The sequence below is a fragment of the Sphingobium sp. WCS2017Hpa-17 genome (genome assembly GCF_031843765.1).
Taxonomy (GTDB): domain Bacteria; phylum Pseudomonadota; class Alphaproteobacteria; order Sphingomonadales; family Sphingomonadaceae; genus Sphingobium.
In genome coordinates, this window is the sequence record NZ_JAVTIV010000005.1 from 1 (window position 1) to 56,278 (window position 56,278).

Annotated in this window: 56 protein-coding genes and 1 tRNA gene (1 of these 57 cut by a window edge); 31 read left to right on the forward strand and 26 right to left on the reverse strand. The window is 64.5% G+C overall.

Translation table 11 applies throughout. The features are described from left to right. Positions 1–291 precede the first annotated feature (291 nt). Genes RQH62_RS09895 through RQH62_RS09910 form a run of 4 tightly spaced genes read right to left on the reverse strand, consistent with a single transcriptional unit; the run spans position 292 to position 4,214 of the window. The gene (locus tag RQH62_RS09895) at positions 292–843 is read right to left on the reverse strand and encodes a demethoxyubiquinone hydroxylase family protein (RefSeq protein ID WP_311268600.1); all 552 of its coding nucleotides are present in this window, start codon (positions 841–843) and stop codon (positions 292–294) included. A gap of 39 nt (positions 844–882) precedes the next feature. Continuing rightward, a complete protein-coding gene (locus RQH62_RS09900; protein ID WP_311268601.1) occupies positions 883–2,391 on the reverse strand; it encodes a YifB family Mg chelatase-like AAA ATPase in 1,509 nt (502 codons plus the stop codon). A gap of 21 nt (positions 2,392–2,412) precedes the next feature. Beyond that, positions 2,413–3,096, reverse strand: coding sequence for an RlmE family RNA methyltransferase (locus RQH62_RS09905; protein ID WP_311268602.1), 684 nt, complete (start codon positions 3,094–3,096; stop codon positions 2,413–2,415). Beyond that, positions 3,093–4,214, reverse strand: coding sequence for a Ppx/GppA phosphatase family protein (locus tag RQH62_RS09910; RefSeq protein WP_311268603.1), 1,122 nt, complete (start codon positions 4,212–4,214; stop codon positions 3,093–3,095). The genes RQH62_RS09905 and RQH62_RS09910 overlap by 4 nt, the downstream gene beginning before the upstream one ends. Positions 4,215–4,544: 330 nt before the next feature. Here RQH62_RS09910 and RQH62_RS09915 point away from each other — a divergent pair, with 330 nt between their 5' ends. Next, entirely contained in the window at positions 4,545–8,060 is a 3,516-nt protein-coding gene (locus tag RQH62_RS09915; protein WP_311268604.1) for an autotransporter domain-containing protein, read from the forward strand. 275 nt (positions 8,061–8,335) lie between these two features. On the opposite strand, the gene RQH62_RS09920 is transcribed toward RQH62_RS09915, so the two are convergent. From RQH62_RS09920 to yajC, 5 genes are all read right to left on the reverse strand, one after another. After that, entirely contained in the window at positions 8,336–9,760 is a 1,425-nt protein-coding gene (locus RQH62_RS09920; RefSeq protein WP_311268605.1) for a M20/M25/M40 family metallo-hydrolase, read from the reverse strand. A gap of 80 nt (positions 9,761–9,840) precedes the next feature. Further along, entirely contained in the window at positions 9,841–10,185 is a 345-nt protein-coding gene (locus RQH62_RS09925) for an Mth938-like domain-containing protein (protein WP_311268796.1), read from the reverse strand. Between the two features lie 47 nt (positions 10,186–10,232). Next, positions 10,233–11,222, reverse strand: coding sequence for a protein translocase subunit SecF (secF, locus tag RQH62_RS09930; RefSeq protein WP_311268606.1), 990 nt, complete (start codon positions 11,220–11,222; stop codon positions 10,233–10,235). 21 nt (positions 11,223–11,243) lie between these two features. Then, positions 11,244–12,842 carry a protein translocase subunit SecD gene (gene secD / locus RQH62_RS09935; RefSeq protein ID WP_311268607.1) on the reverse strand — a complete coding sequence of 533 codons (1,599 nt, stop codon included), beginning with the start codon at positions 12,840–12,842 and terminating at the stop codon, positions 11,244–11,246. 8 nt (positions 12,843–12,850) lie between these two features. Then, positions 12,851–13,186 (reverse strand): preprotein translocase subunit YajC, encoded by a 336-nt coding sequence (gene yajC / locus RQH62_RS09940; protein ID WP_184269376.1) that lies wholly within the window; start codon positions 13,184–13,186, stop codon positions 12,851–12,853. A gap of 185 nt (positions 13,187–13,371) precedes the next feature. On the opposite strand from yajC, the gene RQH62_RS09945 reads away from it, so the two are divergent. The 4 genes from RQH62_RS09945 to RQH62_RS09960 all read left to right on the forward strand — a co-directional run bounded on the left by RQH62_RS09945 (position 13,372) and on the right by RQH62_RS09960 (position 14,717). After that, positions 13,372–13,448, forward strand: a tRNA-Pro gene (locus RQH62_RS09945). Between the two features lie 216 nt (positions 13,449–13,664). Beyond that, entirely contained in the window at positions 13,665–13,802 is a 138-nt protein-coding gene (locus tag RQH62_RS09950) for a hypothetical protein (RefSeq protein ID WP_311268608.1), read from the forward strand. A gap of 89 nt (positions 13,803–13,891) precedes the next feature. After that, the gene (locus tag RQH62_RS09955; protein ID WP_311268609.1) at positions 13,892–14,431 is read left to right on the forward strand and encodes a glycosyl hydrolase 108 family protein; all 540 of its coding nucleotides are present in this window, start codon (positions 13,892–13,894) and stop codon (positions 14,429–14,431) included. Positions 14,432–14,438: 7 nt separating this feature from the next. Continuing rightward, complete coding sequence (locus RQH62_RS09960) at positions 14,439–14,717, forward strand: 3TM-type holin (RefSeq protein WP_311268610.1); 279 nt, start codon at positions 14,439–14,441, stop codon at positions 14,715–14,717. A gap of 42 nt (positions 14,718–14,759) precedes the next feature. On the opposite strand, the gene RQH62_RS09965 is transcribed toward RQH62_RS09960, so the two are convergent. Both RQH62_RS09965 and RQH62_RS09970 read right to left on the reverse strand, forming a co-directional pair. Next, complete coding sequence (locus RQH62_RS09965; protein WP_311268611.1) at positions 14,760–15,545, reverse strand: hypothetical protein; 786 nt, start codon at positions 15,543–15,545, stop codon at positions 14,760–14,762. Between the two features lie 118 nt (positions 15,546–15,663). Beyond that, the gene (locus RQH62_RS09970) at positions 15,664–16,536 is read right to left on the reverse strand and encodes a LysR family transcriptional regulator (protein ID WP_311268612.1); all 873 of its coding nucleotides are present in this window, start codon (positions 16,534–16,536) and stop codon (positions 15,664–15,666) included. A gap of 109 nt (positions 16,537–16,645) precedes the next feature. On the opposite strand from RQH62_RS09970, the gene RQH62_RS09975 reads away from it, so the two are divergent. Together RQH62_RS09975 and RQH62_RS09980 are read left to right on the forward strand one after the other, a co-directional pair. After that, positions 16,646–18,160 (forward strand): acetyl-CoA hydrolase/transferase family protein, encoded by a 1,515-nt coding sequence (locus RQH62_RS09975; RefSeq protein ID WP_311268613.1) that lies wholly within the window; start codon positions 16,646–16,648, stop codon positions 18,158–18,160. A 448-nt stretch (positions 18,161–18,608) separates the two neighbouring features. Next, the gene (locus RQH62_RS09980) at positions 18,609–19,034 is read left to right on the forward strand and encodes a hypothetical protein (protein WP_311268614.1); all 426 of its coding nucleotides are present in this window, start codon (positions 18,609–18,611) and stop codon (positions 19,032–19,034) included. Positions 19,035–19,641: 607 nt separating this feature from the next. On the opposite strand, the gene RQH62_RS09985 is transcribed toward RQH62_RS09980, so the two are convergent. Beyond that, a complete protein-coding gene (locus tag RQH62_RS09985) occupies positions 19,642–20,211 on the reverse strand; it encodes a hypothetical protein (RefSeq protein ID WP_311268615.1) in 570 nt (189 codons plus the stop codon). Between the two features lie 278 nt (positions 20,212–20,489). On the opposite strand from RQH62_RS09985, the gene rpsM reads away from it, so the two are divergent. The 5 genes from rpsM (at position 20,490) to RQH62_RS10010 (ending at position 25,391) form a co-directional block, all read left to right on the forward strand. Further along, on the forward strand, positions 20,490–20,858 hold the full coding sequence (gene rpsM / locus RQH62_RS09990; protein WP_120251014.1) for a 30S ribosomal protein S13: 369 nt from the start codon (positions 20,490–20,492) through the stop codon (positions 20,856–20,858). 75 nt (positions 20,859–20,933) lie between these two features. Beyond that, positions 20,934–21,323 (forward strand): 30S ribosomal protein S11, encoded by a 390-nt coding sequence (gene rpsK / locus RQH62_RS09995; protein WP_004208752.1) that lies wholly within the window; start codon positions 20,934–20,936, stop codon positions 21,321–21,323. Between the two features lie 120 nt (positions 21,324–21,443). After that, positions 21,444–22,505, forward strand: a complete 1,062-nt coding sequence (locus RQH62_RS10000) for a DNA-directed RNA polymerase subunit alpha (protein WP_311268616.1) — start codon at positions 21,444–21,446, stop codon at positions 22,503–22,505. Positions 22,506–22,629: 124 nt separating this feature from the next. Beyond that, on the forward strand, positions 22,630–23,049 hold the full coding sequence (gene rplQ, locus RQH62_RS10005) for a 50S ribosomal protein L17 (RefSeq protein ID WP_184269355.1): 420 nt from the start codon (positions 22,630–22,632) through the stop codon (positions 23,047–23,049). 176 nt (positions 23,050–23,225) lie between these two features. Then, on the forward strand, positions 23,226–25,391 hold the full coding sequence (locus tag RQH62_RS10010; protein ID WP_311268617.1) for a prolyl oligopeptidase family serine peptidase: 2,166 nt from the start codon (positions 23,226–23,228) through the stop codon (positions 25,389–25,391). 6 nt (positions 25,392–25,397) lie between these two features. On the opposite strand, the gene RQH62_RS10015 is transcribed toward RQH62_RS10010, so the two are convergent. Then, positions 25,398–25,724 (reverse strand): hypothetical protein, encoded by a 327-nt coding sequence (locus tag RQH62_RS10015; RefSeq protein WP_311268618.1) that lies wholly within the window; start codon positions 25,722–25,724, stop codon positions 25,398–25,400. A 104-nt stretch (positions 25,725–25,828) separates the two neighbouring features. Between RQH62_RS10015 and RQH62_RS10020 the strand changes: the two genes are divergently transcribed. The 4 genes from RQH62_RS10020 to RQH62_RS10035 all read left to right on the forward strand — a co-directional run bounded on the left by RQH62_RS10020 (position 25,829) and on the right by RQH62_RS10035 (position 30,279). Next, positions 25,829–26,494 carry a hypothetical protein gene (locus RQH62_RS10020; protein WP_311268619.1) on the forward strand — a complete coding sequence of 222 codons (666 nt, stop codon included), beginning with the start codon at positions 25,829–25,831 and terminating at the stop codon, positions 26,492–26,494. Between the two features lie 80 nt (positions 26,495–26,574). Continuing rightward, positions 26,575–27,174: an OB-fold-containig protein gene (locus RQH62_RS10025; protein WP_311268620.1), complete on the forward strand. Its 600-nt coding sequence runs from the start codon at positions 26,575–26,577 to the stop codon at positions 27,172–27,174. 15 nt (positions 27,175–27,189) lie between these two features. Further along, the gene (locus RQH62_RS10030; protein WP_311268621.1) at positions 27,190–28,905 is read left to right on the forward strand and encodes a flotillin domain-containing protein; all 1,716 of its coding nucleotides are present in this window, start codon (positions 27,190–27,192) and stop codon (positions 28,903–28,905) included. A gap of 198 nt (positions 28,906–29,103) precedes the next feature. Further along, complete coding sequence (locus RQH62_RS10035; RefSeq protein ID WP_311268622.1) at positions 29,104–30,279, forward strand: aminotransferase; 1,176 nt, start codon at positions 29,104–29,106, stop codon at positions 30,277–30,279. Here the strand turns inward: RQH62_RS10035 and RQH62_RS10040 are convergent. From RQH62_RS10040 to RQH62_RS10050, 3 genes are all read right to left on the reverse strand, one after another. Beyond that, positions 30,234–30,746: a hypothetical protein gene (locus tag RQH62_RS10040; RefSeq protein ID WP_311268623.1), complete on the reverse strand. Its 513-nt coding sequence runs from the start codon at positions 30,744–30,746 to the stop codon at positions 30,234–30,236. The two genes, RQH62_RS10035 and RQH62_RS10040, sit on opposite strands and share 46 nt — an antisense overlap. Before the next feature lie 70 nt (positions 30,747–30,816). Next, complete coding sequence (locus RQH62_RS10045; RefSeq protein ID WP_311268624.1) at positions 30,817–31,593, reverse strand: SDR family oxidoreductase; 777 nt, start codon at positions 31,591–31,593, stop codon at positions 30,817–30,819. A 108-nt stretch (positions 31,594–31,701) separates the two neighbouring features. Beyond that, positions 31,702–32,532, reverse strand: a complete 831-nt coding sequence (locus RQH62_RS10050) for an alpha/beta hydrolase (RefSeq protein ID WP_311268625.1) — start codon at positions 32,530–32,532, stop codon at positions 31,702–31,704. Between the two features lie 128 nt (positions 32,533–32,660). On the opposite strand from RQH62_RS10050, the gene RQH62_RS10055 reads away from it, so the two are divergent. The 10 genes from RQH62_RS10055 (at position 32,661) to RQH62_RS10100 (ending at position 42,216) form a co-directional block, all read left to right on the forward strand. After that, entirely contained in the window at positions 32,661–33,644 is a 984-nt protein-coding gene (locus RQH62_RS10055) for a GlxA family transcriptional regulator (protein WP_311268626.1), read from the forward strand. A gap of 125 nt (positions 33,645–33,769) precedes the next feature. Further along, a complete protein-coding gene (gene rmuC, locus RQH62_RS10060) occupies positions 33,770–35,284 on the forward strand; it encodes a DNA recombination protein RmuC (protein ID WP_311268627.1) in 1,515 nt (504 codons plus the stop codon). A gap of 83 nt (positions 35,285–35,367) precedes the next feature. After that, a complete protein-coding gene (locus tag RQH62_RS10065) occupies positions 35,368–35,541 on the forward strand; it encodes a hypothetical protein (protein WP_311268628.1) in 174 nt (57 codons plus the stop codon). 60 nt (positions 35,542–35,601) lie between these two features. After that, positions 35,602–36,231 (forward strand): nicotinate-nucleotide adenylyltransferase, encoded by a 630-nt coding sequence (locus RQH62_RS10070; RefSeq protein WP_311268629.1) that lies wholly within the window; start codon positions 35,602–35,604, stop codon positions 36,229–36,231. A gap of 12 nt (positions 36,232–36,243) precedes the next feature. Continuing rightward, a complete protein-coding gene (gene rsfS / locus RQH62_RS10075; RefSeq protein ID WP_120251026.1) occupies positions 36,244–36,633 on the forward strand; it encodes a ribosome silencing factor in 390 nt (129 codons plus the stop codon). A gap of 169 nt (positions 36,634–36,802) precedes the next feature. Next, on the forward strand, positions 36,803–37,225 hold the full coding sequence (locus RQH62_RS10080) for a 23S rRNA (pseudouridine(1915)-N(3))-methyltransferase RlmH (RefSeq protein WP_311268630.1): 423 nt from the start codon (positions 36,803–36,805) through the stop codon (positions 37,223–37,225). Positions 37,226–37,361: 136 nt separating this feature from the next. After that, positions 37,362–38,597: a peptidoglycan DD-metalloendopeptidase family protein gene (locus tag RQH62_RS10085; protein ID WP_311268631.1), complete on the forward strand. Its 1,236-nt coding sequence runs from the start codon at positions 37,362–37,364 to the stop codon at positions 38,595–38,597. A 93-nt stretch (positions 38,598–38,690) separates the two neighbouring features. Beyond that, a complete protein-coding gene (locus RQH62_RS10090; RefSeq protein ID WP_311268632.1) occupies positions 38,691–40,019 on the forward strand; it encodes a hypothetical protein in 1,329 nt (442 codons plus the stop codon). A 104-nt stretch (positions 40,020–40,123) separates the two neighbouring features. Next, positions 40,124–41,473, forward strand: coding sequence for a S41 family peptidase (locus tag RQH62_RS10095; RefSeq protein WP_311268633.1), 1,350 nt, complete (start codon positions 40,124–40,126; stop codon positions 41,471–41,473). Positions 41,474–41,817: 344 nt separating this feature from the next. Continuing rightward, complete coding sequence (locus RQH62_RS10100; RefSeq protein ID WP_311268634.1) at positions 41,818–42,216, forward strand: hypothetical protein; 399 nt, start codon at positions 41,818–41,820, stop codon at positions 42,214–42,216. Here the strand turns inward: RQH62_RS10100 and dgcA are convergent. Continuing rightward, complete coding sequence (gene dgcA, locus RQH62_RS10105) at positions 42,210–43,187, reverse strand: N-acetyl-D-Glu racemase DgcA (RefSeq protein WP_311268635.1); 978 nt, start codon at positions 43,185–43,187, stop codon at positions 42,210–42,212. The two genes, RQH62_RS10100 and dgcA, sit on opposite strands and share 7 nt — an antisense overlap. Positions 43,188–43,289: 102 nt before the next feature. On the opposite strand from dgcA, the gene RQH62_RS10110 reads away from it, so the two are divergent. After that, a complete protein-coding gene (locus tag RQH62_RS10110) occupies positions 43,290–44,582 on the forward strand; it encodes a class I SAM-dependent methyltransferase (protein WP_311268636.1) in 1,293 nt (430 codons plus the stop codon). A gap of 45 nt (positions 44,583–44,627) precedes the next feature. Beyond that, positions 44,628–46,415, forward strand: a complete 1,788-nt coding sequence (locus RQH62_RS10115) for an ABC transporter transmembrane domain-containing protein (RefSeq protein ID WP_311268637.1) — start codon at positions 44,628–44,630, stop codon at positions 46,413–46,415. 18 nt (positions 46,416–46,433) lie between these two features. Here RQH62_RS10115 and RQH62_RS10120 read toward each other — a convergent pair whose 3' ends face one another. The 5 genes from RQH62_RS10120 to RQH62_RS10140 all read right to left on the reverse strand — a co-directional run bounded on the left by RQH62_RS10120 (position 46,434) and on the right by RQH62_RS10140 (position 49,530). Continuing rightward, positions 46,434–46,763: a PilZ domain-containing protein gene (locus RQH62_RS10120; protein ID WP_311268797.1), complete on the reverse strand. Its 330-nt coding sequence runs from the start codon at positions 46,761–46,763 to the stop codon at positions 46,434–46,436. Between the two features lie 228 nt (positions 46,764–46,991). Continuing rightward, positions 46,992–47,414 carry a biopolymer transporter ExbD gene (locus RQH62_RS10125; protein WP_184267686.1) on the reverse strand — a complete coding sequence of 141 codons (423 nt, stop codon included), beginning with the start codon at positions 47,412–47,414 and terminating at the stop codon, positions 46,992–46,994. A gap of 24 nt (positions 47,415–47,438) precedes the next feature. Next, positions 47,439–47,927, reverse strand: a complete 489-nt coding sequence (locus tag RQH62_RS10130) for a biopolymer transporter ExbD (protein WP_184267688.1) — start codon at positions 47,925–47,927, stop codon at positions 47,439–47,441. Positions 47,928–48,042: 115 nt separating this feature from the next. Continuing rightward, complete coding sequence (locus RQH62_RS10135) at positions 48,043–48,795, reverse strand: MotA/TolQ/ExbB proton channel family protein (protein WP_311268638.1); 753 nt, start codon at positions 48,793–48,795, stop codon at positions 48,043–48,045. A gap of 72 nt (positions 48,796–48,867) precedes the next feature. Then, positions 48,868–49,530, reverse strand: a complete 663-nt coding sequence (locus RQH62_RS10140) for an energy transducer TonB (RefSeq protein ID WP_311268639.1) — start codon at positions 49,528–49,530, stop codon at positions 48,868–48,870. Positions 49,531–49,778: 248 nt separating this feature from the next. On the opposite strand from RQH62_RS10140, the gene RQH62_RS10145 reads away from it, so the two are divergent. Continuing rightward, positions 49,779–50,657, forward strand: a complete 879-nt coding sequence (locus RQH62_RS10145; protein WP_311268640.1) for a hypothetical protein — start codon at positions 49,779–49,781, stop codon at positions 50,655–50,657. Positions 50,658–50,755: 98 nt separating this feature from the next. Next, positions 50,756–52,060, forward strand: coding sequence for a homoserine dehydrogenase (locus RQH62_RS10150; protein WP_311268641.1), 1,305 nt, complete (start codon positions 50,756–50,758; stop codon positions 52,058–52,060). Positions 52,061–52,168: 108 nt separating this feature from the next. Here the strand turns inward: RQH62_RS10150 and RQH62_RS10155 are convergent, their stop codons facing one another. Further along, the gene (locus tag RQH62_RS10155; protein ID WP_311268642.1) at positions 52,169–52,600 is read right to left on the reverse strand and encodes a hypothetical protein; all 432 of its coding nucleotides are present in this window, start codon (positions 52,598–52,600) and stop codon (positions 52,169–52,171) included. A gap of 143 nt (positions 52,601–52,743) precedes the next feature. Here RQH62_RS10155 and glpX point away from each other — a divergent pair, with 143 nt between their 5' ends. After that, positions 52,744–53,730, forward strand: coding sequence for a class II fructose-bisphosphatase (gene glpX / locus RQH62_RS10160; RefSeq protein ID WP_311268643.1), 987 nt, complete (start codon positions 52,744–52,746; stop codon positions 53,728–53,730). Positions 53,731–53,770: 40 nt separating this feature from the next. Here the strand turns inward: glpX and RQH62_RS10165 are convergent, their stop codons facing one another. From RQH62_RS10165 to RQH62_RS10175, 3 genes are all read right to left on the reverse strand, one after another. Further along, positions 53,771–54,148 (reverse strand): MerC domain-containing protein, encoded by a 378-nt coding sequence (locus tag RQH62_RS10165; RefSeq protein WP_311268644.1) that lies wholly within the window; start codon positions 54,146–54,148, stop codon positions 53,771–53,773. An 88-nt stretch (positions 54,149–54,236) separates the two neighbouring features. Beyond that, on the reverse strand, positions 54,237–56,018 hold the full coding sequence (locus RQH62_RS10170) for a diguanylate cyclase (RefSeq protein WP_311268645.1): 1,782 nt from the start codon (positions 56,016–56,018) through the stop codon (positions 54,237–54,239). Between the two features lie 69 nt (positions 56,019–56,087). Further along, a protein-coding gene (locus tag RQH62_RS10175) for a glycerol kinase (RefSeq protein WP_311268646.1) crosses the window boundary here: on the reverse strand, positions 56,088–56,278 show its end. 1,273 nt of this gene lie beyond the right edge of the window; the window shows 191 of its 1,464 coding nt (coding positions 1,274–1,464); its start codon lies off the right edge, out of view; the stop codon is at positions 56,088–56,090.

A 56,278-nucleotide genomic window follows, 5' to 3' on the forward strand; every position in this document is an offset into this window, starting at 1 on the left:
CCCCCCCCCCCCCCCCCCCCCCCCGCCTCTAACCATATTTGTCACTGGCAACCTGTCTGCCGCGTTCCTATCCCCGCGCCATCATCCCAAGGGGAAGAGGTGCGCTATGGAACGTCCCGACTTCTGGCCCGACATCCGCCGTTTCCTGCTCGGCTTCGCGATCAGCGGCCTCCTGATCGGCATCTGCACGCTACTCAGCGTCAAACCGGCACCCTGAAGGCGTCCAGCCACCACATCCGTTCGTGCTGAGCCTGTCGAAGCACGCGCACCGAGCCTTCGCCGGAATTGCCATCAGCGATTTCGCAAATTCATCCCTAGCCAGATCACCGCATGCGTGGATAATCCGACAACTGGCTCCAGCAGTCTTCGCCAGAAGCCATGCGGATTCATACTGGCAAGCGAAACATCATGATGCTCCTGCTCTTCAAGTATGATGTGCCGCAAAATGGCGACTGCTTCCTGATCGATTCCCGCCAGCGCCTCAATCTGTTCATACATGTGCGTCAGAACGACCCTTTCGATCGCTACCGTCGTCGCGGCAATCGCATGACGTCCTGCCAATCCGGTAATGGCGCCAAGAACGAAGCCACCCAGGCCACACCATAGGTAGCTGCGGCATCGGCGCTGCCCACGACGTAACAATTCCTGGCCGAATAACGCGCGATGCCCGCGCTCATGCGCGATAAAATGATCGAGGTCGCCGACCATGTCCGGCGCTCGCCATCGCGCGAACCATTTTTGAACACGATAGATGCAGACGGCGCCATGCTCACCAGCATGATCGACTTTCATCACGCGATCGCCGAGGCTCTCGCCGATATTCAGGCGCGCCGTAATCGTCATTCTACCTCGATGCCGCAACGCGATTTTGGAAATGCATTTTCAATTCACCGGCGCCCGGCGCCGATAACTCAGCGCCTCCGCCACATGCACGCGCCCGACCTGCTCGACGCCGGCCAGATCGGCGATCGTGCGGGCCACGCGCAGCACCCGCGTATAACCCCGCGCCGACAGTTTCATCGCGGCGGCGGCCTGCGCCAGCAAGTGCCGCCCCGCCTCGTCCGGCCCGGCCACTTCCTCCAGCCGTTCGCCATCCACCTCGGCGTTGGTGCGTGTCCTGCTCCCGGCATAGCGCGCCGTCTGCACGCTGCGTGCCGCCGCGACGCGCGCCGCCACCTCGGCCGATCCTTCGGCGGGCGGCGGCAGCACCAGATCGGCGGCCGTCACCGCCTGCACCTCGACATGCAGGTCGATGCGATCGAGCAGCGGCCCCGACACCTTGGCCTGATAATCCGCCGCGCAGCGCGGCGCGCGCGAACAGGCCAGCGCCGGATCACCCAGATGCCCGCAACGGCAGGGGTTCATCGCCGCGATCAGCTGCACCCGCGCGGGAAAGGTCACATGCGCATTGGCCCGCGCCACCGTCACTTCGCCCGTTTCCAGCGGCTGGCGCAGCGAATCCAGCACCGTGCGCTGAAATTCCGGCAGTTCGTCCAGGAACAGCACGCCCAGATGCGCCATCGACACCTCGCCCGGCCGCGCCTTCAGGCCTCCGCCGACCAGCGCCGCCATCGACGCACTATGATGCGGATTGCGAAACGGGCGCGCCCGGCTGATCCGTCCGCCCTCCAGTGTCCCGGCGACGCTCGCCACCATCGAGCTTTCCAGCGCCTCGGACGGCGTCATGTCGGGAAGGATGCCCGGCAGGCAACTCGCCATCAGCGACTTGCCCGCGCCCGGCGGTCCGACCATCAGCAGATTATGACCACCCGCCGCCGCAATCTCCAGCGCACGCTTGGCGACTTCCTGCCCCTTCACTTGCTTGAGATCCGCCGTGCGCACCGGCGCATCGACCGTACCGGGCTGCGGCGGCGACAGCGCGGATGTGCCCTTGAAATGGTTGAGCAGGCTGAGCAGGTCCGGCGCGGCGACCACTTCCACCTCGCCCGCCCAGGCCGCTTCTGCCCCCTGCGCCACCGGGCAGACCAGCCCCTTTTCCTGTTCGCCGGCATGGAGCGCGGCCAGCAGCACGCCGGGCGATGGCGCAGTCCGCCCGTCCAGCCCCAGTTCGCCGACCACCACATAGCCTGACAGCATTTCTGCATCGATCACGCCCATCGCCCCCAGCAGGGCCAGCGCAATGGGAAGGTCGAAATGCGATCCTTCCTTGGGCAGGTCGGCCGGGGACAGGTTCACCGTAATGCGCTTGGGCGGCAGCGACAGGCCGATAGCGGCGATGGCGTTGCGCACCCGCTCGCGGCTTTCGGCCACCGCCTTGTCGGGCAGGCCGACCAGAATGAAGTTGGGGAGGCCGGGGACCAGCTGACACTGCACCTCCACGGCGCGCGCCTCCAGCCCCAGATAGGCGACCGTCGAAACCGTTGCGACCAAATGCCCCCCGCTATGCTCTTATCAGGTCGGATCGACCCCTTCGTCCGGCCGTCCCTTGAACCCCTGTGCCACGACATACCATTCGACGCTGCCCTTGCGGCTGGCCGGCGGCTTTGCGTGCTTGATCGTCGTGAAATTCTTCTTGAGCAGGACCAGCAGTTCGCCGTCCGTGCCCCCCGCGAACACCTTGGCGACGAAGGTGCCGCCCTTGCGCAGATTTTCCACCGCGAACCAGGCTGCCGCCTCGACCAGCCCCATGGTGCGCAGATGGTCGGTCGCGGCATGGCCGACCGTATTGGCCGCCATGTCGGAAATGATGAGGTCCGGCTCCTGCCCCAGCGCATCGCGCAGCAGGCCCGGCGCCTTGTCGTCCATGAAGTCCATTTCGAACAGGGTGACGCCCGGCAGCGGATCGACCGGCAGCAGGTCGATGCCTACCACGGCGGCCTTCGGCGCCATTTTCCGAACGACCTGCGCCCAGCCGCCCGGCGCGACGCCCAGGTCCACGACCGCCTTCGATCCCTTCACGAAATGGAATTTCTCGTCCAGTTCGATCAGCTTGAACGCGGCGCGGCTGCGCCAGCCTTCCGCCTTCGCCTTGCGGACATAGGGATCGTTCAGATGCCGCTCCAGCCAGCGCACCGATTGCGCCGTACGGCCCTTGGCGGTCTTGACCCGCACCTTGCCGACACCAGACCCTCTCACATCACTCTCCCGTCGCGGTCCATCAGCCCGCGTAAAATGCCTTCACGAATACCCCGGTCGGCGACGCCCAGGCGCTCGGCCGGCCAGATATCGAGGATCGATTCCAAAATGGCGCAGCCCGCCACCACCAGATCGGCGCGCTCGGTGCCGATGCAGGGCAGCTTCTGCCGTTCCGCCAGACCCATGCCGGACAGCCGATCGGAAATCGCGCGCATCGATTCGCATGGCACGATCAGCCCGTCGATCGCCTGCCGGTCATAACGGGGCAGCCCCAGATGCAGGCTCGCCAGCGTCGTCACCGTGCCCGAGGTGCCGAGCAGGCGGATGCCTTCCGCTTGCTTAGGCAGGCGCCGGGCCAGCGGCGAAAAAGCTTCAGCCACGCGCGCGCGCATCCGTTCATAAGCCGCCAGCCGATCAGCAGCATTGCCGTGGTCGAACGCCTCGCTCTCCGTCAGCGACACGACGCCCCAGGGCGCGCTGACCCAATCGACAATGCGCGGCGCACCGGTCGTGCCGTGCGAATCGACCAATACCAGTTCGGTCGAACCACCACCAATGTCGAAGATCAACGCCGGCCCGTCGCCCGGCTCCAGCAGCGCATGGCAGCCCAGCACCGCCAGCCGCGCCTCTTCCTGCGCGCTGATGATGTCGAGCGCGATGCCGGTTTCCCTGTAGACGCGCTGGATGAACTCCGCGCCGTTGGATGCACGACGGCAGGCCTCGGTCGCGACCGACCGCGCCAGCGTGACATGGCGACGGCGCAGCTTGTCGGCACAGACGGACAGCGCGGCGATGGCCCTGTCGATCGCCGCGTCGCTGATCCGGCCAGTGGCGGCCAGCCCTTCGCCCAACCGGACGATCCGCGAAAAGGCGTCCACCACGATAAAGCCATCGGCGGACGGCTTGGCGATCAGCAACCGGCAATTATTGGTCCCCAGGTCGATCGCGGCATAGGATTTGCGATCACGCGCGCCATGGGGCGAAAAGCCCCGCTGCATCGGCGGGGGCGGAATGGCCGCAGCCTTGCTCCCATCGCCCGGACCGGAACGGGCGCGCTTGCCCGCATAACGGCCGGTCGGGCCGGAACTCTGCGGCGATGGGCGGCTCTGCTGCACCATGCCGTAACTCACTTCTGCACTCGCCAGCCCCCAAAACGGAGCCGGAACTTGATTCCATGCTTAGGGAGATATGCCGCAATGCGCAAGCGACCCGCCGATCAGCAGACGGATCGACGCGACAGCCGCCGCGGTGACGCACTCAGAAGCGGACGGTCAATTTCATTACGATTGGATAATGAATGACAATCATCGTTAGTAACGGTTTAATATGGGATAAATCAGTCATCATTGTGACCTTTTTGAAACAAGTGCCGACTTTCTTCCTGCGACTGATTGTCTTGCACAATACAGTTGGTTAGCCTCCCCCTCGGTCTTTGGGGAGTTTTTAACATGCACATTCGCAAGAATGGCGTGCGCCTGTTGGCGCGTGCCGGACGTACCGCCCTTCTCGCTTCCGCCGCCGTCGCCGCTCTCAGCATCGCACCTGCTGCACAGGCCGTCGTGCCGGCCGACGACAAGACTCCCCAGGATATTCTCGACAGCGGCGTCAACGGCGTCGGCATCATGTATCGGGACGATGGGTTCGTCTGCACTGGCACGCTGATCAATCCGCGTACCGTCATCTTCGCGGCGCACTGCGTCAACGACCGCGCCACGACTGACTACAGCACCGTCAATGGCGGCGTGCCCGTGGCCTTCGCGTTCGAGGCGGATGCGCGGCCCGGCCTGATTGACTGGCTGTCGAACAATTATACGACCAACACGGCGCTCAGCGTCTACAATGTCAACAACATCGCCTATCATCCGGACTCGCTCGATCCGCCGGCACTCAGCTTCCTGTATGGCGACGTCGCCATGGCCACGCTGGACACGCCGGCCGCCGATGTGCCGACCTGGACCGTCCTTTTCTCCGCCTTGCCCGCCCCCTCCTCGATCAGCGAGACGACCGGCACCGGCTATCATGTGACGCTCACCGGCTATGGCCGCAGCGGCAGCGGCTCGACCGGCAACAGCTATGGCATCGACTTCCGCCGCAAGACGGCCGAAAATTTCCTTGGCCTGCTGGGCTCGCTGGATGACGTCGACACTTTCCTGTTCGGCGGTGGGGGCGGTTACACGCAGAATCTCTATCATACCGATTTCGACGATCCGACGCGCGAAAACCCCTTCGACTTCAACCTGTTCAAGGATGACGCCCTGCCCAATGAAGGCGCCACCGCCGGCGGCGATTCGGGCGGTCCGCTGATCCTGGATCAGGCGTTCGATGAAAAGACGGTGATCGGCGTCCTGTCGGGCGGCAGCCGCTATTTCCTCGACCAGCCGGCCAGCTCCTATGGCGGCTCGTCCTTCTACCAGCCGCTCTATCTCTTCTGGGACTGGATCGCGGAGAACAACCCCTATCGCTATGCCACCAATCGCGCGGGCGACGGCAAATGGAGCGATGCCGACCACTGGGTCACCGCGCTCGACCCCAATTACCGGATCATCGACAGCAGCGGCCAGCTGGTGAACGGCGTGCCGACCACGGCGGGCGCGGGCGCCTTTGGCGAGGACAGCGCCCAGAAGTTCGGCCAGCTCTGCTACCAGCCCGACGGCATCTGCTATGATGTCGCCACCGGCACGCTCTATGTGAACGGCGTCGCCGTCGAGGAAGGCGGCGACAGCGCCACCCCGGCCGCCACGACGACGGCATCCGGCACCACCACCGTGTCCAACAACAAGGGCAAGGTGGAAATCGCCGAGCGCAGCCCCAATGCCACCAGCGCCTCACTCGCCGACGGCACCATCCTCGAAGCGCAAGCCGAAGGGGATGAGGATGACGGCGACGTCACCACCCAGGCCCTGCCCAGCCCGACGCTGGCCAACGGCCTGCCCGGCGCGACCGGCTTCGTCCCCGACAATATCGACCCGGTCGCCTCGGCGGGCGTCGTCGGCCGCTATTATGACGTAACGTTGAACGCCGCTGGCAAGACCACGCTGGACATCGACGCCACCGTCGATCGCTTCACCATTTCAGGCACCGGCGCCACGCTGGACGTCACCGCCGACGGATCGCTGACCAGCCTGATGGACATTTCCCATCTGGCCGGTGTGGTGAATGTCGACGGCAGCGTCACGACCCCCGGCGACTATTTCCTGATGACCGGCCTGTTGTCGGGCAAAGGCACGGTGCGCGCGCCCTATTTCACCAATGTGCTGGGCACCATCGCGCCCGGCGGCATCGGCACGATCGGCACGCTGAGCATCGAGGGCAATGCGATCCTCACCTCCGGCAGCACGCTGCATATCGACCTGGGCGCCAATGGCGTGTCGGACGTGCTGGCGGTCAAGGCCACCCGTTTCGTCGAGGATGATGGCGAAGGCGAAGTCGAAACCCCGCCGACCGGTGGCGAAGGTAGCGGCGAGGATCAGGATCAGGCCCAGCGCAGCGCGGCGGCCATCACCGCAGCGCAGGCCGATGGCGATGTTTCGCTGCTCGCGGTCGGCGACCCGATCGACGGCATCGCCGCAGTCGGCGGCCAGGTGGTGTTCGGCGCCACCGCCGGCACCAAGGTCCGCTATGGCAACCAATATACGTTCGTGACGGCCGAAGGCGGCGTCGACGGCACCTTCACCGCCCCGGCGCAGCTGTCGGCGATCCTGAAGCCGGTGCTGATCTATGGCGACAACAGCGTCAGCGTGCGGATCGACGCCGGCCTCTATGCCGACGTGGTCAACGGCGCATCGCCGAACCAGACCAGTTTCGCCAAACTGCTCGACCAGAATCGCAGCCTCTATGCCAATTACGCCAATCTCTATGGCGAGGCGGATCTGCTGAGCGTGGCCGGCATCCAGGCGACGTTCGAGGGGATGGCCCCGCGCACCGAAACGCTCAAGACGTCGATGGCCGAAGTGCTGAACGACAATATGGCGCGCTTCTACCGCGATCGCCTGACCAAGCTGGACGCCGGTGCGCTCGGCGGCACGCTGACCATGACCGGTCAGCCAATCCAGCTCGCCGCCGCCAGCCTGAACAATATCGACCTGGGCATGGACCAGAGCGGCAACAGCGACACCACGACTCGCGAAGGCGTGCTGCCTGACGATATGAGCGCCTTCCTGGCCGGCGGTTATATCGACGGCAAATCGGCGCCGATGCGCACCGCCGTGCCCTTGGGCAACGACCAGTTCGACGGCTGGTATGCCGCGATCGGCGTCGAAAAAGCGTTCGGCGACAATGGCGTGATCGGCCTCGCCGCCTCCTTCAGCGAGCTGAAAGGCAATACCGGCGCCAATGACTGGGCGCGCGCGCGCCTCTATCAGGGCACTGTCTATGGCGCCTTCGATCTGGGCGGGATCAAGCTGGATGCGGTCGGCAGCGCCGGCACGCTGGCCACCCGGTCGCGCCGTTCCTTTGCGGTCGGCGTGAACCCCTACACCCTCTATGCCGGCGACCAGGAACTGGCACTGTCAGGTGAACTGGGCCTCAGCAAGGCGCTGGGCAGCGACGCCTTCAGCATCGTGCCCCGCGCGTCGATCCGCGGCGCCTATATCAGCTCGGGCAATCTGGCCGAATATGGCGGCGACGCGGCTTTGGTCATCAAGCGCCATGCCATCCGCAGCGCGCAGGGGCGCCTGGGCGCCACGGTCAAGTCCAACACGGGCGGCTTCCGGCCTTATCTGACCGCCAACTTCGTCCATGAATTCAACGACCAGCCGGGCTGGTTCCTGGCCAATCTGGTCGGCGGCACCGGCAGCATGGCGCCCTTCGCGCTGGGCGGGCAGGACAAGAATTGGGGCGAAGTCGGTGGTGGCCTGACGCTGACCACCGGTTCGATCGACCTGACCCTGTCGGCCGACACGACCGTCTGGCGCAACGACGTCAAATATCAGAGCTATCGCGCGGGCGTGAAGTTCCGCTTCTGATTTCCGGCTCCCAGCCGAAAGGAAAGGGCCGCCCGATCGGGCGGCCCTTTTTCGTTGGGGGCGGATGATATCCCGAATCCAATGGAAGGCGGCAGATAGGACTTGCATAAGGTCCGTTCACCCTGAGCCTGTCGAAGCCTGTCCTGAGCGACTGCTGCAAGCAGTCAGTCGAAGGGGGCCGTCCCTTTCTTTCCAAGCTCACAGAGAGGAAGGGGCTGCGACAGGCTCAGCCCGAACGGAGGAAGGGTTGACGTACCATTCCCATCCAAAACGCCTCACTGCGTATAGAGCTTCACCAGCCGGTAGAGGAACGCGCGCCCGTCCAGCAGCGACTTGACGCGGATGCGTTCATTGAGGCCATGGACGCCCTGCCCGTCCGGATCGGCAAACATGCCCGACACGCCATAGGTCGGGATGCCCGCCGCATTGGTGAAGCGCCCGTCGGTCGCCCCGGTGGCGAGGCGCGGGATCACCGGCACGCCCGGCCACATCTCCTTCGTCAGCGCTTCGATCGGCCCCATGATCTGCGGCGTCAGTGCGGGCGCGGAGGATTTGGGTTGCGGCGGATCGGCCAGCGTCACCTTCACTTTCGGATCGGCCGCCACTTCGCTTAGGCGCGCCAGCACGGCGTCCACACTCTCGCCGGGGATGATCCGGCAATTGACGTTGGCGGTCACCGACTGCGGCTGCGCATTGGGCGCATGGCCGCCGCTAATGAGCGTCGGGATGCAGGTGGTGCGCAGCGTCGCGTTCCAGCTCGCGCTCTCCGCCGACACCGCCGCATAATCCGCTGGCGTGGCCTTGCCCGTACCGATCGCCGCCATCGCCGCCGATACCTTGGCCGGATAGAGCGGCGCCGACGCCCCGAAATAGGCTTTGGCCGCCGGGGTCAGGTTGACCGGGAAATCATAATCGTTGATCCGCGCGAGCGCCGCCGCCATCCAGCCGATCGCATTGACATGCGGCGTCTGGCGCGAGCTATGACCGCCCGGTGCCGTCGCGGTCAGGGTGAAGTCCTGATAGACCTTCTCTCCCGCCTGCACCCCCTGGCTGACTGGCTTGCCCGTCTCGTCCAGCGACCCGCCGCCGCCCTCGTTCAGCGCCCATCCGGCCTTCAAAGCATCGGGCCGATTCTTCAGCAGATATTCGACGCCGTTCAACGCCTTCTCCGTCTCCTCGCCACAGGTCAGCGCCAGCTTGATCGTGCGCTTGGGCTTATAGCCCTCCGTCTTGTAGCGGATCATCTGGTCGGTGAAGGCCGCCGCCATCGCCTTGTCATCGGACGTACCGCGCCCATAAAAATAGCCGCCCTCCTCGATCAGGGTGAAGGGGTCGCGCTCCCAGTCGCTGCGCTTGGCCGCGACCACGTCGATATGGGCCAGCAGCAGGACGGCCGGCAGCCTGGCATTACTGCCGCGCAATATGGCGGTCAGATTGCCTTCTTTTGGATGGGCCGGATCGACCACCACCGCCACATCCGCATCGGCATAGCCCGCCGCCTTGAGCCGCACGCCCATCCGCTCCGCCGCGACCGTGCAACTCCCGTCCGGCCAGCTTGAGTCAGTTTCGACTAGTTCCTTGTAAAGCGCACGGAAGGCCGGCTCGTCCCCGCGCGCCTGCGCATCCGGGGTCGCGGCATGCGCGCTGGTGGTGACGAGCAGCGCAGCGATCAGCGCGGCGCCGGGACGGTGAAATGCCATGAAAAAGCCCCCTTGGGTTCAGCAAGGGGGCAACATGGGCCAAAGCAGGGCGAGAGGGCAAGACTCCCCTGCCCGACGCCTTATAACGGCAGCAACGCCGCCACGATCTGCCGCTCCTCGGCGCGCAGCACGCCCCAGGCGCGGGCGGCGGCGCGGCTGTCCATCGCCTCCACGCCCAAGCCCAGCGCCTCGACCGCGCGGACGAAAGAACGCTGCGGCTGGCGCAGCCCCGCACCAGTCCCCAGCAGCAAGAATTCCGGCCGCGGATCGGTGCCGAACAGGTCGCCCAGCGCCTCCACCGTCAATGCATCGACCGATGCCGGCGCATCGGCCCAGGCCAGTGCCCGCACCGGACTGAGGAGCAAGCCATCCGGGAACACATCGTCGCGCACCCGGAAGCCCCGGCCCTGAAAGCCGGTGACGATCGGCCCCTGCCCGCTATCGTCGCGGCGGAGCTTGATGCCCGAATCGCTCAGGGCTTGGCCCCGTCATCACGGGGTCCGACGCGTTCGGCGGTACCGGCATAATCGCCCTTCTTGGCCGCCTTCTTCTCCGACGTCTGCGGGCTGAGGCCCAGCGAAATCAGCAGCGAGGACGACACATAGACCGACGAGTATGTACCGACGATGATGCCCAGCATCATGGCCGCGGTAAAGCCGCGCAGCACATGGCCACCCAGCAGCAGCAGCGACCCCAGCGCCAGCAGGATCGTCACCGACGTCATCACCGTGCGCGGCAGCGTTTCGTTGACGGACAGGTCGATCAGCGCCTTCATGTCCATCTTGCGATATTTGCGCATATTCTCGCGGATACGGTCGTCGATCACCATCTTGTCGTTGATCGAATAGCCCACGATCGTCAGCACGGCGGCGATGATGTTGAGATCGAATTCCAGCTGAGTGATGGCGAAGAAGCCCAACGTCATCAACACGTCGTGGACGATCGCGACGAAGGTCGACACGCCGAACTGCCATTCGTAGCGGAACCAGCTGAACACCGCGATGCCCAGGATCGCCAGCACGACCGCCAGCACGCCATTCTGGATCAGCTCACCCGACACCTTGCCCGACACCGTGTCGTAACGGGAGAAGGTGACGCCGGGGAACTGGGCGGTCATCGCCTTGCGGGTCTTTTCGACCACCGCGTTGGCCGCACCGGCCCCGCCCTGTTCGGGGAGCGGCAGGCGGATCTGCACCGTCTTGGGATCGCCGAACTGCTGGAGCGAGCTTTCGCCCACGCCCAGCGACCCGATGGTGGACCGCACCTTGTCGGTTTCCACCGCCTGCGGGAATTTCGCCTCGATCATCAGGCCGCCGACGAAATCGACGCCCAGATTGAGGCCCTTGTGGGCAGTGGCGCCGACCGCCAGCACCGTCAGCAGCGCGGTCAGGGCAAAGGCCCATTTCCGTACGGCGACGAAGCCGATATTGGTATTGTCGGGGACGAGCTTGAGAAGTTTCATGGGTGTATCCTCCCGCCCCTCTTAAATATGGATGTCCGTCGGACGGGTGCGGCGCACCCAGTTCGCGACGATGACGCGGGTGAAGGTGACGGCGGTGAACACGCTGGTCGCGATACCGATCAGCAGCACGATGGCAAAGCCCTTCACCGGGCCGGAGCCCAGCGCGAGCATGATGCCGCCTGCGATGGCGTGGGTCACGTTCGCCTCGAAAATGGTGCGGCTGGCTTCCTTGTAACCATGTTCGATCGCCGCGACGACATTGCGCCCGCGTCGCCGCTCTTCACGGATGCGCTCGTAGATCAGCACGTTGGCGTCCACGGCCGTACCGATGGTCAACACGAAACCGGCAATGCCCGGCAGGGTCAGCGTGGCGCCCAATATGCCCATCACGCCCAGAATCACCAGTACGTTGATGGCGACGGCCAGATTGGCATACATGCCGAACCGGCCATAGCTGACGAACATGAAGGCGGCGACCGCGACCACCGCGACTACGGAAGCGATCAGGCCGGCGCGGATCGAGTCGGCGCCCAGGCCCGGCCCGACGGTGCGTTCTTCGACCACGGTCAGTGCGACCGGCAGCTTGCCCGACCGCAGCGCGATGGCGAGCTGGTTGGCGCTTTCGACGGTGAAGCTGCCGCTGATCTGCGCGCTGCCGCCCAGAATCGGTTCGTTGATGTTCGGCGCCGACAGCACCTTGCCATCCAGGATGATGGCGAAGGGGCGGTTGACATTTTGCGACGTCACCTGCCCGAAACGACGGCCACCCGCGCTGTTGAAGCGGATGTTGACGATCGCCTGATTGCTCTGGTCATATCCCTGCGTGGCGTCGGTCAGATCCTCGCCCGACACCATCACCTGCCGCTTCACCGCGATCACCGGCACGCCGCTCGGGTTGGCGGCATAGGGCAGCACTTCGCTGCCCACCGGCGCACGGCCCTGCGCCACTTCGGACGGATTGGCGGTCGTGTCGACCAGCTTGAATTCCAGCTTGGCGGTCTGGCCCAGCAGATCCTTCAGCGCCTTGGGATTCTGCAAGCCCGGCACCTGCACGACGATGCGATTGTCGCCCTGCTGCTGGATCGTCGGCTCGCGCGTGCCCATTTCGTCGATGCGCTTGCGGATCACTTCGGTCGCGACTTCCATCGCGCTCTTCACCGCGCTCTTGATGCCGGCGTCGGTGGGGGTGATGACGATGGTGGAACTGTTGACGACTTCGACATTGAAGTCGCGCTGGCCGGTCAGGCCCGCGCCCTGCGTCAGCGGGCGGATGCGCTCGACGGCGGCATCTACCTGAGACGGCTCACGGACCATGAAGCTGAGCTTCCCGTCGCGGCTCGAAATGTCGCCGATCGCGATCTTGGGATCGCCCCGGCGCAGTTCGGTGCGCACCTGCTCCTCCATATTCGTCAGGCGCTGCTTGGCGACATCCTGGGTCGACGCTTCGAGCAGCAGATGGCTGCCGCCCGACAGATCGAGGCCCAGATTCACGCGCGTCTGCATGAAACGGGGGAGCTGCGCGACGGTGGCGTCGGGCAGGAAGCTGGGGATGGCGCACAGCACGCCGATCGCCAGCGGCAGGATGATCGCGGCGATCGCCCAGCGCGAGAAGTTCAGCATGGAGCGGCTCAGTCGTTCGCAGGCTTGGCGGCGGTCGGGTCGATCACTTCGGTCAGGGTCGACTTGACCGCCTTGACCTTCATGCCCGGCGCCAGCTCGATATCGGCGTAAATCTCGTCCACGCGCACGACCTTGCCGACCAGGCCGCCACCGGTGATAACCTGATCGCCCTTCTTCACGGCGTCGATCTTGGCCTTATGCTCCTTCATCTTCTTTTGCTGCGGACGGATCAGCAGGAAATAGAAGACGACGAAGATCAGGACCAGCGGCGCCATCTGCACCAGGATTCCGGCGCCGGAGGCTTGCCCGCCCGCGGTCTGGGCAAAGGCTGGGGTAATGAACATGGGTGGGACTGCCTTGTTGTCTGTCGGTCGCGCACGCCGGTTCGGCACGCACGGATCAAGGGCGGGCGGCTAACATAGATGGGGGGCAAGAGGCAATATGATTAGGGATTGAGACAAAGCGCACAAACTTCTGCGATTGAACGCTTGCGCTTTTCTTTTCCGCCCCCTATTGGGCGCCCTCCGGTCGGGACGTAGCGCAGCCTGGTAGCGCATCACACTGGGGGTGTGGGGGTCGGAGGTTCGAATCCTCTCGTCCCGACCAAGATTTTCCGAAATAGCGACTGCCGCAAGGACGGACGCAGGAAAATATCCCGACCGCAGGCGCGGGAGGTGTCATGCAGCAGCCATGAAACCAGCCAACCACAGACACCGTCCCCTGTTACCCCGGACCTTGCGTTGGACAGGGCCTTGCCTTGCAACATCGGAACGACGATTGTCTCTCATCGCTTGATCCGAAGATAGCGGGAAGGACAATGTGATGTACATGATGACCGGGGCAGCCCTGGGCGCCATCCTGCTGGTGGTTCTGCGCCTCGGCCTGACACACATCCAGCGCTGGATGAAACGGCATATGGCCGTCGCTCCCAAGCAGGACCGTCGCAAGCCGCGCAAATGATGTACGTCACCGCCATCCGATATTCCCCTGTCCTACAACGAACCATATAGGATAAATGATTCGCCTCTTTCCCACACAGGAGGCGTTCCATGGACATTCACGACCTGATCGACGAGGTCATCGCCCGCGAAGGCGGCTATAGCGATCATCCCGCCGATCGCGGCGGCCCCACCAATATGGGCATCACGCTCAGTGTCGCCCGCGCCAATGGCTATATCGGCTACATGAAAGCCTTGCCGCGCAGCGTTGCAGAGGCGATCTACCGCCGCCTGTACTGGGAGCGGCCGGGCTATGCCTTCATCGCCGAAATGAGCGGACCGATCGCGGCGGAACTGTTCGATACCGGCGTCAATATGGGCGTCGCGACCGCGACCGGCTTTCTCCAGCGCGCGCTCAATGCGCTCAATCGCAACCAGCAGGATTATCCCGATCTCAAGGTCGACCGGCAGGTCGGCGCGCGCACGCTCGCCGCGCTGGCTGCCTTCCGTGCCGTGCGCGGGGCCGCCGGGGACAAGGTGCTGCTCAAGGCGCTCGAAGCGTTGCAAGGCGAGCGCTATGTCGCACTGGCGGAGCAGCGTCCGGCCAACGAAGCCTTTCTCTATGGCTGGCTCGCCAACCGCATCGGTTAAGGGAGGCATGGCGATGCAACAACCCGATGGCGACGCCGAACTGACCGACATGTGGACGCAGCGGGCACGCCCCGCCTTCCTCTACGTCATGTATGCGCTGCTGCTCTGGTCGCTGCCGATGGGGCTAATCGCGGGGGTACGACCGGACATGGCGGCAGCGATCACCGCCGGCATGCGCGCTTATCTGAACGCCCTGCCCGAACCGCTCTATGCGCTCTTCGGCACCGGCTATCTGGGCTATACCGCCGCGCGCGCCTGGGGGAAGGCCAAGGGCGCGGAACGCTAGGCTCGACCGGGCGGAGGATCACGCCCCTCCGCCCGGCCGGCGTCAGAAGCGGCGATGCGCCGCCGCGTCCACCGTGTCGCACATCCCGCGAAACCCATAATCGCCGGTCCCGACGATGCTGACCCTGCCGCTCACCCGATCGACCGTCAGGCGCGGCTTATTCAGGCCATTCAGCCGATATTCGCCGCTGATCCGGTCCGGCTGCATCGCGACATTATAGATGTCCCACCAGCCATCCTCGCTCCCGCGCGAATGAATCGGCGGCACCAGCTTGCGCGGCAGTTTGATCCGCCCGCCGCCCGGCCAGAATTGCAGCATCACCGACGCATCGAACTGCTGCGCCGACAGTTCGACGCGATTGTCATAGACATAGCGTTTGCGATCATGATCCCAGGTCCAGCCGGGATTGTTCGCGACGGTCGGGCGCTGGCCATCGCCGAAACAGACCAGCCCGAGGTCGACCGCGCGGCCATCGACCATCGCCGCGCCGTCCCCCGTCGCGACCATGCTCGGCGCGCCCTGCTGCATCTGCGCGCCTGCATGGCCGAGGTCAGGATGATAGCCGCCGCCCTGATGCGTCGACGCCGCCTCCCCGCAATCCGGCGCGGACGTAGCGACGATGGACTGATATCGGCCGTCGAAGGTCACCACGCTCAGGCATTGATGCCGCTCGGCATGCCACCAATAGCTCCATTTGCGATCGTCACCGCTTTGCACACGCACGAAACGATAGCCCCGCGCCTGCAATTGCGTCTCACCGCCCGCCCCCTTCGCGCCGACCAGATCGCGAACATCGGGCGGTGTCTCGGCCAGAGCGGGCGGAGCCAAAAGGCACGATATCAAGGCAAGCAAACGGACGCGGGACATGTCGATGCTCCTTCACGATAAGGGACAATGATGGCAGAGGATCAAGACGGCGCGATGAACGCAAGTCCGGATTGGCGGCTCAGGCCGGGAAATGCGCCTTGATGAAGTCCAGCACGATCCGGGCGCGCGGCGGCAGGCGGCGACGCGAGGGGTGGACCGCAAAAATGTCGAGTGGGGCGATGGCGCTGTCGGGCAGGACCGGCACCAGTCGCCCCGCCTCCATGTCTCCGGCCACCCGGATCGCCGGCAGCAGCGCGATGCCAAGCCCGCTTAGCGCCGCGCGATGCACCGCCTCGCTATTGTCCGACCGGACCAGCCCCTTCACCAGCCGCTCGCGCCCGTCGATCGTCCAGCGCGCGGGCATGTCGCCATAGGCATAGGCGATGCACTGATGCGTCGTCAGCGCGTCGGCCGACGCCGGCACACCATGCGCGGCCAGATAGTCGGGATGCGCCACCAGCCGCCGCGCCAGCCGCCCCAGCGGATGCGCAACCAGACTATCGTCGCCGATCGGCCCGACGCGCACCGCCAGGTCGAGCCGATCCTCCACCACGTCCCGCTGCCAGTCGGTCATCGCGCAGTCGATCTGCAATCCCGGATAGCACCGCCCCAGTTCGCCCAGCCGCTCGACATAATAGAGGCCGAGCGCAGTCGTCAGGCCGATCCGCACCAGCCCGTGCGGCTGGTCGCGCTCCGGCCCGAAATCCGCCTCCGCCAGATCCAGCGCATCGAGCATCGTGCGGGCATGGGCCAGCAATTGATCCGCATCGGCGGTCGGCACCAGCCGCCGCGTGGTGCGATGGAACAGGCGGACGCCGAAATGCGCCTCCACCAGATCCAGCCGCCGGGCGATCGTCGTGTGGCTGGCATGGACTTCCTTGGCCACGCGCGAAAAACTGGGCACCTCGACCAGCCGGATAAATGTTCGCAAGGCGATCAACAGATCAGACATTTACACGACTCACGCACAGAATTTGTGCGGCCAATCCTTATTGTCCCCGGCACCAAAAGGCCACACCTGCATCCCACGCCCTTCGAAGCGGGCGAAGGAGGATGAGAGGATGACTGCAAGCCGTATCGCCCACGCCGGACTGGCCGCCAAAAGCCGGACCGCCGCAGAGGCCGCCGCGCTGATTCACGACGGCATGACCGTGGGCATGAGCGGCTTTACCGGCTCCGGTTATCCCAAGGCGGTGCCGCTGGCGCTGGCCGACCGCATCACCGCCGCCCATGCCGCCGGCGATCCCTTTCGTGTGAAGATCTGGACCGGCGCGTCCACCGGCCCGGAACTGGACGGCGCGCTGGCGAAGGCGGACGGCATCGAATATCGCCTGCCCTATAATAGCGACCCCATCGCCCGCGAACGCATCAACGCCGGGCAGATGCATTATTTCGACATGCACCTCAGCCAGGTCGCGCCAATGGCATGGCAGGGCTTCCTCGGCGATCTCGACGTCGCCGTCGTGGAAGTCACCGGCATCACCGCCGATGGCGACCTCATCCCCTCCGCCTCGGTCGGCAACAACAAGACCTGGATCGACCGGGCCAAGGGCGTGATCCTGGAGGTCAATCGCTGGCAGAACCCTGCGTTGGAGGGGATGCACGATATCTATTACGGCACCGCCCTGCCGCCCCATCGCCAGCCCATCCCGCTGGTCTGCGCCGACCAGCGCATCGGCCAGCCGACCTTCCGCTGCGACCCGGCCAAAGTGATAGCCGTGGTGGAAACCGACGCGCCGGACCGCAACGCCCCCTTCTCCCCGCCCGACGCGACCGCCCATGCGATCGCCGGCCATCTGCTCGATTTCCTCAGCCATGAAGTGCGCCACGGCCGCCTGCCCGCCTCGCTCCTGCCGCTGCAATCGGGCGTCGGCAATATCGCCAATGCGGTGCTCACCGGCCTGATCGACGCACCCTTCCACGACATGGTCGCCTATACGGAGGTGATTCAGGACGGAATGCTGGACCTGCTGGATTCGGGCAAGCTGCGCATGGCGAGCGCCACCGCCTTCTCGCTCAGCCCCGAAGCCGCCACGCGCCTGAACGCCGATATGGGCCGCTATCGCGACAAGATGCTGCTGCGCCCGCAGGAAATCAGCAATCATCCCGAACTGGTCCGGCGCCTCGGCTGCATCGCGATGAACGGCCTGATCGAGGCGGACATCTACGGCAACGTCAACAGCACCCATTTGATGGGATCGCGCATTCAGAACGGCATCGGCGGATCGGGCGACTTTGCCCGCAACGCCTATCTGTCGATCTTCATGACCCCGTCGACCGCCAAGGGCGGCAAGATTTCCGCCATCGTGCCGCATTGCAGCCATGTCGATCATATCAATCAGGATGTGCAGGTGATCGTCACCGAACAGGGTATTGCCGACCTGCGCGGCCTCGCCCCGCGCCAGCGCGCGGAGCAGATCATCGCCCGCTGCGCCCATCCCGATTACCGGCCGATGCTGGCGGACTATTATGCCCGCGCGATGAAGGGCAGTTTCGGCCTGCAATCGCCGATGCTGCCGGGCGAAGCGCTCGCCTGGCACCAGCGCTATATCGAGACAGGCACGATGCGGGGGTAGGCGCGATGGCGCGCCGGATCGACCATCCCGCCTGCCATCGTAAAAACCGCGAAGGAGCGGAATCGGCGACCCCTCCGCCGGTTCCGGACCGCATCATGCCCGGCGGGCCTGCGAGCGCACACGCAGGCCCGCCTTTTGTTAGAAGGTACGACGGCAAACGACCAATGACTGACGTCCGGTGGTCATTTTGACCTGCCCCATAGCCGTCACTCCAGCGAAGGCTGGGGTCTCAGGCGACAATAGAAGGAGGCTGGCCGGTTTGCGCTATCCGTCAATGCAGTGTGCGCCTGCCTGAGATCCCAGCCTTCGCTGGGATGACGGTTGAAGATCAAAGGAAGGGACAAGTCCGCTACCGACCATTTGCGGTCGCTTAATCGCCTAGTCGTGATGACAAGAAGCGGACGCCTTTCTATAGCTCGGCGAGTATGCCGGCATTATCCGCTTCGAGGTGAACATGGTCGATCTACGTTTCTTTCTTCTCACCGCTACGCGATATTTGGAGCGTCCGATGAAAACGACATTAGGGGAGTGTAGTGACGAGAACGGCAGTCCACGGCGTCGATCTTGGTGCTCATGGACTACCTATGGTCGCCTTGCGCGAGATGCGGGATATTGGACTGGCGAACTACCGTTAGAAGCCGAGTTAGGTGAGATTTCTGTGTCGGATGGAGGGACTTGGGGGCAGCCATTTTATTACAAGGACAACCTTGCCCATATCATTATACCCCGGACTTTTACCGAAGAGCCTTATGATATGGGTGTCTTCCGTCAATGGGAGCATGAGCAAGACATTGATGGGCTATCGTTGCTGCTGCGCGCTGCCCGGATTGATCATCATCTGTCAAAATATGCACTCGAAGTGAAACTCTTCTAAGTCAAGCACAACGCAAATCTGCCTTTTGCCGCCATCCCGCTCTCCACCCAACTCCGTCATCCCAGCGAAGGCTGGGATCTCTCTTTTCTTCAAGGGGGGAAAATCAGGCACTAGCGGGGTGCCAGCATTCGCTGGCATGACGACACAGAGGACGGTCTGAAACCACCCATCGCCGCCACACCCCACGCATAAGAGGGGCCACACATGAGAGGGGCCGCCGGGCGCTTGCGCCCCGACGGCCCATCATTGACATGGTCAGCGGCCGGAAGCACCGCCAGAAGGAAAACGTTGGTCGCGCTATCGCTCACCCGCAGACACGGCCTGTGTGTCGGCGCTCTTTGTACCCGCAGGTGAAGGGTCGACGCTGAAGGCGTCGCTCAGCGGCGCGTTTCCCGAATGGACTGAACCGACCCCATTGCTGAACCATGAGACATCGGATCACCTCCTTTCGCTATGTTGAAGCCCGCGTGACCGACTTCGCTTGTAACCTCTGATCGGCCACGAGATGGACTGTGAATCAGACGAGGGACAGGATCAAGACTTGTAATTTTCTTTTTTCGAATCATACTTTCGCGTCCGCGCTTCAGCCCGAAACGCGCCGCACCGATCAGCCCCGGCAATCCTCGATCACGCGCGACACTTCGGCCCAGGCCGGCACGATCAGCGCCTCCTGCCCGGCCACCTCCACCGCGAACTTGCCCCGGCTATAGGCGATCTGGTCCAGCACCGTATCGGATGCCGCGCGGAAAGCGACGATCTGCGGGACCGCGCCGCTGGACGCCGTCGCCGGCCAGCTGGTCGCGCCATAGCTGGTGCGCACGACGATCGCGCTCGCACTGCCTGCTCCCGCTCGCGCGAGACTCACCCGCCGGCTCGCCCGGTCGCATCGCAGCGTCAGACGCACATCGGCCGCGCTCGGCCCGAACACCGCCACGGCCCCAGCCGCCTCTGCACGATAGCTCCAGTTGCCCGGCGTCGCGGGACGATATTGCCACTCCGTCGCCACCGGGGCGGGCTGAGCCGGCGGCACCGAGGCCGGAGCCGGTCGGGCTGGGCCGGGTGTGGGCGCAGGCGTCGGCGCGGGAACCGGACGCGCCGGACCGGAGCCGGGACCGACGCAGGACGCCAGCAGCACCAGCGAGGGGAGGACAGCGACGAAGCAGGGGAGGACACGCATCCCCCTTCCATGCCGGACCCCGTGCCCCCGCTCAACCCGAAAAGGGCAAAGCGCCAAGTCGCTGCGTCCGGCCGCACGGCAATTGACACTTTTCCGCCGAATCGCTAAAGGCCCCCTTCCCCTACATGCGGCGAGCGGCGGTGCTTTTGGCACTGGCCGTCTTTTGTGCGTCTGGGGGTGTTGTAATTGGCCGCTTTTCCTCGCCAGGGAAATCCGGTTTGACGCTTTGAGATAGGGATGGCGCAAGCCGGCCCTGTGGAGCAGGAGAAACTAATACCATGGCACGTATTGCGGGTGTCAACATCCCGACCAACAAGCGCGTGATCATCGCGCTCACCTACATTCACGGCATCGGTCGCAAGACGGCCGTCGATATCGCCGACAAGCTGGGCATCGACCACAGCCGTCGCGTGCAGGATCTTTCGGACGCCGAAGTGCTCCAGATCCGCGAAACGATCGACGCCGACCTGACCGTTGAAGGCGATCTGCGTCGCGACACCGCGATGAACATCAAGCGCCTGATGGATCTGGCCTGCTATCGCGGCCTGCGTCATCGCAAGGGCCTGCCGGTCCGCGGCCAGCGCACGCACACCAATGCGCGCACCCGCAAGGGCAAGGCAAAGCCGATCGCCGGCAAGAAGAAGTAATCGTTGAGGGTCGATGCTTCGGCATGACCCTCCGACGACTTCTGCTTTCAAACGATTTCAGTAGGATAGAGCAAAATGGCACGCGAACCCCAGCGCATTAAGCGCCGCGAACGCAAGAACATCTCGGCCGGCGTCGCGCACGTCAACGCCAGCTTCAACAACACCATGGTGACCATCACCGACGCCCAGGGCAACGCGATTTCCTGGTCCTCGGCCGGCATGATGGGCTTCAAGGGCAGCCGCAAGTCGACCCCGTACGCCGCTCAGGTGTGCGCCGAAGACGCCGGCCGCAAGGCTGCGGAACATGGCGTCCGTACCCTGGAAGTCGAAGTCAAGGGTCCGGGTTCGGGCCGTGAATCAGCCCTGCGCGCCCTTCAGGCCGTCGGTTTCCACATCACCTCGATCCGCGACGTCACGCCGATCCCGCACAATGGCGTGCGTCCGTCCAAGCGTCGCCGCGTCTAAACGCAGCGCTGCATGACATGCGGGCGGCGGACGCGTCGCCCGTTTTCCCGTTTGCATCGCCGGAACGTTCCTGTCGGGTCAGGATATTCAAGCGTTTCGGCCCATCCCCAGGGGAAATACATGACTGTCAACATGAAGAACTGGCAGGAATTGAAGAAGCCCAGCAGCCTTGAGATCAAGGCGTCGGGTGACGGCAAGCGCAAGGCGACCTTCGTTGCCGAACCGCTGGAGCGCGGCTTCGGCCTGACGCTCGGCAACGCGCTGCGTCGGGTTCTTCTGTCCTCGCTTCAGGGCGCGGCGGTCACCTCGATCAAGATCGAGAACGTCCTGCACGAATTCTCGTCGCTGGCCGGCGTGCGTGAAGACGTCACCGACATCGTCCTGAACATCAAGCAGGTCGCGCTGCGCATGGAAGGCGAAGGCCCCAAGCGTCTTCAGCTGTCCGCCACCGGCCCGGCCGTGGTCAAGGCTGGCGACATCAGCGTCGTCGGCGACATCGAAGTGATGAACCCGGATCTGGTCATCTGCCACCTCGATCAGGGCGCAACCCTGAACATGGAACTGACCGCTGACGTCGGCAAGGGCTATGTCCCCGCCGTCGCCAACCGTCCGGCAGATGCGCCCATCGGCCTTATCCCGATCGACGCGCTCTACTCGCCCGTCCGCCAGGTCGCCTACAAGGTGGATAACACCCGCGTCGGCCAGGAACTGGACTATGACAAGCTGTCGCTGACGCTCGAAACCGACGGCACCGTGACGCCGGAAGATGCAGTGGCCTATGCCGCCCGCATCCTTCAGGACCAGCTCCAGCTGTTCGTCCACTTCGAAGACGCGCTGCCTGCCGCCGCTCCTGCTGCGGGTCACACCGCCGCTGCGGCTTCGGAAGGCGAAAGCGACACGAACCAGATCAACCGCTATCTTCTCAAGAAGGTGGACGAACTGGAACTGTCGGTCCGCTCGGCCAACTGCCTCAAGAACGACAACATCATCTATATCGGCGATCTGGTCCAGAAGACCGAAGCCGAGATGCTGCGCACCCCCAATTTCGGCCGCAAGTCGCTGAACGAAATCAAGGAAGTGCTGTCGTCCATGGGCCTGCGCCTGGGCATGGACATCCCCGGCTGGCCGCCGGAGAATATCGAGGAAATGGCCAAGAAGCTCGAACAGGAGCTGCTCGGTTAAAAGGTACGGGGCCGGGACAGATGTTCCGGCCCGGTTCCTTGATGGGGTTATGTGGGCGGTCCCCTCAAACACCGCCTGGTCTGGGATACCTCACACGGTCCCTTAACGAACGAAGGAAAGACACATGCGTCATAAAGTTGGTCATCGTAAGCTTCAGCGCAGCACCGGTCATCGTACCGCCCTGCTTCGCAACCTCGCCGCCTCGCTGATCAAGCATGAGCAGATCCTGACCGGCACTGCCAAGGCCAAGGAACTGCGTCCCTACGTCGAAAAGCTGATCACCCTCGCCAAGAAGGGTGGCCTGTCCAACCGTCGTCTGGCCGACGCACGCCTGAAGGACGACGCGCAGCTGACCAAGCTGTTCGACGTTCTGGCCGAGCGTTACAAGGACCGCAACGGTGGTTACACCCGCGTGATCAAGGCCGGTTTCCGCGCTTCGGACGCGGCGCCGATCGCGATCATCGAGCTGGTCGACCGCGACGTCGATGCCAAGGGCCAGGACAGCGGTCCGGTCTTCAGCAGCGACGAGCTGGAAGAAGCCTGATCTGACCGGTCCTGACTGACAGGACCGGAGCATTCTGAAGTCGGCTGGAACAGCCGACGACCCGCAGAATGCGGAAAAGACTAATGCTTTACCAACAGGCCGTGGCTCTCTAGGGGAGCCACGGCCTGTTGTCGTTTTGACCCGGTGCCGTTTTGAAAAGAGTTGATCGGAAGAGGATGCGCGCCGCTGCCCTGATCCTGCCGCTGCTGCTGGCGGCCACGCCTGCCCTTGCCGGGCCGGAGGGCGCCGCCATCGACGCGGGCGATGCGACCCTGCGCTATCCGATCGCCAAGAGGCTGGACCTGGTCGAGGATCATTTCGGCGTAAAGGTCGCCGACCCCTATCGCTGGCTGGAAAACGACCTGCGCGCCGATCCTGCCGTGCGCAACTGGGTCGATCAGGAAAACAGCCTGACCCGCCGCTATCTGGACGAACTGCCGGGCCGCGAAGCGCTCAAGGGGCGGATACAGGCACTACTGTCGCATGGCCGCTTCACCGTCCCGCGCAAGGCCGGCGGCCGCTATTTCTACGGCTATAACAAGGGGCTGGAGAACCAGACCCCGCTCTATGTCCGCGAAGGGCTGGCCGGCCCACAGCGCCTGCTGCTCGACCCCAATGGCTGGGCGAAGGACGGCGCCAGCGCACTCGCCGAATGGGTGCCCTCCCCCGATGGCCGCACCCTCGCTTATGCGGTGCAGGAGGCCGGCAGCGACTGGCGCACGCTCCAACTGATCGACGTCGACAGCGGCAAGTCGCTGGACGACCGGGTCGAATGGGTCAAATTCTCGCAAATCGCCTGGGATGGCCGGGCGGAAGGTTTCTTCTACTCCCGCTTCGCTGCGCCGCAGGATGGCGAGGCCTATCAATCGGCGAACCAGAACCAGCAGCTCTATTATCACCGCGTCGGCACCGATCAGGCCCAGGACCAGCTGATCTACGACACGCCCGACCGCCCCGCGCTCAGCCATCAGGCGCAGGTGACGAGCGACGGCCGCTGGCTGCTCATCAGCAGCTTTCAGGGCATAGATCCGCGCCGCGAACTCCATGTCGCCGAACTCACCGGCGGTCCGGTCAAGCCGCGCCTGCTGATCAAGGGGCCGGCCCATGACTGGCGCCTGATCGGCAGCCGGGGCACCAGCCTCTATTTCCTGACCGACGATCATGCCGCCCATATGCGCGTCGTGACGCTGGACGCTGCCAAGCCCCGCAGCCGTCCCAAGGAGGTCGTGCGCGAAAGGCCCGAAACGCTGGCCGGCGGCTCGCTGGTCGGCAACCGCATGATTCTCGCTTATATGAGCGACGCGCAGACCGTCGCCGAACTGGTCGAACTGGACGGGCGCAAGGTGACGGACGTGCCGCTCCCCGGCATGGGCACGGCGGCCGGCTTTGGCGGGCGGGAGGGCGATCCCGAAACCTTTTTCAGCTTCTCCGGCTTCGTCACCCCGGCCAGCATCTATCGCTTCGACACGACCAGCCTGAAGAGCGAATTGTTCGCCCAGCCCGACCTGCCCTTCAACCCGGAGGATTTCGGCGTCGAACAGCGGCTCTACCCGTCCAAAGACGGCACGCTGATCCCGATGACGGTCATCCGGCGCAAGACGCTGGCCGACCGGGCGATCGCCGCGCCGACCATCCTCTACGGCTATGGCGGCTTCAACATCAGCCTCACGCCCGGCTATTCGGCCACGCGCATGGCCTGGCTGGAACAGGGCGGCGTCTATGCCATCGCCAATCTTCGCGGCGGCGGCGAATATGGCAAGGCCTGGCATGAGGCCGGTCGCGGCGCGAACAAGCAAAATGTGTTCGACGATTTCATCGCGGCGGCGGAATATCTGAAGGCCAATGGCTTCACCACGCCCGATGGCCTCGCGATTGAAGGACGCTCCAACGGCGGCCTGCTGGTCGGCGCCGTGGTGAACCAGCGCCCCGACCTGTTCGCCGCCGCGCTCCCGGCCGTGGGCGTGATGGACATGCTGCGCTTCGACCGTTTCACCGCCGGCCGCTACTGGGTCGACGACTATGGATCGCCCGAAAGCGCGCAGGATTTCCCGCTGCTCTACGGCTATTCGCCCTATCACAATATCCTGGGCGGCAAGGAGTATCCCGCCATCCTCGTCTCCACCGCCGACACCGACGACCGGGTCGTCCCCGCCCACAGCTTCAAATATGCCGCCGCGCTTCAGGCCGCCGACCTCGGCGCCCGCCCCCGCCTGCTCCGCGTCGAAAGTCGCGCCGGCCATGGCTCCGGCAAGCCGGTCGACAAGCTGATCGAGGAATATGCCGACAGCTACAGCTTCGCGGCGTATTTTACCGGGCTGAAGATCAAGGCAAAGCCGGAATAGACCCGTTCACCCGGATTCCAGTACCGCAATCACCATTCCATGCCCGACAAGTTTCGCACCTTCCCGAATGGCCCATTCCTGCCCCGGCTGGATAGAGCCCTTCAGTTCCGGCCATATCCGCATCAGAATATCCCGTTCAATCGTTCCGCCGGGCGCAAGGCTCTCATCCTCTGCCAGATCGATGGCTCCCATGCACATGCGATCGTCTCCGGCATCACAGAAATGATGGTTAGGACGATAGGGCACGCCACCGATCAAAGGCGTGCTTCGTCCTCCTTCTGCGGTTGCCAGCATATGGATGCGCGCATGGATCAATATCGCGTCGTCGGACATGATGACAGGCTAATCCCGCTTCATCGCAACGACAAGGCTATCGCCCGTTCACCCTCTGGACAGCCGATCGCAGCTATGGCTCTCTTCATCGCAGGAGGCGTAGCATGAAGATCGGACCCAAGACCCGCTGGATGACAGGTGCGCTGGTTGGCGCAGGGCTGCTGCTGGGCAGCGTCAGCGCGGCCGAGGCACGCCCGCGCTATGGTTATGGTGGGGGTTATGGTGGGGGTTATGGCGGCGGCTACGGCAATGGCTGGGGTCATGGTGGCTGGGACCGGCATCACCGCCGCGGCAACGGATTCGGCGTGGGCGATGCGATCGGCGTCGCCGCCATCATCGGCGCGGTCGCCATCGTCGCCAATTCCATGAACAAGGACAAGAAGGTCCGCGATCCTAACACCGGCGGCGAATATGACGCACCCCCGCCCCGCACCGGCACCGACTATGGCACCGACATCCGCAATGACCCACGCCCGCGCAACGACGCCGATTTCTCCGACGTGGCGGGTACGAGCGGCCCCGACGACGCCATGACCGACGCCTGCGCCGTTGCCGCCCGCGACGAAGCCGAGCAGGAACATGGCGGCTATGCCGAAGTCCGCCACATGGAAACGCCGATCGTCACGGCGGACGGCTATAATATCGACGGCTATGTCGAAAGCCGCACCAGCTATCGCGCCAGTGACGGCGCCAGTCGCCGCTTCACCTGCGCCATGAAGAATGGCCGGGTGGCGAATGTCTACATCAGCCGCGATCTGGTGATGCAGTAAAATAACACAGTCGAGTCGCTTTATCCTGTCCCGGCCTCCATTCGTCGTCTAGCATTGATGGCGAATCAGGAGGTTAGGGAGTGGAGGCCTTTCTTTTCGCCCCGGAAAATATCGTCTTCGTGTCGGCGCTTCTGCTGATGCTGCTGATCGGCGCCGTGCAGGCATTGGGCTTTGCCGGTGACGCCGATCTGGATCTCGATAGTGACGCCGACCTGCTCGGCTGGCTCGGCCTTGGCCGCCTCCCCCTGCTGGCGCTGGTCGCCCTCTTCCTTACCCTTTTCGCGATCATCGGCCTGCTGGGCCAACAGGCGGCGCATGACCTGTGGGGCGGCATGATCACCCCCTGGATCGCCGTCCCCGCCGCCGGCGTCGCCGCCCTGCCAGCCACGGGGCTTGCCGCCCGCATCGTCGCGCCGCTCCTGCCGCAGGACCACACCACCGCCATCCCGCTCGACCATCTGGTCGGCAGCCATGCCCGCATCGTCACCGGCCGCGCCACCAGCGGCTCCCCCGCCCGCGCCCGTGTCGAGGATCATCATGGCCAGGCCCATTATGTCATGGTCGAGCCCGACAATGCGGGCCAGGCGCTGGAAGAAGGCGAAGCCATCCTGCTCGTCCGCCGCGACGATCATATCTTCCGCGCCATTTCGCATGGCGATCATTATCTGCCCCACCTCTAAGTTCAGGAGACAGACATGACCCTGCCTGCCGTCCAGCAAGGTTTTTCCATCCTTCCCTATGCGATGATCGCGGGCAGCGGCCTGCTGGTCCTGATCGTGCTGGGGATCGTGATCGCCCGTCTCTACAAACGGGCATCGAAGGAAATCGGCTTCGTCCGCACCGGCTTTGGCGGGGAAAAGGTGGTGATGAACGGCGGCGCGCTGGTGCTGCCGATCTTCCATGAGACGATGCCGGTCAACATGAACACCGTCCGCCTTGCCGTGGAGCGCAAGAATAGCGACGCGCTGATCACGCTCGACCGGCTGCGCATCGACGTGAAGGCCGAATTCTACGTCCGCGTCCGTCCCGACGCCCAGTCGATCGCCACCGCCGCGCAGACGCTGGGCATGCGCACCATGAACCCGGAGGCGCTCAAGGAACTGGTCGAGGGCAAGTTTGTCGACGCGCTGCGCTCGGTCGCGGCCGGCATGACCATGAACCAGTTGCACGAACAGCGCGGCGACTTCGTGCAGAAGGTGCAGCAGGTGTCCTCGGTCGATCTCGCGATGAACGGTCTGGAGCTGGAAAGCGTCTCGCTCACCGGCCTCGACCAGACCTCGATCGAGCATTTCAACGCCAATAACGCTTTCGACGCCGAAGGTCTGACCAAGCTGACCGAGCAGATCGAGTTGAGGAAGAAGACAAGAAACGACATCGAGCAGGATACCCGCGTCCAGATCGAGACGAAGAATCTGGAGGCCGAGCGCCAGTCGATGCTGATCGCGCGCGACACCGAATTTGCCCGTCTGGAGCAGGAGCGCGAGGTCGAGATGCGCCGCGCCGTGCAATCGGCGGAAGTCGCCCGCGAACAATCGCTGCGCCAGCAGGAGGCGGAACAGGCCAAGATCGAAGCGAAGAAGCTGGTCGACAGCCAGCAGATCGAGGCGGATCGCGCCGTGCAGCAGGCGAAGATCCAGCAGGCCCAGTCGCTCGAACTCGCCCGGCAGGAACAGCAGATCGCGGTCCAGAACAAGAGCCGCGAGGAAAGCCAGGCTAAGGCGCAGGCCGACGAAGCCCGCGCCAAGGCGGTCGCTGCCGAGGAACAGGTCCAGACCAGCCGCGCCACCGAGATCGCCGAACGCGCCAAGCGGATCGAACTGATCGACGCCTCCCGCGAAGCCGAGCGCGCCGCCATCTCGATCCGGGTCGAGGCGGAGGCCGAGAAGCAGGTCGCCGCCGACCGCGCCGAAGCGCTGCGCGTCGCCGCAGAAGGTGAAGCCGAAGCCGCCAAGCTGCGCGCCGAGGCCGACCGCGTCCGCTTCGAGGTGGAAGCCGCCGGCCAGCGCGCCGTCAACGAAGCCGCGAACCTGCTGTCGTCCGACCAGATGTCGCTCCAGACCAAACTGGCGCTGCTCAAAGTCCTGCCCGACCTGATCCGCGAGGCGGCCAAGCCCATGGAATCGATCGACTCGATCAAGATCGTGCAGGTCGATGGCCTGACCGGAGGCGGAACTTCCGGTACGGACGGGCTGGCAAGCGTCGGCGGCAACGACCAGAATCTCGCCAGCGCCGCCGTCTCCGCTGCGCTCCGCTACCGCGCGCAGGCCCCGGTGATCGACGGGCTGATGAAGGAACTCGGTCTTGACGGCTCCAGCCTCGACACGCTGGTCAAGAGCGCCGTCGATCCGGCGCCCGTCGCCCCGGTGATCGTGGAGCGGATTCTCCCGGAAAAGGACAAGACGGAAGGATAAGGGCCAGGCCGTCCCGTATCCCGCCGTCGCATGAATGGGAAAAGGGGTGGCAACACGATACAAGCCCCTCCCTTTCGAGGGAGGGGAGAATCAAGGTCCGTTCCTGATCGTCGGCTTCAATGCCATAAATGAAGGGCCGCCCCGCTTATAAACCATCCTCGCTTGACCCATGTCCCGCCATCGGGAACATCCCGTCGCATGACCGACGCGCGCTCCCTCGGCCACCCCGTCTATCGGGACATGCCAACCACCATCTTCGAGAAAATGTCTGCCCGCGCGCGGGAGACGGGCGCGATCAATCTGGGGCAGGGCTTCCCCGAAGGCCCCGGCCCGCATGACGTGCTGCAAGCCGCCGCCGACGCGCTGCTGAACCGGTCCAGCCAATATCCGCCGATGCCGGGCCTGATCGAACTACGCACGGCCATCGCTGCCCATTATGCCCGCCACCAGCAGCTCGACCTGACCCCGCAGGAGATTATCGTCACCTCCGGCGCGACCGAGGCGCTGAGCGCCAGCCTGCTCGCACTGGTCCGGCCGGGCGACGAGGTGCTGATGCTCGCCCCGCTCTACGACGCCTATCTGCCACTCGTCAAACGCGCCGGCGGCATCCCGAAAATCGTCACGCTGACCCCACCCGACTGGCGCATCACCCGCGAAGCACTGGCGGCAGCCATCACCCCGCGCACCCGTATCCTGCTGATCAACAATCCGATCAATCCGACCGGCATCGTCATGCGGCCGCAAGAACTGGCGCTGCTCGCCGACCTGTGCGTCGCGCACGACCTGATCGCCATCTGCGACGAGGTATGGGAGGAGACGGTCTATGACGGCCAGCCGCACCAGCCGCTGATCGGCCTGCCCGGCATGCGCGACCGCACGGTCAAGATCGGCTCAGCGGGCAAGATCTTCTCCGTCACCGGCTGGAAGGTCGGCTGGATGTGCGCCGCCCCGCCACTCGCCACCCTCCTCGCTCGCGCGCACCAGTTCCTGACCTTCACCACCCCGCCCAATCTGCAATGGGCGGTGGCGGAGGGGCTGGGCTGGCCCGAAAAGTGGCTGAACGACCAGCGCGCCGCCTATCAGGCGTCGCGCGACCGGCTGGCCGCCGGGCTGGAGAAGGCCGGCTATGCCGTCCTGCCCAGCGGCGCGACCTGGTTCCTTTCGGTCGACCTGCCGGCGTCGGGCATCGCGCTGGATGACGTCGGCTTCTGCGAACGCATCATCGACGAAGCGGGGGTGGCCGCCATCCCCCTCTCCGCCTTCTATCCCGCCGATCCTGCCACCCATCTGGTCCGCCTCTGCTTCGCCAAGAGCGACGCGACGCTGGATCAGGCGATCGAACGGCTGGCCGCCTTCCGCGTGACGCTGGGCTGACGCAGGATCGCCGCGCCCAGGATCAGCATCACGATCAGCAGCAGGCCCTGCGCGGCGAGGAAGGGCGGCTCGCTCCCGGTCGGCGCCAGCAGGTTGAGCGCCGGCACCTTCAGAAAACCCTGCACAACCAGCACGAACAGGTTCATCCACAGCGCCGCCGTCGCGCTCACCGCGTAAACGCCCCGCGCCCAACCCCGCAGCTTCAGGCCATAGAGCGCCACAAAAGCGACGATCAGCACCAGCGTCGAGACGATCCCCACCCCGATCGCCGGCGTGAAGCCCCGGAACGGAAAGAGAAAGCCGGTCAGGCTGGTGAGCAGGGTGGTGACAAGGAAGATCGCCTGCGTCCGCGGCAGGAAATGCCCCTTTGCCAGCGCCGGCAGGGCAACAAGCCCCGCGACGATGCCGACCAGACTGATCGCGACATGCAGCGCGATGAAAGCGGGAATGGAAAGACCGAGGATCATGATATATCTCCTTGGAATGCTCTCTCAATTCCGTTCGCCCTGAGCCGAACGGTGCTATTGGAAAATTGGTTCAAACCCGATAGCGCTCCGCCGCATCCTTGCGCGACAGGTTGGGCCGCAACGCCGCCCGCGCGGCGAGATAGGCGTCGAGGTCGCCCCGCTCCGGCAGCGCCGGAATGGTGATCGCCTCCCCCATGTCCAGCCCGGCCAGCGCGGCGTCGACCATCACCTCGACATCCATCACCATCGCATCAGGGATGCTGGCGATCTGCTCTTCGGTCCAGATGGCGGTGCGGGTAATGCCCGGCAGCACCGCCTGCACCTTCACGCCCTTGCCACCCAGTTCGACCTGCAACGCCTCGGTAAAGGCCAGTACATAGGCCTTGCTCGCCGGATAGACCGCCGTGAAGCCATCGGGCATCAGCGCCGTGACCGACGTGATGTTGATCAGCGTCCCCGCCCCTTTCGCGGTGAAACGCGGCGCCACCGCCCGCGACAGCCGCGTCACCGCCAATATATTGAGGTCGATCAGGCCGGTCAGATAGGCCGGGTCCGTCTCGGTGAAACTCTGCTCGCCGGCGATCCCGGCATTGTTGATCAGGCCGGTAATGGCGTCATCATCGCGCAACCGCGCCTCGATCCGGGCAAGGTCGTCCGCCTTAGACAGATCGGCCGCGATCACCTCGACGCCGACCCCGGTACTGCGCAACTCTGTGGCCAGCGCCTCCAGCTTCTCCGCCCGCCGGGCAACGAGGATCAGATTGGCGCCACGCTTCGCAAAACGATCGGCATAGACCGCGCCGATGCCGTCTGACGCGCCGGTGATGAGAATGGTTTCATTGGTCATGTTCAATCTCCTTCGATCAAATCTCGACCTCCGTTCGTGCTGAGCCTGTCGAAGGGCGCATGTGTGCTTCGACAGGCTCAGCACGAACGGAGGCAGGTGCTTCGTTTTTCAGCCGTTGATGAAATCGAGAAGGTCGGCGTTGAACCGATCCTGATGCGTGACCGTCAACCCATGGTCCGCCCCTTCATATACGATCAGCACCGCATCCGTAACGACCTTGACGGTCGAAAAGGCGGACGCACCGATCGGCACGATCTGGTCGTCATCGCCATGCAGGACCAGCGTGGGCACATCGACCTTGGCCAGGTCCGCATGGAAATCGCTTTCCGAAAAGGCGCGGATCGAATCGAGCTGCCCCTTCAGCCCGCCCATCATCCCCTGCCGCCAGAACTCGTCCCTGATTCCTTCCGAAATCACCACCCCGTCGCGGTTATATCCGTAAAAAGGGATGGTCAGATCGCGGAAAAACTGGCTGCGATTGTCGAACGTCCCCTTGCGGATGCCGTCGAACACTTCGATTGGCAGCCCACCCGGATTGGCCTCGGTCTTCAGCATCAGCGGCGGCACGGCCCCGATCAGCGCCAGCTTGGCGACCCGCGCCGTACCATGGCGGCCGACATAGCGGGTGACTTCGCCACCCCCGGTCGAATGGCCCACCAGCACCACATCCTTCAGGTCAAGCGCCGCGATCAGTTCGGCCAGATCGTCGGCATATTGGTCCATATTGTTATCGTCCCACACCTGATCCGACCGACCATGGCTGCGGCGGTCATGGGCGATGGTGCGGAAGCCGCGTTGGGCGAAAAACACCATCTGCGCGTCCCAGGCATCGGCGCTCAGCGGCCAGCCATGGGAAAAGACGATCGGCTGGCCATCGCGCGGCCCCCAATCCTTGTAGAAGATGCGGGTGCCGTCCTTGGTGTTGATGAAATTGCTCATGATGAAAGTCCCTTCTGTCTCGTGAAGGGCGTCCTCACGCCCTGTGCTTGCAGAAGTAGGGAGAAAAGCAGAGGATCGGGATTGGCGGTTCCGACATTAAGCGGGCCGATTCCGACAAAGGCGCGATCATGACCGCTACCCAGCCTCCACGGGCCGAAATCGGCATCCTCCTCTATCGCGACTGCCAGCAGGCGATGGTCCATGGCATGACCGACCTGCTCGCCATCGCCGGGCAATTTTCGCGCCAGCATGGCGGCCCGCTCGTGCGCGTCAGCCATTGGCATATGCAGGCCGGCGGTGGCTTCGCCCGCTGCCACGACACGCATGATGGCCTGCCCGGCACGCCCGACATCTGGCTTATCCCCGGCCGCCTGACCGGCGTGCCGGATGCGCAGGAGGCCGCACCCTATGCAAGCTGGCTGCTCGATCGCCATGCACAGGGCGCCACCCTTGCCTCCAATTGCGGCGGCGCCTTCCTGCTCGCCGCCACCGGTCTGCTCGACGGTCGCCCCGCCACGACCCACTGGTGGTTCGCCGAAGCGTTCCGTACCCGCTTCCCGGCCGTGAAGCTGGATTGCGACCGCATCGTCATCGACGATGGCGACATCATCACCGCCGGCGGGCTGATGGCCTGGACCGACCTTGGCCTGCGGCTGGTCGACCGTCTGCTTGGCCCCACGGTGATGCTCGACACCGCCAAATTCCTGCTGGTCGACACCGCCGGGCGCGAACAGAAGCATTTCGCTCGCTTCATGCCGCGCCTGACCCACGGCGACGAAGGGATTTTGAAGGTCCAGCACTGGCTCGCCGCCCGTGAAGCCAAACCCGTCAGCGTCGGCGAGATGGCGGCGCAGGCGGCCCTGGAGGAACGCACCTTCCAGCGCCGCTTCAAGGCCGCGACCGCGATGACGCCGATCGAATATGTCCAGCATCTGCGCATTGCCCGCGCCCGCGAGCATCTGGAATTCACCAAGCGCAGTATCGACCAGATCGCTTGGAGCGTGGGCTATGAGGATGCCGCCGCCTTCCGAAAGCTGTTCCACCGCCTCGTCGGCCTGTCGCCGGGCGACTATCGCGCGCGCTTCGCGGCACCGAACGCGCAGGCGGCATGATTCCTATCAATAGTTAGCTAACTATCGAATTTATCAGTACGATTCACTTGTCCAACTCGCTGTCTCACTTGCGGCCTCCGCCTCCGCCCGCTAGGTTCTCGTTTCGTTCCAGACAAGGATATGCAATGGACAGCCTGGCCGCCCTTCTGATCGCCATCGCCCTGTTGATCGGCCTCGCCGTCGGCTGGCTGCTCCGGGAGAAGGCGCTGGCGCCGCTGGCCGCCGAAAAGGCCGATCTCGCCGCCAAGCTGGACCTTGCCGCCAGCCAGCGCAACGGCGCGATCGCCGAACTGGCGGTCGAGCAGGAGCGCGTCCATCAGGCCGCGACCCAGATCGCCCGGCTCGAATCCGCCCAGCAGGCCGCCGACCAGCGGCTCGACGTCATGCAGATCGCCGCCACGCAAAAGCATGAAGCCCTGCAAGCCGCCGCCGCCCAGCGGATCGACTCTATCCAGGCCGACCGTGAAGCGGCGCTGCGCGAACTGGCCGCGCTCAAGTCGGATACGCAGGCCCGCACCCAGGCCTTCGAGCAGCAGATCGCCGCGCTCAAGGATGCCAAGGAACAACTGTCCGCCCAGTTCAGCGAGATTGGCGGCAAGCTGCTGGATCAGGCCCAGACCCAGTTCCTGACCCGCGCCGACCAGCGCTTCGCCCAGGCCAACGAGAAGAGCGAGGCGCAGTTAAAGACCCTGCTCAACCCGGTCGAAACCACCCTCAAACGCTATGAGGAGGGCCTTGCCCGCGTCGAGAAGGACCGGGTCGGCAGCTATGCCGAGTTGCGCGAAGCGGTGCAGCAGGTCCATCTGGGCCAAGGTCAGGTGCGTGAGGAAACCGCCAAGCTGGTCAACGCCCTGCGCGCCGCGCCCAAGACGCGCGGCCGCTGGGGCGAACAACAGTTCAAGAACCTCATCGAAACCGCCGGCCTCTCTCCCTTCGTCGATTTCAAGGAAGAGGTTTCGGTCGCGGTCGAAGACGGCCGGATGCGCCCCGACTTCGTCATCAACCTGCCCGGCGACCAGCAGATGGTGGTCGACGTCAAATGCTCGCTGGTCGCCTATCTGAACGCCGTCGATCAGGTCGATCCGGCGCTGCGCGACGCGCATATGCTCGACCATGCCCGCGCCATGCGCACCCATGCCGACGCGCTGGGGCGCAAGGCCTATTGGGAACAGTTCGACAAGGCGCCCGACTTCGTCATCATGTATGTCCCCGGCGACAATTTCGTCACCGCCGCGCTGGAAGCCGACATGGACCTGTGGGAACGCGCGGCCAAGAATCGCGTCATCATCTGCGGTCCCGCCACCTTCCTCCCCCTCGCCCGCACGCTGGCGGGTCATTGGCGTCAGGCCAAGATGCAGGAACAGGCGCAGCAGGTCGGCCAGTTGGGCAAGGAGCTATATGAACGCCTGTCCGTCGCCGCGACCCATTTGAAGCGCCTCGGTTCCGGCCTCAACAGCGCCGTTTCCAATTACAACAGCTTCATCGGCAGCTTCGAAAGCCGCGTCCTCTCCACCGGCCGCAAGTTCCGTGACCTCGACATCGAAACCGGCGGCAAGGAGATCGAGGCGATGGAGCCGCTCGACGTCCTCGCCCGCGACGCGCAGGCGGACGAAGCCAAGGCGCTGCCGACCGCCGAGTAAATAAAGCAGGAACAAGCCTCCCCGCCCCGCGTATCTTATGCAGAAGCGACGCAGATCAGCGCAGTCGCGGGTCGGAGAGTGTCATGTGGAAGGCCATATTGTTCCGCCGCCCATTGCGGCGGCATGAAGACAGGACGGAAAAGATCGCACCCCCGCGCAAAGCTGCTCCCATCATGGACGGTCCCTTTGCCGACCTGATGGAAAAGCTGGACCGCATTCCCTACCGGCGCCAATGGAAACGCGCCTCCCATCATTGACCGGACCGCTTTTCGTCGCTCCCCATTGCCGCCCCGCCCCCGCGCTGGCATGGCAGGCCCATGAAAAAGATCGGCCTGCTCGGCGGCTCCTTCAATCCGGCGCATGATGGCCATCGCGGCATATCCCTTTTCGCCAGAGAAGCCCTCGACCTCGACGAAATCTGGTGGCTCGTCTCCCCCGGCAATCCCCTCAAACCCGCAAAGGGCATGGCTCCGCTGCCTGCGCGCCTCGCTTATGCCCGCAAGGTCGCCCGCCGTGCCCCGATTCGCGCCACCGCGATCGAAAGGCATCTGCGCACCCGCTACACCGTCGATACGCTCCGTGCGCTGACCCTGCGCTACCCGCGTAACCGCTTCATCTGGCTGATGGGCGCCGATAATCTGGCGCAATTTGGCCAATGGCGCGACTGGCGCGGTATCGCCCGGCAAATGCCCATTGCCGTTATCGCCCGTCCGGGCTATGATAGGGGTGCCCGTGGCTCTGTGGCCATGAGCTGGCTGCGGCGCTTCGTCCGGTCCGCGCGCCAGAGTGCAGACTGGACGAATTGGAGACCACCGGCGCTCGTGCTATTGCGCTTTCGCCCTGATCCAAGATCGGCGACCCTGCTGCGGCAGGCGGACCCCCTCTGGCATCGCGAATATGAAGCAACGTGTGTGCGCGATCCGCTCACGCGTCGGTACGTCATCTAGATTGGAGTTTCATTGTCTAACCTCGCCCCTGCCAACGATCCGGCTTTCGCCGCCGATTCCGTGGCCGCCCTCCATGCCCTCGTCATGCAGTCGCTCGACGACGACCAGGCGCAGGAAACCATCTCGATTCCCTTGGAAGGCAAAAGCAGCATCGCCGATTATATGGTGATCGCCAGCGGCCGTTCGTCGCGTCAGGTCGCAGCGATCGCTCAGCATCTTGCCGAACGGATCAAGAAGGAAACCGGCCGCTCCGCCCGTGTCGAAGGGCTTCCGGTCGCCGACTGGGTATTGATCGACGCCGGCGACGTGATCGTCCACCTGTTCAAGCCGGAAGTGCGCAGCTTCTACAATCTGGAACGGATGTGGGGTTTCGTCGACGCGCCGGTCGCAGGCAACGCCTGAAGCTATCCGTCCGTTCGTCCTGAGTAGCTGCTGAGCCTTTCGACTGCCTGCTTGCAGCAGGCGCTCAGGGTAAACTTCACCGGAGGTGAAGTCGAAGCGGCGTATCGAAGGATTGCGCGGATGCTTCGATACGGGGCTGCGCCCCTACTCAGCATGAACGGAGTAGGGTTTGCTCCTCCACATCATCGCGCGCGGCAAGATCGGGCGCTCGCCGGAGGCCGAACTGGTCGATCGCTACTTCAAGCGGCTGACCATGCCGCACAAGATCACCGAAATGCCCGACCGGGGTGGCAAGCTGCCCCCCGTCGGCCCCGGCACCGTCACGGTCATGCTGGACGAAAAGGGCAAGCAACTCGGCTCCATGGACTTCGCCCGCCGGATCGAGGGCTGGCGCGATGCGGGCACCCGCGAATGCCGCTTCCTGATCGGTGCGGCGGACGGCTTCGATGATGCCGACCGGGCCAATGCCGACCTGCTGATCGCCTTCGGCGCGATGACCTGGCCGCATATGATCGCCCGCGCGATGCTGGCCGAACAGCTCTGGCGCGCCTGCTCGATCCTCGCCAATCATCCCTATCATCGCGAAGGCTGAAGCATTCTGAAGTCGGCTGGCACAGCCGACGACTCGCAGAGTGCGACCAATAAAAGAAAGAGCGGCAAACATCGTTCGCCGCTGGAAAGCCGCCCGCTTTCCGCCTAGTCAGGACCGATACAGGGCAGGGCATCGGGTGAAGCGCAATCTCCTCATCGCTGGCGGACTGGCGGGCCTGTTGGCCCTCGCCGCCACGCGCCTGCCCGCCGCCGACGACAGTGCCATCATCCTGTCCGGCACCGCCGGCACCACGCTGGCGCAGGAACAGCAGGCGCTCAAAAACGCCCGCCGCCAGTCGGACGAAGCCCGCGACCGCTCCGCGCGCCTCGAACAACAGGCCGGCGCCGCCCGCGACGAAGCCGAACAGGCCCGCCGCCGCGCCGCCGCGCTCGCCGCCCGCATCCAGCAGGCGGAGGCGAATATTCAGGCAGCCCAGGCCCGCATCGCCATCATCAACCGGCTGCAACGCGCCCAGGCCGCCCGCCTCGCCGCGAAGCAAGAACCCGTCGTCCGCCTGACCGCCGCGCTCCAGATGATGGCCCGCCGTCCGCTGACGCTGGCACTGGTGCAGCCAGGGTCCGTCGCCGACGCCGTCCATATGCGCGCGGTGCTGGGGCAGGTGCTGCCGGTCATTGAACAGCGCACCGCCGGCCTGCGACAGGAACTAGACAAGAGCCGCGCCCTGCGCGCCACCGCGCAACAGGCCGCCGACGCGCTGACGCAGGCGCAGACCGACCGCAAGGACCGTCAGACCGCCCTGGCTGCCCTCGAAGCGCAAAAGCGCGTCGCCGCCCGCGACTATCGCGCCAATGCGGGACTGGAGAGCGAACGCGCGCTGGCGCTGGGCGAGCGCGCCCGCGATATCGTCGACCTGATGGACCGGCTGGAGGAAGCGGGCGACCTGCGCGATCGGCTCGCCGTCCTGTCCGGCCCGCTGCTCCGCCCCGCCCGCCCCGATCAGGCCGCCGCCCCCGCTCCGGACCGAGAGACATCCGCCGGCGGCCCGCCCCCTTATCGCCTGCCGGTCATCGGTCAGCTCATCACCGGCATGGGTGAAGTCAATGACGGCGGCGTCCGCTCGCGCGGCCTCACTCTGGTGACGCAACCCGGCGCGCAGGCGATCGCCCCCACGGCGGGCCGCATCGCCTTTGCCGGCCCCTATCGCGACTATGGCCAGATCCTCATCATCGACCATGGGCAGGGCTGGACCACGCTCATAACCGGACTCCACCGCGTCACCGCACAGGTCGGCGACAGCGTGCGGCAGGGCGACCCCGTCGGCATCACCGGCCCCGAACGCCCCAACATCACCGTCGAACTGCGCCGCAACGGCCGGCCTGTGGATATCGTGCCACTGGTGGGACTGGGGTAAAGGCAGGAACGATGTTTATCGTTGAGCGCTGATGCGATTACCCATAGCGTGACAATCCTGACAGCATAGCAAGTTTGGAACTATTTCAAGACGATGATGGAAGAGGCAAAGCAGATGGACGCCGCCGCCGATGCGGATTGGGCGATCAGCTTGAACGGATTGCAGGGACCGGACCAGCTGGGCCGGGTGTGGATCGCACAACCGCTGGCCGTCGGTGATGACCGGCTGGTCTTTTCCGGCCATGTCGCCAATGCTGGCAATGGCGTGGCCGTCACCATCCGGCATGGCAGCGACGTGCTGGCCAGTTGCATCGCCGCGCCGGGCTTCGTCGTGGACGTGCCGGCGCGCAAGGGCGTATTCCATGTCTGCATGACCGTGCGGCAGGAGCAGGGGCGCGATGTCATCTGCCGCTGGGAGGTGGCCGACCAGGAACGGCAACGGCTTTCCCTGACGGGCATGGTCAAGCGCGGCGGTCCCAGCCCGGACATTCCGGCCACGGGCGCACAGACCCTGCTCGGCCGCATGGGGCAGTTGTTCCTCAGCCACGACACCAACGACAGCGTCGCCCAGTTCACCCGGCCCGGCGCGCTCGGCGATGTCAGCGTGCGCAGCTGGACCGATCTTTTCTCGCGCTTTCCCGGATGGAAGTCGGACTTCGGCCTGCATCGCATCAGCCTGCTGGTCGCGCCTGCTAAGGAAGAGATATTGCGGGACTATTATCCCTTTCCCCGCGCATCCGGGACGATGTTCGACGACTTCCTGAAGCGGTTCAAGGATGAACCGGTCATCATGCCCCGCTGGGAACTGTGGAATGCCCGGACGCTCAGCTTCGCGGAAACGGACACGCACTGGACCGACTTTGGTGCCATGGTCGCCGCGCAGACTGTGCTCAAGCGCTGGGAATTGCCCATTGATGGCATGCCTCAGGCCTTCACCGTCAAGCAGAAGATCGGCGACCTCGGCCTCAAACTCCATCCGCCCAGTTCGAACTTCGAACTGTGCTTCAATGAGAAAATGTCGGACCGGCTGGTCTTCGACAACGGCATCCACAATCATGGCTGCGTCCGTATCTATCGCAACCCGGTGGCGCCAATCGGGGGCAAGCTGCTGATCTTTGGCGACAGTTTCGGCACCAATCTGGCCGAAGCCATGTCTTATGCCTTCCGCGAGGTCGTCTATACCTATCAGCCTGCCGGGGTAGATCCCGAACTCGTGGCAATGCTCGCTCCCACGCACATGCTGCTGCAAATCACCCAGCGCTTCATCCATGGCGCGCCGGCGACCAATCATTCGATCTTCGAGCAGGGCCGGTCCAAGCTCGCCAGGATGGGCGAGGCGGAACGAACAAAGACCCTCGCGCACCTTGCCGCCACGCCAGAAGCGTTCAGGTCACTGGCCGCACCCTTGCTGCAATCCCATTAACCTGCCGCTCATCGAGACGGGGCGACACTCCATCGAAGCGCGCTTTTGCGTTGGCATGCGAATCGGCGTATATCGGGCTATTGATGCACACTCCTAGGACAGCCATGAAATCCACTTTTCTCCAGGGCGCGGTTGCGCTCGGGGCGCTTGCGCTCATTCCGGCTACCACCGCGGCGCTCGCCGATGGAGAAGCATCGAGCTACAAGGCACTCGATGAATTCATGGATGTGTTCCAGAAGGTCCGCAGCGACTATGTCGAGAAGGTCGACGACGAGAAGCTGATCAAGGGCGCGATCGACGGCATGCTGGCCAGCCTCGATCCTCACAGCAGCTTCCTCGACGCGCGCGATTTCCAAAATCTGCGCACCCAGACCGAGGGCAGCTATGGCGGCCTTGGCCTGTCGGTCACGCAGGAGGATGGCGCGGTCAAGGTGATCGCCCCGACGCAGGATACCCCGGCCTGGCGCGCGGGCATCAAGGCCGGCGACTATATTACCCATATCGACGGCCAGCTCATCTATGGCGGCACGCTGGACGAAGCCGTGGACAAAATGCGCGGCGCGCCGGGCACCAGCCTGAAGCTGACGCTGGTTCGCGCCGGACGCGACAAGCCGATCGAACTGACCCTGACGCGCGAGATCATTCAACTGAAGCCCGTCAAATGGGAAGTGAAGAATAATATCGGCGTCATCAACATCGTCAGCTTCTCGGCCAATACCGGGGCGGACGTGCGCCAGGCGATCCGCAGCATCGACAAGAGCCTGGGCCACAAGCCCACCGGTTATATTCTCGATCTGCGCTCCAACCCCGGCGGCCTGCTGGATGAAGCCGTCAGCGTCAGCGACACCTTCCTGGAGCGCGGGGAAATCGTGTCGCAGCGGGGCCGGGCCAAGGGCGATGTGGAACGCTATTATGCCAAGCCGGGCGACGATGCGAAGGGCCTGCCGGTGATCGTGCTGGTCGATGCAGGCTCGGCATCAGCCTCCGAAATCGTGGCCGGCGCCTTGCAGGATCAGCATCGTGCGCTGGTGATGGGCGAACGCAGCTTTGGCAAGGGTAGCGTACAGACCATGCTGCCGCTCAGCAGCACAACCGCGCTGAAGCTGACGACCGCGCGCTATTATACGCCATCGGGCCGCAGCGTGCAGGAAGGCGGCATCCAGCCCGATATCCGCGTGCCGCAACTATCCGATCCCGATTACAAGAACCGGCCCAAATTCCGTGAAAGCGACCTGCGCCGCCACCTGATCAACGAGATCAAGACCGACGACAAGGCGCTGGAGGAGGACACGAAGGACGATCCGCGCTTTGCTATGTCGGCTGAGGAGCTGAAGAAGAAGGGCGTGGAGGACTTCCAGCTCGATTATGCTTTGAAGACCATCTCGCGCCTCGCCAGCACGCCCGGCGCGACGATTGCTCAGGCGCAGGCGACGCGGAAACCCGGCGCGAAATAAGGTCTGCCTCGCCCTCCCGTCGATATCCACTGTGCTACAGCGCACGCTGGAATGGCGCGGAGGGTTGTGGGGCGAGCCGCCTGCCAAATAATTCCGTTCGCTCTGCGCTTGTCGAAGGGTCTTGCTGAACGGAAGCGTGGCATCTTTGCCCAAACGGGGCTTGTGCCCGCTTCTGATCCATAACGACGCAGCACCAGACCTGATGATGGGCGGACATGGCCATCAATCCCTCCATCCTTCGGGCGAGCGAAAGCAGCACCTTCTCACCGTCCCGCCGCAGGCCCGACTCGCCTCGTCCCGCCTTGCCTTGTCGACCACGCCCTGCCGCCCTAGCCGCTGATGCCATGAAGCATCTCACCCGCACCCTGACCGCCGCCGCGATCGCCGCCGCAGCCCTGCCTACCGCCGCATCTGCCGAAGGGCTGGGCGCGGAAGCCAATTATGGCCGCGCCGACGGTCATTGGGGGACGGAACTGGGTGCAGGCTATGCGCTCAACATGGCCGGTTTCAGCCTGACGCCGGGCGCGGGCGTCTATATACGCGATGGCGACACAAAGCTTTATGGCCGGGTCGAGGCGGCCTATACCATTCCGCTGTCGGCCACGATCGGCGCGGGTGTGCGTTTCAGCGGCGACAATACCCGTCCCTATGCGATGCTGGCCATGCCGATCATCCCCAAGCTGCGGGCCAAGGCCAATGTCGGCCCCAAATATTATGCGATCGGCCTCACCCTGGGTTACTGACCCGCGCCCCACAGCAGGCCGGGCTGCAACAGCCCGTCTCGCAGCGGCAGGCCACCCGCCCGATCCTCCTCCAGCAGCAGCGCGCCGTCCAGGTCGATCCAGTCCGCCCCCTGCGCCACCAGCGCGGCGGGCGCGATCCCCAGCGACGTCCCCAGCATGCAGCCGACCATAATGCGAAATCCCCGCGCGCGGGCCTCCTTCGTCAGCGCCAGAGCCTCGGTCAGCCCTCCGGCCTTGTCCAGCTTGATATTGACCGCATCGAAATCCCCCAGCCGATCAAGATCGGCGCGCGTGTGACAGCTTTCGTCGGCGCACAGCGGCAGTATGGCATCGACCCCGGCCAGCCGCTCTTCCTGCCCATGGATCACCGGTTGCTCGACCATTTCCACGCCCAGCGCCGCCAATGCCGCCGCTTCGGCTGCAATATCCATGGCGTGCCAGCTTTCATTGGCGTCCACGATCAGTCGGGCCGCCGGCGCACCAGCCCTCACGGCGGCGATGCGGGCCCGGTCGCCCTCGCCGGTCAACTTGCATTTCAACAGCGCGAAGCCGCGTGCCGCCGCCGCGCGCGCATCCGCCTCCATCTTCGCCGGATCGCCCAGACTGATGGTGAAGGCGGTCGGCAACGGCGCGGGCGCCGCCAGCCCGGCCAGTTGCCAAACCGGCACGCCCTTTTGCTTCGCCTCCAGATCCCACAATGCGCAATCCAGCGCATTGCGTGCCGCGCCGCGCGGCATATGCGTCAGCAGCGCCTCCCGTTCCAGCGGTCCGGCATAGGCATGGAGCGCCGCAACGCAGCCCTCTGCGCTCTCGCCCTCATAATAAATGGCGGTACCCTCGCCCCGCCCTTCATGCACGCCGTCGCCCACGGTGCAGACGATCACATCGACATGGGTCTTGGCGCCGCGACTGATGACGAAGGCACCCGCGACCGGCCAACGTTCGACGGTCGCGGAAATTATACGGGTCATCGGCGTTCCCTGCGTCAGTCATTGACCATGTGAAGCTGCGTCATATGCGTGAAACACAAGGGGCGCCATAGCCTTGCCTTTACATAAGGAACTGCCTTTCCCGTGACATCCCGCGATCTTACCGGCCTCCTGCCCCTCAGTGAGACGCTGCCCGACAGCAGCGCGCTGCCGCGCCGCCTGTCCGACATGGCCTGGCGCCTCACCTTTGGCGCAATCGGCTGGCCCTGGCTGCTCGCCAGCCTGTCGGGCGGGCGACCAGCGGACAAGCGCGCCCTGCTCGATGAACTTGGCCTTGCCCATGACGCCCTGCCCCATCTGGGCAGTTGGAAGGCTGATGTCGGCTTCCTGCGCCATATCGTACGCGAAATCGCGCGGCTGCGGCCCGCCCATGTGGTGGAACTGGGCGCCGGCGCCTCCTCCCTGATCGCGGCGCGTGCGCTGCAAATCCATGGCGGCGGCCGGCTGCATAGTTTCGACCAGCATGGCGGTTTCGTCGATGCGACCCGTCAATGGCTGGCCGACCATGCGCTGGACGTCGATATTCGTCATGCGCCGCTGACCCATGAAAGCGCTGACTGGCCGGGCCGCTGGTATGCGCTGGACCAATTGCCCGAACGAATCGACCTCATCATCATCGACGGACCGCCCTGGAGCGTGCATCCGCTGGTGCGCGGCGCGGCCGACAGCCTGTTTGCTCGCCTGTCCCCCAATGGCGTGGTGCTGCTGGACGATGCCGCCCGTCCCGGCGAGCGGCTGGTCGCGCGGCGCTGGCGCAAACGTTGGCCGCATATCGACTTCCGCCTGATGAAGGACGGGACCAAGGGTACACTGATCGGCCGCCGCCGCGACACAAGCCTGCCGGTCGCCAACGACAATGATGCCGGCCGTAGCTGGCGCCATATGGGTCGCGCCGCCGCCATCGCCGCCCTGATCGCCACCGGCTGGATCGCGCGCGGCGAACTGGGCGAATTTCCGCAGAGCGCACAGGCGAGCAGCTTTCTGGACGAAGCCGCCGCCTCGCGCCGGGCCGGCCTGCTGCGGCAGGGCATGGCATCACAGGTCGAAAGCGCGACGCTCAACCCACAGGAAATCGAGCAGTCGACCGGCATCGTCCTGCCCACCCTGCCGGTCGGCTGGCGGGTCACCGACGTTCAGCTTTTCCCCACATCCGACAGCCCGGCCATCGCCATGGCGATCGTGACCCCGCAGGGCGAAGAACTCTCCTTCTTCGCCGACCGGGCGGAGACACCGGCGGAAGCCACGCCGCTGATGGCTCGGCGGCAGGGCGATACCGTCGCCTATTGGGAAGCGGGCAGTATGGCCTATGCGCTGACGGGCCAGGCCGACGCCCGCCGCGTGATGCAATTGGCAGGGGAGATTGCGCAGGATAGCTGATCGGCCCATTGAGGCGATCCAGGGCTGATGCTAAGCGCGGCATCCATGGAGGATGCCCCACAACCCGCAGCCCGCGCCGACGCGCGTCCCGACCTTGGCAGCCTGGCGATGCTGTGGCACTTTGCCCGCCGCTATCCCGGCCGGATCGCCGGCGCGCTGCTGGCGCTGATCGTTTCCTCGGCAGCGACATTGGGCATCCCAAGCGGCTTCCGCCTCGTCATTGATCGTGGATTCATGGGTGGCGGCGATATCAGCCGCTGGTTCGAATATCTGCTGATGATCGTGGTCGTCCTGGCATTGGCGACCGCCCTGCGCTTCTATTTCGTGTCCTGGCTGGGCGAACGGGTCATCGCCGATATCCGCAGCGCCACCCAGGCCAATCTGTTGCGTCAGGCACCGCGCTTCTTTGAGGACAACCGCCCGTCCGAGATCGCGTCGCGCATGACCGCCGACACCGCCATTGTCGAACAGGTGGTCGGCTCCACCGTCTCTGTCGCACTGCGCAACCTCGTCACCGGCCTTGGCGGGCTGATCTATCTTTTCGCTCTCGCACCGAAACTGGCCGCACTTCTGCTGCTGGGCATCCCGGTTATCCTGCTGGTGCTGATCGGCCTTGGTCGCCGGGTGCGGGGCCTGTCCCGCGCCAGTCAGGACCGGCTGGCCGACATCGGCAGCGTCACCAGTGAAGTGCTGGGCGCGATGAAGATCGTCCAGGCGTTTGGACAGGAGAAGCGCGAAGCCGCCCGCTTCGACGCGACGGTGGAAAATGGCTTTGGTACCGCGCGCAAGCGCATCGCGCTGCGGGCATTGATGACGGCGGTGGTGATCGGACTGGTGTTCGGGTCCATCACCGCCGTCATGTGGCAGGGCGCGCTCGACGTTGCGGCCGGTCGCCTGTCCGGGGGCAGCATCGCTGCCTTCGTGCTGACCGGAGGGCTGGTTGCCGGCGCGTTCGGGTCGCTGTCGGAAAGCTGGGGCGACCTGTTGCGCGGGGCCGGTGCAGCCAGCCGTCTGCACGAATTGATGACGGCAGAACCGGATATCGTGCCGCCGATCCATCCCACCATGCTGTCCGTCACCGATCAGGGCGCGCGGCTGGCCTTTGAGGATGTGCACTTCCATTATCCCACCCGCCCCGATCAGGCCGCCCTCCATGGCGTGTCCTTCGCGGTGGCGCCGGGTGAGACGGTGGCCGTGGTCGGCCCTTCGGGCGCCGGCAAATCGACGCTGATCCAGTTGGCGCTGCGTTTCTACGATCCCTCTACTGGCACGGTGCGCCTGAACGGCGTCGCCCTGCCCGACGCCGATCCCGCCGCGTTGCGCGCGATGATGGCGATGGTGCCGCAGGACAGCGTGATCTTTGCCGCATCAGCCCGCGACAATCTGCGCTATGGCCGATGGGACGCTACAGACGAGCAAATCTGGGATGCCGCCCGCGCTGCCAACGCCGAAGCCTTCCTGCGAGCCTTGCCGCAGGGACTGGACAGCCATCTGGGCGAAGGCGGCGCCCGCCTGTCCGGTGGGCAGCGTCAGCGCCTGTCGATCGCCCGTGCCTTGCTGCGCGACGCACCGATCCTGCTGCTGGACGAAGCCACCTCTGCCCTTGATGCGGAATCCGAACGGTTGGTGCAGGATGCGCTGGGACGACTGATGCAGGGACGCACCACGATCGTCATCGCTCATAGGCTGGCGACAGTCCGGGCGGCGGACCGCATATTGGTGATGGATGAAGGCCGCATCGTGGAACAGGGCACCCATACGACGCTGGTGGCCCAGGACGGCCTCTACGCCCGTCTTGCCAGCCTCCAGTTCCAGCATGTAGCCGCCGCCTGACACGGTGGCACGGATGGCTCAGCGCGCAGCGGCGCTAAGGTTCAATCGCACGATATGATCCAGAATCGCTGGATGCAGCGGTCGCTCGAAGGCGCATCCGGCTTCCGGGCCTCGGGTCCAGAGCACACGCGCACGGCGCCCCTCAAATCCCGGCAGCATGATCCATAGATCCGCGCCCACAGTCAGCTTCATGAAGCTTTGCAAGCGGAAGCCGGTGACGGACACGTCGGTGATGCGGCTGGTAAACCAGGTTTCACCCGGTCGCCGCACCTTGACCCCGATCTGGACATGGCGGCGTTCCGCCACCCGGCCCTTCCGATCATATTCTGTCTGTCGTTCCGCGCCCATATCAATACCGCTCTGTCGTCGCGCCATTGTCCGCGAGCGAGGTAAGCAAAGGGTTAAGGTCGAGCCGGTTGCCGCGCAGCCCGCCGCTTTTCTGACGGCAAAGGCACAAAAAAAGGGCCGCCCGAAGGCGACCCTTGAATATCTGCAATCTTACGATGTTTAAGTCCGACCCGCCATCCCGAAAACCGGGAAGTCTTGCGCGGGAAAAGCGCTGCCGGACGTCAACGATCAGAAGCTGCCATATTGCTCGTTGCCAACGAAGCCCAGCTTCGTCACGCCCGCACGCTTGATCTCCGCCAGCACCTCGTCAACGACGACGTAACGGGTGGCAGCGTTCGGCTGGAACTGCAATTCCGGCTCGACCGGCAAGCGCAGCGACTGCTGCAAATACTGACGCAGGGTCAGCAGGTCGATCGGCGAACCGTTCCAGGTGATGATACCAGCCGGATCAATAGCGACCTTGTTCTTTACCGGGTCGATCACGCTGTCCGTAGGCGGCGCGTTCTGCGGCAGGTCGATCTTCACCGCGTGGGTCTGGATCGGGATGGTGATGATGAACATGATGAGGAGAACGAGCATGACGTCGATCAACGGCGTCGTGTTCATTTCCACCATCGGCTCACCTTCATCGGAGCCCATGCTCATAGCCATAGCGAAATCTCCTTAATCAGCCGGTCAGAGACGGGTCGTCTGCGAACCGGGTTCCGGCTCGGAGATGAAGCCCACCTTCGGGAAACCAGCGCGCTGCATCGTATAGATGGTGCCGCCGATGCAACGATAGGGGGTGTTGATGTCGCCGCGGATATGCACTTCGGGCAGATCCTCGGGCGTCATATTCTCAACGCCGCCTGCCTTCTTGATGTCCGCTTCCAGCTTGGCGACGGCACGATCCAGCAGTTCGCTGGAGCTGACCGGGGCCATGCCCCAGAATACCGCACACTTGCCATCAGAGGCCTGCGTGACCGAAAGCGACACATTTTCCGGCTTCGTCGTGGTCGGCTCGAAAGCCACCTTGGGAAGCTGGAGATCGACCGTCTGGACGACGACCGGGACCGCGATGAGAAAGATGATGAGCAACACCAGCATGACGTCGACGAGCGGCGTCGTGTTGATGTCGGACAAGGGCTTGTCGTCACCGCCGCCGGGGCCAACACTCATTGCCATTGATACTATCCTAACCTTGGTGTCGATGGTGCCCCGTTAAACCGAGGCCCACGTCCGGTGGGAAACCGGGCGGTCGCAGCCGCCACCCGGTCCCCGAACCGGAGTATTAAGGCAATCAGGCCTTGGTCGGAGCAGCAGCCGGCTTGGCAGCAGCGGCCGGAGCAGCAGCGACCGAAGGCTTCACGGCGCCGTCCGAAACCAGATAGGCGAGCAGGTCGACGGTGAAACCGTTCAGCTGTTCGGCGATCGACTTGTTGCGGCGCTGGAGGAAGTTGTAGGCGAGCACCGCGGGAACGGCCACGGCCAGACCCAGGGCGGTCATGATCAGGGCTTCACCGACCGGGCCGGCAACGGCGTCGATCGAGGCCTGACCGGCAGCGCCGATCTTGATCAGGGCGCGGTAGATACCGATAACGGTACCGAACAGACCGATGAACGGCGAGGTCGAACCGACGGTTGCGAGGAAGGCCAGACCACCGTTCAGCGACGAGTTGATCGCGGCTTCCGAGCGGGCCAGCGAGCCGTGCAGCCAGTCATGTGCTTCGACCGGATCCTTCAGCTTGCCATGCTCGTCCTGGGCCTTGATGCCGTCGTCGACGATCTGCTTGTAGGCCGAGTTCTTTTCGAGCTTGGCCGATGCTTCCTTCAGCGAAGCCGAGCGCCAGAAGGTCGCACGAACCTTCTTACCCTGATTGATCACCTTCTGCTGTTCGATCAGCTTGGTGAACAGAATGTAGAAAGTACCGACCGACATGGCGCACAGGATGAGGAACACGGTCCAGGCGATGGTACCGCCCTGTTCCAGGGCTTCCATCAGGCCATAGGGGTTTTCCGGCTTGGGAGCCGCAGCTGCGAGATACATCAACATGTTCAAGACTTCCCTCTCAATGAGATCAAGCTAGGGCAAGGCGGCGTCACGCGCACGCCTTCCCGATCAGGATTATTCCGGCAGACGCCAGGTGATACGCCCGTTGTAGGTATCGGGCATTTCCGCGCCATCAGAACCCTTCGCCGGCTTGAAGCGCGCACGCTTCGGCAGCAGACGGCAGGTCGCTTCGTCGAGGTCGGCATGGCCGGTCGACTGCGTGATGGTGCAGTTGGTCACGCGACCATCTGCGCCGATTTCCAGACGGAACCCGGCTGTACCCGAACGTTCTTCGCGCTGTGCGCGGCTCGGATAGTCGGCATCGCTGAGCCAGCTGCCCGGCGAGCTACGCGGCGAAGCGCGGGTAGCAGCCTGAGGCGGCGGCGGCGGTGCGGCCGGGGGTGGCGGCGGTGCAGCGACCGGGACCGGATTGAACACCGGAGGGGGCGTCCGAACGGTCTGAATCGGTGGCGCAGGCGCCGGGGTCTGCACAATCGGCGGAGGCGCAACAACCGGCGGCGGCTCGACCGGCTGGTCTGGCGGCGGCGGCGGCGGCTCCTCATCCGGTGGCGGCGGTTCCTCCTTCACGTCGATCACGTTCAGCTGTTCTGCCGCCTTTTTGACATATTTCATGCCAAGACCGGTGACGAAGGCATAGCCAAGAACAGCGTGAATCAGGGCGACGATGACGATCGAGACAGTCCGACTCGATCCTTGCGAGTGGTCAGCATAGGCCATTCGGCAACGACACTCCTTAACTCATCTTACCAGTGGTTTATACAAAATCAGCCAAAAACGACCCAAGCCGACCGGGCTATCCCAATCGCCTTTGGCCCCTGTCCGTTCATTTGCTACCGCGCAAACTCCTATCGCGGCGCATCGTGGCACGCAAACGCTTTATCGTTTTGTTCATTTGCGGTTACCATTTCATATCGGAATGACTTGCCTGTGACATCCTTGCCACGGGCCAAAAACACAGGACGAAGATGACGAAGAAATCCGCTACCCGCCTGACCCGATTTGGGTTGGCCTGCCTCATTTCCGCCGCATCTCCCGCGGTTTTCCCGGCCTTTGCTCAAAATGGGCGAGTGGTAACGCAACCATCGGAAGGACGACCCGGCCTGTCCTATGCCGACATTGTAGACCTGGCGGACAAGGCGCCCATGGTTGCCAATGTGCGTATTCGCAACATCATCGCCCTGAAGCCCGAACAGGCCGGAACTGTGCCGGCAGGGTACAAAAGACTGTTTGTGGAGGCTGATGTAACGGGGCTGATTCGCGGTGAAGCGGGAATCAGCCCCCTTGTAACTTATCTCTACGATGCCCCGACCGATGCGAAAGGCAGGGTTCCCAAGCTAAAGAAAGCGCAGATGATCCTGTTCGCCCGCACCGGCGGACGGCCGGGCGAAGTCCAATTGATCGCGCCGGATGCCCAAATCCCGGCGACGCCTGCGGAGGTGGAGCGGGTCAAGAGCGTGCTGTCCGCCCTTGTCGCGCCCAACGCCCCGCCACGCATCACCGGTCTGGGCGATGCCTTCCATGTCACGGGCACGATCGCGGGCGAAGGCGAAACTCAGATATTCCTGCGCACTGAAAATGGGGATCCTGTGTCACTTTCGATCCTCCGCCGTCCGGGGCAGGCGCCGCACTGGGCGGTCGCGCTGGGCGAGATCATGGATGAAGCCGCCCGCCCGCCTGAGCCGGGCAGCCTGCTCTGGTATCGCATGGCATGCAGCCTGCCCGCCGCCCTGCCTGCGCAATCGGTCCGCACCCTGTCCGTACAGGATGCCGAGGCCGCCCGTGCCGACTATGCCGTCGTGATCGCGGCGCTCGGGCCGTGCGGGCGCACGCGCGCAAGGCCCTGATTCGACCGCGCACGCTCACCCGCCCGCTTTTCCTTGGACAGTTACGCTTGGGCGGCTATCAGCGCGGCGTTCATCAGCCGGAAGGAAGACATACCGCCATGACCAATCTGCACCGCCATGCCCCGCTGCGCGTCGCGCTTGTCGGCCTCGGCACGGTGGGCGGCGGAGTGATTCGGTTGCTCGAAACCAATGGCGACCTGATTGCGCGCCGCGCCGGCTGTCCGATCCAGATCGTCGCCATCTCCGCGCGCGACCGCAACAAGGATCGCGGCGTCGATCTGTCGCCCTATGAATGGGTGGATGACATGACGACACTGGCGACGCGCGACGACGTCGATGTCGTAGTCGAACTGATTGGCGGCGCGGACGGCCCGGCCCTGACCCTGGCGCGCCAGTGCCTGACCGTCGGCAAGCCGTTCGTCACCGCCAACAAGGCGATGCTGGCGCATCATGGTCTGGATCTGGCCCGTCTCGCTGAACAGGGCGGCATCGCGCTCAAATATGAAGCGGCAGTCGCGGGCGGCATCCCGGTCATCAAGGGCATGCGCGAAGGCGCTGCCGCCAACGAGATCAGCCGCGTCTACGGCATCCTGAACGGCACCTGCAATTACATCCTGACTACCATGGAGAAGGAAGGTCGGGGCTTTGACGAGGTTCTGAAGGAAGCACAGGAACTGGGCTATGCCGAGGCCGATCCCAGCTTCGACATCGATGGCGTCGACGCCGCGCACAAGCTGACTATCCTGGCCAGTCTGGCCTTTGGCACCGAACTGGATTTCGACGCGGTTGCCACCACCGGCATCCGCCATGTCATCGCCGCCGACATCGCCGAAGCCGCTGTGCTCGGCTTCCGCATCCGGCTTGTCGGCATGGCACAGAATGGACCGGAAGGTCTGTTCCAGCGTGTCCATCCGATGCTGGTCCCGCTCGACCATCCGCTCGCCCATGTCGACGGGTCGCTTAATGCCGTGGTCGCGGAAGGCAATTTCGTCGGCCGCCTCTTCTTCCAGGGCCGGGGCGCCGGCGACGGTCCGACCGCATCGGCCGTGGTCGCCGACCTGATCGACGTGGCGCGCGACGAATATGGCGATGCCTTCGCCATGCCGGTCGCCGCCCTGACGCCACAGAATACGGCCGATGCCGGCAAGCGGATCGGCCGCGCCTATCTGCGCTTCAAGGTCCAGGATCGCCCCGGCGTGCTGGCGGAGATCGCCGCCGCCACCCGCGATGCCGGCGTGTCGATCGAAAGCATGATCCAGCGCGGCGCGCATCAGGAGGATGGCGTTCTGGTGGCGATCGTGACCCATGCCGGCGAGGAACGCTGCGTGCGCGAGACGCTGGAGCGACTGGCCGGATCGGACAGCCTGCTCGACACGCCGATGGTCATGCACATTCTCGACTGAGCCTGCTTAAAGCATGATGCGATCAGATTGAATCGCGCCATACTCTAAGAGCCTTTTATTTTCCGCATTTTGCGAGGCATCATCGGTCCCAGATGACTTCAAAATGCTCTAATGTTGCCCGACGCCCTTGAGGCGTTCGGGTGGCGGAGGCGACAGGTCCGCATCGGGATCGGCAATCGCCGTCACGACTTTCACGAGAGCACCCGCCGCCTGGAAGACCGACAGGCCGCCGGTACAGCCAATCCCCTGCCCGCCGACCACGCCGCAACTGCCTTGCCTGGGCGATGCGGCCGAGGCACGGGGCGCTTCACCGCGCGGCGTTCCCGTTCCTTCCTCGGATGCGCGTGGCAAGGGCAGGCGCTGCTTCGCATTCCGTTCCGCACGCGTGCCGCACACCACGATCGCGTCACCGCTGCGGTCGCAGGGGCGAACCACCTGCGTCTTGTCCCGATAGGCCGCCATCACCCTGTCCCCGTCCGCCTCCTGTGCGGCGAGTGGCGAGGCAGCCATCAAGGCGACAAGAACAAGAAAGCGCTTCATCGCCCGGCAGGAAAGCAGCCAATCATGGCCGCATCATGGCCTCGGCCCCTTGCGAAATGGATCGGCCGCAGGGCCTTCCTCGCTCGACAAGCAGGGGGCAAACTCCTATCGCCTCGGTCCATAAGACAAGGCAGAGGAAGTTTATGGTTCAGGGAAGCTCGACACTCGATCGTGTCCTGGTGCTCGAGATGGTCCGCGTCACCGAAGCGGCGGCAATCGCTGCGTCGAAGCTGATAGGCCGAGGCGACGAGAAGGCGGCCGACGCCGCCGCGGTGGAGGCGATGCGCCTCGCCTTCAACGACCTTTATATGGACGGGACGGTCGTCATTGGCGAGGGCGAACGGGACGAAGCACCGATGCTCTATATCGGCGAAAAGGTCGGCAGTGCTATCGGCACCGGCCCCAGGATCGACATCGCGCTCGATCCGCTGGAAGGCACCACCATCACCGCCAAAGCCGGGCCGAACGCACTCGCGGTGCTGGCCATTTCCGAAGAAGGCGGCCTGCTCAACGCGCCCGACGTCTATATGGAGAAACTGGCGATCGGCCCCGGCTATCCCGACGGCACGATCGACCTGAAAAAATCGGTGCAGGAGAATGTCGAATCGGTTGCGAAGGCAAAGGGCGTCGATCCGCACGAGATCATCGTCTGCGTGCTGGACCGGCCCCGCCATGAAAGACTGATCGGCGAACTGCGCGCGATCGGCTGCGGCATCATGCTGATCCCCGACGGCGACGTCGCCGGGGTGATCGCCACCACCGATCCGGAAACCACGATCGACATCTATATGGGATCGGGCGGCGCGCCCGAAGGCGTGCTGGCCTGCGCCGCGCTGCGCTGCGTGGGCGGCCAGTTCAAGGGCAAGCTGCTGTTCCGCAACGAGGATGAGAAGGCGCGCGCGCGCAAATGGGGCATCACCGACCTCGACAAGATTTACGATCTCAACGAACTGGCGAAGGGCGACTGCATCTTCGCGGCGACCGGCGTGACCGATGGATCGCTACTAGACGGGGTCAAACGTTTGCCCGGCGGCAAGCTGACTACCGAAAGCGTGGTGATGCGCGCCAGCACAGGCACCGTGCGCTGGGTGAAGGGCGAACATCGACTCGACCATAAGAGCCAGAGTTGAGAGGATTTGGGGGGAGCCGCCCGGCTCCCTCGACAATGGCCTAACGGCCAGCCCGGTGATTTAGATCGTGGCCGAGCGCCAATATGCCCACGCCGATCAGCGTATAGACGCTTTCCTGCATGCCATGGTCCATGGTGAGTGCGCCTGCCATCACCCCCAGGCCCAACGATCCGATCGCCGCAGGCATCATATAGCCATGGACCAGCGCGCCATGGCCGAGCGCGACCGCGCCTAACAGGATCGCCAGCACAAGCCCGGCTTCGTGAAAGATCGGACTTTCGAAGATTCCGCCCGCCGATGCGAGCAGGCCCAGAATCACCGCAGTGGCGAAACAATGGGCAACGCACAGACCTGACAGCGCGATCGCGATGCGATCGACACGACCGCTCATCAGGGCATGGCGCAAAGTCAGTTTCATGGTCGCCGTTACATAGGCCAACCCATCATAAGTTACAACATAACATCATGATTTTTCCGCAGCGGCACATCGCGAATTTACGCTAGGATCACGCGGCGAGGCGCAAACAGTTCCGGCCGCTATGCTTGGCGCGATAGAGCGCCTTGTCCGCTGCCTCCAGCATGGCGGAGCGATCGGACGTGCCGTCCAATTCGACCAGCCCGGCACTGAAGGTGATGGAGATCGCGACCGACGCTTCGACCAGGATCGGTTCGACCAGCAAAGCGCGGAGCCGCTCGCACATCATGCTGGACCGGTCGATGTCGCTATTTTCCAGCAGGATGGCAAACTCCTCACCGCCCAGACGGCCGATGGCATCGCCTGCGCGCAACCCTGGACGCAACCGTTCGACAAAGGCCGTCAGCACCCGGTCGCCCGCTCCATGACCAAAGCGGTCGTTGACCGACTTGAAATGGTCGATGTCGATCAGAAGGAGCGAGGAGCGAGCGCCCATGGCGGCGCGCGCAATTTCCCGGTCCAGCTTGTCGAGGAAAGCCCGGCGGCTGTCAGCACCGGTCAGCGAATCGCGCGCCGCTACCTGTTGCAAGGCACGTTGGCGCGCCTTGTGCCGGGACATGTCGCGGATCATACTGACGACGCCGCTGGGCAGCCCACGCTCATCTATCATCGCGCGACTCACCATCTCACACCACTCCAGCCCCTCGGCCAGCACCAGCGGACGGAACTCCACCTTGTGGACGGAACCGGGCTGAGCCAGCGCGCGGCGGTAGGCGGCAATGACGACCGCCCGGTCCTCCTGATCGACCAGATTGGCAGCCTCCTGCCCGACCAGCAATTCCGGCGCGCAGCCAATCTGCTCGGTCGCGGACGGGGAAGCATATTGAATAATGCCATCCACGCTGATGTTGAGCACCACATCGCCGCTATATTCGGCCATCGCGCGATAGCGCGCCTCGCTCTGTTGCAGCATCTGGAACAGCCGCTTGCGCGCCGCCAGTTCCACGGCGACCGGCATGCACAGCAGGAAACTGAGCGCAAGATAGAATTGGAAGAACTGGATGCGCTCGCCCGTGCCTTCGGTGACCCAGGCCAGCGGGCCTATGCCCATCATGGTTGCCTGCCCACCTATCGCCGCCAGCAGAATGATCGCCAGGGCCGACCCCATATGGCCGACGCGAAAAGCGATCAGCACCAGCGGCAGGAGCGGCGCGAAGAGCAACGGATAACGCGCCCAATGAAAGACATGGACAGTCGTCAGCGCGAACAGGGCCAGCAGCAGGACCGCCTCTATCCTCGACCGCGTGGATGCTTCGTCCAGCCAACGGCGAAACTCGCCCTGAAACGCCATGATCAGGATCGGCGCACAGATCAGGCCGCCCAGCACATGACCGGTATACCATTGGGTGAAGGAATGAGCGAAGGAGACGGATGTCAGCGTCGAAGCGACCCAGGCCGCACACAGGCCGGCGATGATGTTAGCCGCGCCGCACAGGGCGATGACGAACACGACCAGAGGGCGAATCGCCCCCGTGACCAGCCTGTCCGCCACGAACCAGCGACAGATGACCGCCACGATCAGCGATTCGAGAATATTGATCGCCGCCATCGGCAGCGCTGCGACAGGCCCCATGCCAACCCAAGCGGTCGCCGCAGCGCTGGCAATGCCGCAGGCGATGATCGCACGCGGCCAATGCGCGGTCCGCGATGTCAGCAATTCGGCCATCAGGAACGCATTGGCAGCCCAAATGAAGGCCAGCCCGCCTTCGAATCGGGACATGGCCAAAGCCAGCGACGCCACCACGAAATAGACGCAGCCGGTGGCAACCGGTGCGATCCAGGATGGGGTATGGCGAAGGGCGGTACGCGGCATGTTGCAGCCATTGCTACGCCGTCATTCTTAATATTTGCTCTCGGGCGTTACGCCCTCATGACGATGCCGTCACGGCCGGGCCAGCAAGGCGCGCCATGCTGTCAGGCGTGCTGCCCTCACATCAGCCGTCATGGTCGGTACGAATCGCGTCCGTACCGAGGCCATGCCCGCCGCCGCCTCCAGCGACGGGAACAGGCCGCAGCCCAGCCCCGCCAGCATCGCCGCCCCCCGCGCCGTCGTCTCGACATCGGCAGGGCGTT

Excerpts from the sequence above, each read along its gene's own strand:
- rmuC (WP_311268627.1), top strand. The coding sequence starts at position 33,770 with ATGGACAGCCTGGCCGCCCTTCTGATCGCCATCGCCCTGTTGATCGGC.
- RQH62_RS10130 (WP_184267688.1), bottom strand. The coding sequence starts at position 47,927 with ATGGCAATGAGTGTTGGCCCCGGCGGCGGTGACGACAAGCCCTTGTCC.
- RQH62_RS09920 (WP_311268605.1), bottom strand. The coding sequence starts at position 9,760 with ATGGCATTTCACCGTCCCGGCGCCGCGCTGATCGCTGCGCTGCTCGTC.
- yajC (WP_184269376.1), bottom strand. The coding sequence starts at position 13,186 with ATGTTCATTACCCCAGCCTTTGCCCAGACCGCGGGCGGGCAAGCCTCC.
- rpsM (WP_120251014.1), top strand. The coding sequence starts at position 20,490 with ATGGCACGTATTGCGGGTGTCAACATCCCGACCAACAAGCGCGTGATC.
- RQH62_RS09910 (WP_311268603.1), bottom strand. The coding sequence starts at position 4,214 with ATGGTGCAGCAGAGCCGCCCATCGCCGCAGAGTTCCGGCCCGACCGGC.
- RQH62_RS10165 (WP_311268644.1), bottom strand. The coding sequence starts at position 54,148 with ATGAAACTGACTTTGCGCCATGCCCTGATGAGCGGTCGTGTCGATCGC.
- RQH62_RS09985 (WP_311268615.1), bottom strand. The coding sequence starts at position 20,211 with ATGCGTGTCCTCCCCTGCTTCGTCGCTGTCCTCCCCTCGCTGGTGCTG.
- RQH62_RS10115 (WP_311268637.1), top strand. The coding sequence starts at position 44,628 with ATGGAGGATGCCCCACAACCCGCAGCCCGCGCCGACGCGCGTCCCGAC.
- RQH62_RS10135 (WP_311268638.1), bottom strand. The coding sequence starts at position 48,795 with ATGTTGATGTATCTCGCAGCTGCGGCTCCCAAGCCGGAAAACCCCTAT.
- rplQ (WP_184269355.1), top strand. The coding sequence starts at position 22,630 with ATGCGTCATAAAGTTGGTCATCGTAAGCTTCAGCGCAGCACCGGTCAT.
- glpX (WP_311268643.1), top strand. The coding sequence starts at position 52,744 with ATGGTTCAGGGAAGCTCGACACTCGATCGTGTCCTGGTGCTCGAGATG.
- RQH62_RS10030 (WP_311268621.1), top strand. The coding sequence starts at position 27,190 with ATGACCCTGCCTGCCGTCCAGCAAGGTTTTTCCATCCTTCCCTATGCG.
- RQH62_RS09950 (WP_311268608.1), top strand. The coding sequence starts at position 13,665 with ATGTACATGATGACCGGGGCAGCCCTGGGCGCCATCCTGCTGGTGGTT.
- RQH62_RS10125 (WP_184267686.1), bottom strand. The coding sequence starts at position 47,414 with ATGGCTATGAGCATGGGCTCCGATGAAGGTGAGCCGATGGTGGAAATG.
- RQH62_RS10055 (WP_311268626.1), top strand. The coding sequence starts at position 32,661 with ATGACCGCTACCCAGCCTCCACGGGCCGAAATCGGCATCCTCCTCTAT.
- RQH62_RS10150 (WP_311268641.1), top strand. The coding sequence starts at position 50,756 with ATGACCAATCTGCACCGCCATGCCCCGCTGCGCGTCGCGCTTGTCGGC.
- RQH62_RS10065 (WP_311268628.1), top strand. The coding sequence starts at position 35,368 with ATGTGGAAGGCCATATTGTTCCGCCGCCCATTGCGGCGGCATGAAGAC.
- RQH62_RS09960 (WP_311268610.1), top strand. The coding sequence starts at position 14,439 with ATGGCGATGCAACAACCCGATGGCGACGCCGAACTGACCGACATGTGG.
- RQH62_RS10095 (WP_311268633.1), top strand. The coding sequence starts at position 40,124 with ATGAAATCCACTTTTCTCCAGGGCGCGGTTGCGCTCGGGGCGCTTGCG.
- secF (WP_311268606.1), bottom strand. The coding sequence starts at position 11,222 with ATGAAACTTCTCAAGCTCGTCCCCGACAATACCAATATCGGCTTCGTC.
- RQH62_RS10070 (WP_311268629.1), top strand. The coding sequence starts at position 35,602 with ATGAAAAAGATCGGCCTGCTCGGCGGCTCCTTCAATCCGGCGCATGAT.
- RQH62_RS10050 (WP_311268625.1), bottom strand. The coding sequence starts at position 32,532 with ATGAGCAATTTCATCAACACCAAGGACGGCACCCGCATCTTCTACAAG.
- RQH62_RS10040 (WP_311268623.1), bottom strand. The coding sequence starts at position 30,746 with ATGATCCTCGGTCTTTCCATTCCCGCTTTCATCGCGCTGCATGTCGCG.
- RQH62_RS09955 (WP_311268609.1), top strand. The coding sequence starts at position 13,892 with ATGGACATTCACGACCTGATCGACGAGGTCATCGCCCGCGAAGGCGGC.
- RQH62_RS09975 (WP_311268613.1), top strand. The coding sequence starts at position 16,646 with ATGACTGCAAGCCGTATCGCCCACGCCGGACTGGCCGCCAAAAGCCGG.
- secD (WP_311268607.1), bottom strand. The coding sequence starts at position 12,842 with ATGCTGAACTTCTCGCGCTGGGCGATCGCCGCGATCATCCTGCCGCTG.
- RQH62_RS10170 (WP_311268645.1), bottom strand. The coding sequence starts at position 56,018 with ATGCCGCGTACCGCCCTTCGCCATACCCCATCCTGGATCGCACCGGTT.
- RQH62_RS09915 (WP_311268604.1), top strand. The coding sequence starts at position 4,545 with ATGCACATTCGCAAGAATGGCGTGCGCCTGTTGGCGCGTGCCGGACGT.
- RQH62_RS09970 (WP_311268612.1), bottom strand. The coding sequence starts at position 16,536 with ATGTCTGATCTGTTGATCGCCTTGCGAACATTTATCCGGCTGGTCGAG.
- RQH62_RS10090 (WP_311268632.1), top strand. The coding sequence starts at position 38,691 with ATGATGGAAGAGGCAAAGCAGATGGACGCCGCCGCCGATGCGGATTGG.
- RQH62_RS10145 (WP_311268640.1), top strand. The coding sequence starts at position 49,779 with ATGACGAAGAAATCCGCTACCCGCCTGACCCGATTTGGGTTGGCCTGC.
- RQH62_RS10045 (WP_311268624.1), bottom strand. The coding sequence starts at position 31,593 with ATGACCAATGAAACCATTCTCATCACCGGCGCGTCAGACGGCATCGGC.
- RQH62_RS09895 (WP_311268600.1), bottom strand. The coding sequence starts at position 843 with ATGACGATTACGGCGCGCCTGAATATCGGCGAGAGCCTCGGCGATCGC.
- RQH62_RS10035 (WP_311268622.1), top strand. The coding sequence starts at position 29,104 with ATGACCGACGCGCGCTCCCTCGGCCACCCCGTCTATCGGGACATGCCA.
- RQH62_RS10010 (WP_311268617.1), top strand. The coding sequence starts at position 23,226 with ATGCGCGCCGCTGCCCTGATCCTGCCGCTGCTGCTGGCGGCCACGCCT.
- RQH62_RS10140 (WP_311268639.1), bottom strand. The coding sequence starts at position 49,530 with ATGGCCTATGCTGACCACTCGCAAGGATCGAGTCGGACTGTCTCGATC.
- RQH62_RS10100 (WP_311268634.1), top strand. The coding sequence starts at position 41,818 with ATGAAGCATCTCACCCGCACCCTGACCGCCGCCGCGATCGCCGCCGCA.
- RQH62_RS10015 (WP_311268618.1), bottom strand. The coding sequence starts at position 25,724 with ATGTCCGACGACGCGATATTGATCCATGCGCGCATCCATATGCTGGCA.
- RQH62_RS10000 (WP_311268616.1), top strand. The coding sequence starts at position 21,444 with ATGACTGTCAACATGAAGAACTGGCAGGAATTGAAGAAGCCCAGCAGC.
- RQH62_RS10120 (WP_311268797.1), bottom strand. The coding sequence starts at position 46,763 with ATGGGCGCGGAACGACAGACAGAATATGATCGGAAGGGCCGGGTGGCG.
- RQH62_RS10020 (WP_311268619.1), top strand. The coding sequence starts at position 25,829 with ATGAAGATCGGACCCAAGACCCGCTGGATGACAGGTGCGCTGGTTGGC.
- dgcA (WP_311268635.1), bottom strand. The coding sequence starts at position 43,187 with ATGACCCGTATAATTTCCGCGACCGTCGAACGTTGGCCGGTCGCGGGT.
- rpsK (WP_004208752.1), top strand. The coding sequence starts at position 20,934 with ATGGCACGCGAACCCCAGCGCATTAAGCGCCGCGAACGCAAGAACATC.
- RQH62_RS10155 (WP_311268642.1), bottom strand. The coding sequence starts at position 52,600 with ATGAAGCGCTTTCTTGTTCTTGTCGCCTTGATGGCTGCCTCGCCACTC.